This is a genomic window from Actinoallomurus sp. NPDC050550 (assembly GCF_040655075.1).
Classification (GTDB): Bacteria; Actinomycetota; Actinomycetes; order Streptosporangiales; family Streptosporangiaceae; genus Actinoallomurus.
Map to the genome: position 1 here is coordinate 1 of NZ_JBFAJC010000072.1, position 50,681 is coordinate 50,681.

At 72.1% G+C, this 50,681-nt stretch carries 34 protein-coding genes, 1 tRNA gene and 4 pseudogenes; 24 read left to right on the top strand and 15 right to left on the bottom strand.

The window, feature by feature from the left end:
- Both AB0I04_RS49030 and AB0I04_RS49035 read left to right on the top strand, forming a co-directional pair.
- Positions 1–102: acyl-CoA dehydrogenase family protein (locus AB0I04_RS49030; RefSeq protein WP_360893231.1), on the top strand; the 102-nt coding region annotated here is incomplete at its 5' end.
- Positions 103–428: 326 nt separating this feature from the next.
- Positions 429–1,667 (top strand): MFS transporter, encoded by a 1,239-nt coding sequence (locus AB0I04_RS49035; protein ID WP_360901680.1) that lies wholly within the window; start codon positions 429–431, stop codon positions 1,665–1,667.
- Between the two features lie 60 nt (positions 1,668–1,727).
- On the opposite strand, the gene AB0I04_RS49040 is transcribed toward AB0I04_RS49035, so the two are convergent.
- Positions 1,728–2,483 (bottom strand): glucose 1-dehydrogenase, encoded by a 756-nt coding sequence (locus AB0I04_RS49040; protein ID WP_360901682.1) that lies wholly within the window; start codon positions 2,481–2,483, stop codon positions 1,728–1,730.
- Between the two features lie 96 nt (positions 2,484–2,579).
- Entirely contained in the window at positions 2,580–3,620 is a 1,041-nt protein-coding gene (locus tag AB0I04_RS49045) for an NAD(P)-dependent alcohol dehydrogenase (RefSeq protein ID WP_360901684.1), read from the bottom strand.
- A 185-nt stretch (positions 3,621–3,805) separates the two neighbouring features.
- Between AB0I04_RS49045 and AB0I04_RS49050 the strand changes: the two genes are divergently transcribed.
- The 17 genes from AB0I04_RS49050 (at position 3,806) to AB0I04_RS49130 (ending at position 19,281) form a co-directional block, all read left to right on the top strand.
- Positions 3,806–4,951 (top strand): acyl-CoA dehydrogenase family protein, encoded by a 1,146-nt coding sequence (locus tag AB0I04_RS49050; protein ID WP_360901686.1) that lies wholly within the window; start codon positions 3,806–3,808, stop codon positions 4,949–4,951.
- Positions 4,952–5,170: 219 nt separating this feature from the next.
- Complete coding sequence (locus AB0I04_RS49055) at positions 5,171–5,959, top strand: enoyl-CoA hydratase/isomerase family protein (protein ID WP_360901689.1); 789 nt, start codon at positions 5,171–5,173, stop codon at positions 5,957–5,959.
- A 5-nt stretch (positions 5,960–5,964) separates the two neighbouring features.
- A complete protein-coding gene (locus AB0I04_RS49060; protein ID WP_360901692.1) occupies positions 5,965–6,345 on the top strand; it encodes an OB-fold domain-containing protein in 381 nt (126 codons plus the stop codon).
- A complete protein-coding gene (locus AB0I04_RS49065) occupies positions 6,342–7,487 on the top strand; it encodes a thiolase family protein (protein WP_360901695.1) in 1,146 nt (381 codons plus the stop codon). Before AB0I04_RS49060 ends, AB0I04_RS49065 begins: the two co-directional genes overlap by 4 nt.
- An 18-nt stretch (positions 7,488–7,505) precedes the next feature.
- The gene (locus AB0I04_RS49070; RefSeq protein WP_360901698.1) at positions 7,506–8,708 is read left to right on the top strand and encodes an acyl-CoA dehydrogenase family protein; all 1,203 of its coding nucleotides are present in this window, start codon (positions 7,506–7,508) and stop codon (positions 8,706–8,708) included.
- Complete coding sequence (locus AB0I04_RS49075; RefSeq protein ID WP_360901701.1) at positions 8,705–9,679, top strand: phosphotransferase family protein; 975 nt, start codon at positions 8,705–8,707, stop codon at positions 9,677–9,679. Before AB0I04_RS49070 ends, AB0I04_RS49075 begins: the two co-directional genes overlap by 4 nt.
- Positions 9,680–9,745: 66 nt before the next feature.
- Positions 9,746–10,972, top strand: a complete 1,227-nt coding sequence (locus AB0I04_RS49080) for an acyl-CoA dehydrogenase family protein (protein ID WP_360901704.1) — start codon at positions 9,746–9,748, stop codon at positions 10,970–10,972.
- Entirely contained in the window at positions 10,969–11,745 is a 777-nt protein-coding gene (locus AB0I04_RS49085) for an SDR family oxidoreductase (RefSeq protein WP_360901707.1), read from the top strand. Before AB0I04_RS49080 ends, AB0I04_RS49085 begins: the two co-directional genes overlap by 4 nt.
- Positions 11,742–12,515 (top strand): SDR family oxidoreductase, encoded by a 774-nt coding sequence (locus AB0I04_RS49090; protein ID WP_360901710.1) that lies wholly within the window; start codon positions 11,742–11,744, stop codon positions 12,513–12,515. The genes AB0I04_RS49085 and AB0I04_RS49090 overlap by 4 nt, the downstream gene beginning before the upstream one ends.
- On the top strand, positions 12,500–13,306 hold the full coding sequence (locus AB0I04_RS49095; protein ID WP_360901713.1) for an enoyl-CoA hydratase-related protein: 807 nt from the start codon (positions 12,500–12,502) through the stop codon (positions 13,304–13,306). Before AB0I04_RS49090 ends, AB0I04_RS49095 begins: the two co-directional genes overlap by 16 nt.
- A gap of 24 nt (positions 13,307–13,330) precedes the next feature.
- Positions 13,331–14,479 carry an acetyl-CoA C-acetyltransferase gene (locus AB0I04_RS49100; protein ID WP_360901716.1) on the top strand — a complete coding sequence of 383 codons (1,149 nt, stop codon included), beginning with the start codon at positions 13,331–13,333 and terminating at the stop codon, positions 14,477–14,479.
- A 79-nt stretch (positions 14,480–14,558) separates the two neighbouring features.
- Positions 14,559–15,185 carry a TetR/AcrR family transcriptional regulator gene (locus AB0I04_RS49105; protein ID WP_360901719.1) on the top strand — a complete coding sequence of 209 codons (627 nt, stop codon included), beginning with the start codon at positions 14,559–14,561 and terminating at the stop codon, positions 15,183–15,185.
- 305 nt (positions 15,186–15,490) lie between these two features.
- Complete coding sequence (locus tag AB0I04_RS49110; RefSeq protein WP_360901722.1) at positions 15,491–15,901, top strand: nuclear transport factor 2 family protein; 411 nt, start codon at positions 15,491–15,493, stop codon at positions 15,899–15,901.
- Positions 15,898–16,275, top strand: a complete 378-nt coding sequence (locus AB0I04_RS49115) for a hypothetical protein (protein ID WP_360901725.1) — start codon at positions 15,898–15,900, stop codon at positions 16,273–16,275. Before AB0I04_RS49110 ends, AB0I04_RS49115 begins: the two co-directional genes overlap by 4 nt.
- Before the next feature lie 18 nt (positions 16,276–16,293).
- The gene (locus AB0I04_RS49120) at positions 16,294–16,614 is read left to right on the top strand and encodes an EthD domain-containing protein (RefSeq protein ID WP_360901728.1); all 321 of its coding nucleotides are present in this window, start codon (positions 16,294–16,296) and stop codon (positions 16,612–16,614) included.
- Between the two features lie 54 nt (positions 16,615–16,668).
- The gene (locus AB0I04_RS49125; RefSeq protein ID WP_360901731.1) at positions 16,669–18,165 is read left to right on the top strand and encodes a class I adenylate-forming enzyme family protein; all 1,497 of its coding nucleotides are present in this window, start codon (positions 16,669–16,671) and stop codon (positions 18,163–18,165) included.
- Between the two features lie 75 nt (positions 18,166–18,240).
- Positions 18,241–19,281 (top strand): MBL fold metallo-hydrolase, encoded by a 1,041-nt coding sequence (locus AB0I04_RS49130; RefSeq protein WP_360901734.1) that lies wholly within the window; start codon positions 18,241–18,243, stop codon positions 19,279–19,281.
- Between the two features lie 38 nt (positions 19,282–19,319).
- Here AB0I04_RS49130 and AB0I04_RS49135 read toward each other — a convergent pair whose 3' ends face one another.
- From AB0I04_RS49135 to AB0I04_RS49175, 9 genes and pseudogenes are all read right to left on the bottom strand, one after another.
- Entirely contained in the window at positions 19,320–20,108 is a 789-nt protein-coding gene (locus AB0I04_RS49135; RefSeq protein ID WP_360901737.1) for an SDR family NAD(P)-dependent oxidoreductase, read from the bottom strand.
- A complete protein-coding gene (locus AB0I04_RS49140) occupies positions 20,105–21,139 on the bottom strand; it encodes a phosphotransferase family protein (RefSeq protein ID WP_360901740.1) in 1,035 nt (344 codons plus the stop codon). The genes AB0I04_RS49135 and AB0I04_RS49140 overlap by 4 nt, the downstream gene beginning before the upstream one ends.
- Positions 21,136–22,338, bottom strand: coding sequence for an acyl-CoA dehydrogenase family protein (locus AB0I04_RS49145; protein ID WP_360901743.1), 1,203 nt, complete (start codon positions 22,336–22,338; stop codon positions 21,136–21,138). Before AB0I04_RS49145 ends, AB0I04_RS49140 begins: the two co-directional genes overlap by 4 nt.
- 124 nt (positions 22,339–22,462) lie before the next feature.
- A pseudogene (locus AB0I04_RS49150) lies at positions 22,463–22,891 on the bottom strand (tannase/feruloyl esterase family alpha/beta hydrolase); the annotation flags it as partial.
- Positions 22,892–22,942: 51 nt separating this feature from the next.
- A complete protein-coding gene (locus AB0I04_RS49155; RefSeq protein ID WP_360901773.1) occupies positions 22,943–23,128 on the bottom strand; it encodes a hypothetical protein in 186 nt (61 codons plus the stop codon).
- 124 nt (positions 23,129–23,252) lie between these two features.
- A pseudogene (locus tag AB0I04_RS49160) lies at positions 23,253–23,633 on the bottom strand (tannase/feruloyl esterase family alpha/beta hydrolase); the annotation flags it as partial.
- Complete coding sequence (locus tag AB0I04_RS49165; protein ID WP_360901746.1) at positions 23,630–23,968, bottom strand: hypothetical protein; 339 nt, start codon at positions 23,966–23,968, stop codon at positions 23,630–23,632. The pseudogene AB0I04_RS49160 and the gene AB0I04_RS49165, both read right to left, overlap by 4 nt.
- Complete coding sequence (locus AB0I04_RS49170; protein ID WP_360901749.1) at positions 23,965–24,840, bottom strand: acyclic terpene utilization AtuA family protein; 876 nt, start codon at positions 24,838–24,840, stop codon at positions 23,965–23,967. Before AB0I04_RS49170 ends, AB0I04_RS49165 begins: the two co-directional genes overlap by 4 nt.
- 50 nt (positions 24,841–24,890) lie before the next feature.
- Entirely contained in the window at positions 24,891–26,234 is a 1,344-nt protein-coding gene (locus AB0I04_RS49175) for an MFS transporter (RefSeq protein WP_360901752.1), read from the bottom strand.
- 104 nt (positions 26,235–26,338) lie between these two features.
- Between AB0I04_RS49175 and AB0I04_RS49180 the strand changes: the two are divergent.
- Positions 26,339–26,683: pseudogene (locus tag AB0I04_RS49180) on the top strand (LysR substrate-binding domain-containing protein); the annotation flags it as partial.
- An 89-nt stretch (positions 26,684–26,772) separates the two neighbouring features.
- Here AB0I04_RS49180 and AB0I04_RS49185 read toward each other — a convergent pair.
- From AB0I04_RS49185 to AB0I04_RS49200, 4 genes are all read right to left on the bottom strand, one after another.
- The gene (locus tag AB0I04_RS49185; protein WP_360901755.1) at positions 26,773–28,194 is read right to left on the bottom strand and encodes a carboxyl transferase domain-containing protein; all 1,422 of its coding nucleotides are present in this window, start codon (positions 28,192–28,194) and stop codon (positions 26,773–26,775) included.
- 341 nt (positions 28,195–28,535) lie between these two features.
- Positions 28,536–29,309 (bottom strand): AfsR/SARP family transcriptional regulator, encoded by a 774-nt coding sequence (locus AB0I04_RS49190; RefSeq protein ID WP_360901758.1) that lies wholly within the window; start codon positions 29,307–29,309, stop codon positions 28,536–28,538.
- 208 nt (positions 29,310–29,517) lie between these two features.
- Positions 29,518–29,594, bottom strand: a tRNA-Leu gene (locus AB0I04_RS49195).
- Between the two features lie 75 nt (positions 29,595–29,669).
- Positions 29,670–29,882 (bottom strand): DUF5988 family protein, encoded by a 213-nt coding sequence (locus tag AB0I04_RS49200; protein WP_360901761.1) that lies wholly within the window; start codon positions 29,880–29,882, stop codon positions 29,670–29,672.
- A gap of 393 nt (positions 29,883–30,275) precedes the next feature.
- Here AB0I04_RS49200 and AB0I04_RS49205 point away from each other — a divergent pair, with 393 nt between their 5' ends.
- From AB0I04_RS49205 to AB0I04_RS49220, 4 genes and pseudogenes are all read left to right on the top strand, one after another.
- Positions 30,276–37,664, top strand: coding sequence for a beta-ketoacyl synthase N-terminal-like domain-containing protein (locus AB0I04_RS49205; RefSeq protein WP_360901764.1), 7,389 nt, complete (start codon positions 30,276–30,278; stop codon positions 37,662–37,664).
- Between the two features lie 40 nt (positions 37,665–37,704).
- Positions 37,705–38,495: pseudogene (locus tag AB0I04_RS49210) on the top strand (beta-ketoacyl synthase N-terminal-like domain-containing protein); the annotation flags it as partial.
- A gap of 78 nt (positions 38,496–38,573) precedes the next feature.
- Positions 38,574–44,312 carry a type I polyketide synthase gene (locus AB0I04_RS49215; protein WP_360901770.1) on the top strand — a complete coding sequence of 1,913 codons (5,739 nt, stop codon included), beginning with the start codon at positions 38,574–38,576 and terminating at the stop codon, positions 44,310–44,312.
- 42 nt (positions 44,313–44,354) lie between these two features.
- Positions 44,355–50,681, top strand: a 6,327-nt coding sequence (locus AB0I04_RS49220; protein WP_360901767.1) for a type I polyketide synthase, incomplete at its 3' end; no start/stop codon positions are given.

A 50,681-nucleotide genomic window follows, 5' to 3' on the forward strand; every position in this document is an offset into this window, starting at 1 on the left:
TACCCGGTCGAGCGCATGATGCGCGACGCCAAGATCACCCAGATCTACGAGGGCACCAACCAGATCCAGCGCGTCGTCATGGCCCGCCAACTCCTGAAGTAACCGTCGGCGCGAGCATTCGCTCGCCGAGGGACGGCAATACGGGAGCAGCCCCGGGGCGCATTCGGCCGCCCCGGGGCCATGTCGCGTTGGAGAGGCGGTCATTCAGCGCTCGCCCCTAAATGAAGTTGATTCGGTTATGGCTACCTCGCAAGCTCGCGCTCCAACCTCGGCTGATTAGAGGCTAGCTGGATTGAGTTCAGTTCTATACGCTCTCCTTCACGTCGGCAGGTAGGAGACCACGCCGAAGGAAGGAGAGTCGGATCATGAGTGCCACTCAGAGTTCGGCCGTCCCAGGGCCCGGGCCAACGCTCCACGATCCGCGTTCAGTGCGTCGCGCGATTCTCGCCGGAAGCATCGGCACCCTGATCGAGTACTACGACTTCAGCGTCTACGGCTACCTCGCCGTGGCGATCGCTCCGCAGTTCTTCCCGAGCAGCGATCCGACCGCCTCGACGCTCGCGGCGCTCGCCGTGTTCGCGACCGGACTCCTGGTGCGGCCGATCGGCGGCGTCTTCTTCGGCCGGCTCGGCGACCGGTGGGGCCGCCGGAAAGCGCTGGTCGCCTCGGTGCTGGCCATGGGGATCGCCAGCAGCATCACCGGGCTGTTGCCGACCTATCACCAGATCGGCGTGACGGCGGCCGTGCTGCTCTTCCTCATCCGGATGGTGCAGGGGATCTCCTCCGGCGGCGAATCCGTCGGCGCGTACACCTACGTCTACGAGTCGGCGCCGCCCCGGCGCCGTGCGTTCCTCGGCGCGTTCACGCCCATCGGGTCCAATCTCGGCTTCATGTTCGCTGCCGCCACGGCCGGGCTGATCTCCACACTCACCACCAAGTCCCAGATGGCCGACTGGGGCTGGCGGCTGCCCTTCCTGATGGCCGTGCCGCTCACCCTGATCTGTCTGTGGGCCAGGCTGCGGATCGACGACACCCCCGAGTTCGCGGAGGCCGCCCGGTACGACGACATCCCCACGGCCCCGATCCGCGAGGCGCTGTCCACCCATCGCAAGGCGCTCCTGCAGTCCATGTGCCTGGCCATGGCCCAGGGCGGGGCCGTCTTCCTCGGACTGACGTACATCGGCATCCACCTGACCGCCGATCTGAAGTACGACCCGACCCAGGTGTTCTGGCTGAGCGCGGGTGTCGTGCTCGTCACCGTGCTGCTCATGGTGCCGGTGGGCCGGCTCACCGCCCGGTTCGGCTGCCGGCGCGTCCTGCTGGTCGGGTTGCTCGGCTTCCTGGTGACCGCCTATCCGGCGATGGCGCTGATGGGACGGCACAGCTTCGCCCTGGCCGCCGCGGCGTATCTGCTGTTCATGCTGAGCAGCGCGATCGTCCAGGTCCCGGCGGCCAGTCTGTGGCCGCGCCTGTTCGAGCGCCGGGTCCGGTACACCGGCATGGCGATCGGATACAACGTTGGCACCGTCCTCGCGGGCGGAACGGCCCCCTACATCGCGACCTACCTGGTCCACCGGACCGGGAACCCGATCTCTCCGGCGTTCTTCGTCATGCTGGTATGCGCGATCGGTATCGCCGCCCTCATGACCGTCCGCGAAGACGTGTAGATCCGCCCGCGACCCGATGACCGCCGCCCCACCGGGGATCGGCGGTCATCGACGTTCCGGTCAGAGGTCGTGTGGCGAAGGACGGGCGTGGCCGCCGATACCGATGGTCTGGCCGCCGTCGATGAGGAACTCGCCGCCCGTGGTGTAGGAGGCATCGTCACTGGCGAGGAAGAGCACCATGCGGGTGACCTCCTCGGGCTCACCGATCCGCGGTATCGGCTGACGCGCGAACAGCTCGGGCGAGGCGCTGTCGCCCATCGGAGTCCGGATCACGCCCGGGTGCACGGAGTTGACGCGCACCCCGGTGCCCGCCATGTCCAGCGCCGCGGCCTTGGTCATGCCCCGCACGCCCCACTTGCTCGCCACATAGCCGACGCCGCCGGCGAACCCCGTGAGACCGGCCGCCGAGGAGATGTTGACGACGGAACCGCGGCCGCGGGCGCGCATGCCGGGGAGGACGGTGTGCATCCCGATGAAGGCGCCCACCAGGTTGACCTCGATCATCTGGCGGAAGTACGCGGGCGACAGTGCCTCCACACCGCCGAAATGGACGATCCCGGCGTTGTTCACCAGGACGTCCACGGCGCCGAAGGCCTCCTCCGTCTTGCGGACCACGGACGACCACGACTGCTCGTCCGTGACGTCGAGGTGGTGGTACCGGGCGGCGGGGAGTTCCTCGGCCAGTGCCTCTCCCTCGTCGTCCAGCAGATCGCAGATGACGACCCGAGCGCCCTCCGCGGCCAACGCGCGCGCATGTGACGCGCCCATGCCGCGGGCCCCACCGGTGACGATGGCGATTCGTCCGTCGAAGCGCATCCCGAGAATCCCTCCAGTATGCGGTGATCAAGGCACCGAGCCGTGCCGGGCGGTGGCGAACGTGCGAACGACGGGACGCTCGCCCGCGCGGGCGGATCAGTCGGGGACGAGCACGACCCGGCCCCGTACCCGGCCCTCGCGGAGCCGGTGCAGTGCCTCCGGCGCGGCGGACAGCGGGAGCCGCTCCGTCTCGACCCGGATCGCGCCCGAGCGTGCGAGCGCGACGACCTCGGCGAGTTCGGGGAGGGTTCCCCAGTACGGCAGCGAGAGCCTGAAACCCGGCGGAAGCAGACCCGGCTTCCGGACGGTCAGGTGCCCTCCGCCGCTGCCGACGACAGCGAGTTCGCCCCCGGCGCGCAGCAGGCCGACCGAAAGCTCCATCGATTCGGGGCCGCCGACGAAGTCGAGCACGGCGTCCACGCCTGAACCGCCGCTCTCCGCCCGCAGCACGCGAGCGGTGTCCGCTCGCAACAGCGTGACGAAGTGCGCGCCGGAGTGATGCGCGAGGGCCAGGGCCTCCTCGCGGACGTCGACCGCCAGGATGCGGCTGGGAGTGATCGCGCCGAGGAGTTGCACCGCCAGATGGCCGAGGCCGCCGACGCCGATGACGAGAACGGTGGTGCCCTCCCCGAGCACGTGCCGCAGGCCGGCCACGGCGTGGTAGGAGGTCAGTGCCGCGTCGGACAGCGGCGCGGCCTGCTCGGCCGGCAGGTCGCCGATCGGCACCAGGTGGCGGGCGGACGGCACCAGCACATGGCCGGCCATTCCGCCGTCGCGGCCCAAGCCGAGCCCGTGCCAGGAGAGGGCGTCGCGGCGGTCGCAGTAGTTGTCCCGGCCGGCCGCGCACCGATCACAGCCGCCGCAGCCCCACGGGCCGCACAGCACGACGCGTTCACCGATCGCCACCCCGGCGGCGTCGGGTCCGAGCGATGCCACCCGTCCGGCGACCTCATGGCCGAGGGTGAACGGCGGCCGATAGGGGAGGGCACCCGCGGGCGCCTCGAGGACGTGCAGGTCGGAGCGGCAGAGCCCGGCGGCCTCCACCCGGACCAGCACCTCGGCGCCGTGGGGCACGGGCCGCTCGACCTCGGTCAGCGTCGGAGGCTCTCCCCAGGCCGTCAGCCGCAGCGCTCTCATCGTCACCCACCCCAAGTTCCGCCGACCCCGTGGCGGCCACGATAACAGAGGTGAAATCGATTCAGGAGCCGGAGTCCGATGCCAACGTGCGGCGTCTGCACCTGTTGTTCGGCTGGCATCGTCTGCCTAGAGTTGTGAATCGAGTTCAGTTCTCTTTCTTCGTATCTCGCCCGAGGGAGACCCTCATGAACCATCGCCACCCTGGGATCGATCCCCAGTTGCTGTCCGAGACCGACGAACAGCGGCAGTTGCGCGCCATCCTGCGGGGCTTCTACGCCGCGACGAGCGGGCCCGAGGACGTCCACAAGCATCTGGCCACTCCGCGTGGTCACGACGAGGCGCTCTGGACCCGGCTCGCCGGCGAGATCGGGGTACACGGGCTCGCGATTCCGGAGGAGTACGGCGGGGCCGGGTTCGGCTTCGCCGAACTGGCGGTGGCCCTGGAGGAGTCCGGGCGTGCGCTCTACTGCGCGCCGTTGCTGCCCACGGTGGTCCTCGCCGCCCATGCCCTCCTGTACAGCGACGACCGGGACGCGTGCGAGCGCTACCTGCCGCGGATCGCAGACGGAACGCTCACCGCGACCGTGGCCGGGTTCGACGCCGACGCGCCCGTCGTCGAGGCCGAGCGGGACGGCTCGGGCTGGAGACTGCGCGGCCGGGCGGACTTCGTGCTCGACGGGGCCGGCGCGGATCTGATCCTGGTGCGGTCCCGGACGCCGGACGGCTCCCGGATCTTCGCCTGCGAGCCGGCCTCCGGCACCTGCCGGCGAACTCCGCGCCGTGTCCTGGACGAGACGCGCCGCCAGGCGCTGGTCGAGTTCCGGGGAGCCCCGGCCACCGCCGTCGGCGGGGAGAGTGACGCCGAGGAGACGGCCACGGTGACCCTCGACGTCGGACGGGCCGCGCTGGCGGCCGAGCAGGTCGGCGGGAGCGGGCACGCGCTGGACGCCACGGTCGCGTTCGTCGGCCAGCGGAACCAGTTCGGGCGTCCGATCGGTTCCTTTCAGGCGATCAAGCATCGGATGGCCGATTGGCTCGTGGCGATGGAGGCGGCGCGTTCGGCGTCCGGGTATGCGACCGCCTGCGTGGCCGCCGCGTCGCCGCAGCTCCCGGTGGCCGCGAGCGCCGCCGCCGCGGTCTGCTCCGAGACCTTCCGCCTGGCGACGGCCGAGTACGTCCAACTCCACGGCGGCATCGGCTTCACCTGGGAGCATCCGGCGCATCTGTACGTGCGCCGGGCGCGCAGCGACGAAGTGCTGTTCGGCACGGCGGATCAGAACCGTACGCGCCTCGCCGAACTGGTCGGCCTCGCCCCGCAGCCGGCCGTGTGAGAGAAGGGGGGCGTCCACGGAAGGCTGAGGATCTGGTGAATCAACTTCGATTTAATGCCAGAGAAGGCCTCCCACGTGGCCGGGACCGGTCGCCTGTCGTGACGATGAATCCACGCCAGCGAGGGCGATCCATCGATCGAAGCCAGGGCTTGACAGGCCGTCGGTCGATGGCCAAACTCGTAGTGAATTCAGTTCAAATTGGACTCGGAGGTCGGGGTCATGGCAGTTGAAGACGAGATCCAGTTCGAGCGCGACGGCCATGTCGCGCGTGTCTGGCTCAACCGCCCGTGGAAGAAGAATTGCGTCACCGTTCCGATCCTGGACCGGCTCGACGAGATCATCACGGAGGTCGACGAGGACCCCGAACTGCGCGTCCTGGTCGTCCGCGGCCGAGGCGGCACCTTCTGCTCGGGCTTCGACCTCGACAGCCTGAAGGAGGACTACGTCGGCAGGTCGAACGCCATCGACGTCGCCGTGAAGTCGGCCAAGGTGTGCGACCGCCTCTACTCGATGAAGACCCCGTCGGTCGCGGTCCTGGAGGGTCACGTCACCGCCGGCGGCTTCGAGATCATGATCTCCTGCGACTTCGCCATCGCGGCGGACGACGCCCAGATCGGCGACTTCCACATCCGGCGCGCGCTGTTCGGCGGAGCGGGCCCGATCTACCGGGTACCGCGCATGATCGGTATCCGGAAGACCAAGGAGCTGATGCTCACCGGCAAGCTCCTCTCCGGCGTCGAGGCCGCTGAGTTCGGGCTGATCAACAAGTCCGTCCCGGGCGAGGAACTCGACGAGGCGGTCCAGGACTTCATCGGCGACCTCATCGACAAGAGCCCCTTCACCATGTGGCTCACCAAGATGACGATCGACCGGAGCCTGGACGCCGACACCCAGTCGCTGATGGTGATGGAGCACCTCGCCGTGGGCGTGGCGCTCAACTCCGAGGACGCCAACGAAGGCGTCTCGGCCTTCCTGGAGAAGCGCGAGCCGAAGTGGACGGGGCGCTGACCGGAATGCCGACGGTTCCGCGGAGCCCGGCCGCCGGGCTCCACGGCTCGCGCTGCTCCGGCTGCTCGGTGACGGCCTACCCCGCGGACGGCACCTGCCCGCGCTGCGGCGGGCCGGCCGAGCCGGCGGCCCTGAGCGGTGAGGGCAGGCTCTGGACCTGGACGGTGCAGCGGTACGCCCCGAAGTCCCCGCCCTACCGGGTCCCGCCGAGCGGCTTCGAGCCGTTCGCGATCGGCTATGTCGAGATGGAGGAGGGCGTCCGGGTGGCGGCCGTACTGGAGATCCACGATCTGGACGACATCCGGATCGGCATGCCTCTCACGGTGACCGCCGGCGACGGCGTCCCGCGGGCGCGGCCCGCGCCCTCCGGTGAGGAGCGGGCATGAGCGGCGACGTCGTGATCTGCGGTGCCGGGCGCACTCCCTTCGGCCGGATGGAGGCGAGCGGCCGGCAGCTGGCCGTCGGGGCGGTGAACGCCGCACTGACCGATGCGGGGATCCCCTGGTCGCGGGTCCGGGCCGCGTTCGGCGGCAGCGACAGCGCCGGGCTCGCCGACACACTGGTGGCCCAGCTCGGCATGACCGGGCTGGCGTTCGTCAACGTCAAGAACGGCTGCGCCACCGGCGGCAGCGCGCTGGTCTCGGCGGTGAACGCGATCCGCTCGGGCATGGCGGACGTCGTCCTCGCCGTCGGCTTCGACAAGCACCCGCGCGGCGCCTTCGACCCACGGCCCGAGGATTGGGGGCTGGGGGAGGAGTACGGTGGCGACGGCCTGATGGTGACCACCCAGTTCTTCGGAATGAAGATCCGTCGCTACATGCACGACCACGGGATCACCCCGCGGACCCTCGCGCTGGTCGCCGAGAAGGCGTACCGAAACGGCGCGCTGACTCCTGAGGCGTGGCGCCGGAAGCCGATGTCGGCCGCGGAGATCCTCGACTCGGGGATGGTCAACGACCCACTGACCCGCTACATGTTCTGCTCCCCTGGAGCCGGGGCGGCCGCGCTCGTGCTGTGCTCGCCCGAGGTGGCCCGTACTCTGAACGGCCCCCCGGTCACCCTGCGCTCGGCCGTCATACGGACGCGGCGCTTCGGCTCGTTCGAGGTGTTCAGCCCGTGGCTCCCCGTCGGCGAGCCGACCAGCGTCAGCCGTGACGCCTCGGCCGCCGCGTTCGAGCAGGCGGGGATCGGCCCCGGCGACATCGACGTCCGTCAGCTCCAGGACACCGAGAGCGGAGCCGAGGTCATGCACATGGCCGAGTGCGGTTTCTGTGAGGACGGCGAGCAGGAGCGGCTGATCGCCGCCGGCGCCACGGAGATCGGCGGCGCGCTGCCGGTCAACACCGACGGCGGCTGCATCGCCAACGGCGAACCCATCGGCGCCTCGGGGCTGCGTCAGGTCTATGAGGTCGTCCAGCAGCTGCGCGGACGGGCCGGTGAACGCCAGGTCCCCGGCGAGCCCAGGGTCGGTTTCACGCACGTGTACGGCGCTCCGGGCGTCAGCGCGTGCACGGTGCTGTCCCGCTGAACGGAGGTGGAGGAAGCGATGAGCGACGTTCCGGGACCGGAGGAGTTCCGCGCGCAGGCCCGGCAGTGGCTCGCCACCGTGGCCGGTCCACGTGCCGCCGAGGGGGAGTGGGGCAGCGGATCCGATTCGGTCGCCGTGTTCGAGAACTGGACCGAGGCGGAGGAACACGAGCACACCGCCCGCGTCCAGGAATGGGAGCGTACCCGCTATGACCACGGGTGGGGAGCGCTGAACTGGCCGGCGAACCACGGGGGGCGCGGCCTGCCCGCGTACTACCACCAGCTGTACCGCGCGGAGGAGGCCGCGTTCGACGTTCCGCACCGCACCGAGATCTTCCCGGTGACGCAGCAGCTCGTCGCCCCGGCGATCGGAATCTGGGGCACCGACGAGCAGAAGGAGCGCTGGCTGCGGCCCATGCTCCGCACCGACGAACTGGCCTGCCAGCTGTTCTCCGAGACGGAGGCCGGCTCCGACCTCGCCGCCGTGCGTACCCGGGCGGTGCGCGAGGGCGACGACTGGATTCTGCACGGCCACAAGGTCTGGACCTCTGGGGCGCAGGTGGCGACCTGGGGCGTCGCGGTGTGCCGCACCGATCCGGAGGCGCGCAAGCACGCCGGCATCACCGTGTTCCTGGTGCGCATGGACGCGCCGGGCGTGACGGTGCGGCCCATCCGGCAGATGACCGGCGGCACCAGCTTCAACGAGGTGTACCTCGACGGTGTGGTGGTGCCCGACACCGACCGGCTCGGACCGGTCGGCGAAGGCTGGCGGGTCACCCTCAGCATCCTGGCGGCGGAACGGCTCGACTCCGGAGGACTCGGCCTGGACAACGCCGACCGGGCGCTGGAACTGGCCCGGCACCTGCCCCGCCCCCTCACCGGCGGTGAGCTGCAGCGGGCGGCCGACCTGCACATCCGCACGCTCGTCCAGCGGCTGATCGGCCTGCGGGTGACTGCCGCCCTCGTCGCCGGGCGCGAGCCCGGCGCGGAGGCGTCCGTCGGCAAGCTCTACGCCACCGAGACCATGCGGCGGACGAGTGACCTGGTGTCGGAGCTGCTGGGGCCGAGCCTGGTGGCCGACACGGAGGAGTGGGGCACCTACGCGTGGACGGAGCACCTGCTCGGCGCGCCCGGCTACAGCATCGCGGGCGGCACCGACGAGATCCAGCGCAACATCCTCGCCGAGCGGGTGCTGGGCCTGCCGAAGGACCCGGCCCGATGAGCACGCTCACCGGAACGGCCGAACTGACCGTACGGGTCCGGGACCGTCTCGCCCGTCGGCATCCCGGCGCGCCGGTCGGTGCGTTGCGAGCCCTGCCGGGCGGCCACTCAGGGCTGACCTACTCGGTCGATATCGGAGACGCCAGGTACGTCGTCAAGGCGGTCCCTCCCGGACAGCGGCCGATCGGCCGCAACGACGTGCTGCGCCAGGCCCGGGTGCTCGGCGCGCTCGCCGGGTCCGCGGTACCGGTGCCGGGCGTCATGGCCGTGGACGCGACGCAGCCCGCGTGGTTCGCCATGGAGTTCGTCACCGGCGAGGCCGTCGAGCCCGTACTCGACCGCCCCGAGGTGCCCACCGCGACGGCCCGCGCCCGGATGCTGGACATCGCCTCCGTGCTACGACGGCTGCACGACACCGATGTCCGCACGCCCGGCCTCGACCCGCCCGAACCGTTCGACGCCGCGGGTGAGCTGGAGCGATGGAGCCGGACCATGCACGCCGTACCGGCGGACCTGCGTCCCGGCGCGGAGGAGTTGCTGACGCGCCTGGCCGACGAGGTCCCCGATGACGTCGCGGCGGTGCTCCTGCACGGTGACTTCCGGCTCGGCAACGTGCTGTGCGTCGCGGATCGCGCCGCGGCCGTCATCGACTGGGAGATCTGGAGCGTCGGTGACCCGCGCATCGACCTCGGCTGGTTCCTGCTCTTCACCGACCACCGGAACTTCCCCGGCGTCGGGCGGGCCGTGCCAGGCCTGCCCACGGAGGCGGAGCTGCTGGACGCGTACCTCGGCGGCCGGCCCGCGCCGCCCGCCCTGGACTGGTTCCGGGCGCTGGGTCGCATGAAGATGGCCGCGATCATGGGTCACAACCTGCGCCGGCACCGCGAAGGTAAGCATCACGACCCGGATCAGGAGCGGCTGCCGCCTACCATCGCCGCGATGATCCGCACGGCGCGCGACATCCTCGGCTGATCCCGCCCGACGACATGAGCCAGGGCGCCCCGTACGTCTCGCGGGCGCCGGTGAACAGGAGCAATTGTGGACTTCGGATTCTCGCCACGGGCGCGCGAACTGCAGGAACGCATGCGGTCGTTCACGGAGCAGCACGTCCTTCCCGCGGAGGCCGTCTATGACCGGCAGCTGGCCGAGGCGGACGACCCGCACGCGCTGCCGCCGGTGATGATCGAGCTGAAGGAGAAAGCGCGGGCCAAGGGCCTGTGGAACCTCTTCATGACGCACGGCGCCTGGGGGGCGGGCCTGACCAACCTGGAGTACGCGCCGCTCGCCGAGCTGGCGGGCCGCTCCATCATCGGCCCGGAGGTGTTCAACTGCTCGGCCCCCGACACCGGCAACATGGAGCTGCTCGCCCTGTACGGCACCCGGGAGCAGCGGGACCGCTGGCTGCGGCCCCTGCTGAGCGCCGAGATCCGCTCCTGCTTCGCGATGACCGAGCCGGAGGTCGCCAGCTCGGACGCCCGTAACATCCGCACGCGCATCACCCGCGACGGCGACACGTACGTCGTCAACGGTCGCAAGTGGTACACCTCCGGCATCCTCGACCCCGACTGCAAGCTGATCATCGTGATGGGCAAAACCGACCCGGACGCGCCCACGTACCGGCAGCAGAGCATGCTGCTCGTCCCCCGGGACACGCCGGGCGTCACCGTCGTGCGCGACCTGCCGATGTTCGGCTACACCGACCGGCTCGGCCACGGCGAGGTGCTCTTCGAGGACGTCCGCGTGCCGGTGGCGAACATCCTCGGCGGAGAAGGCGAGGGGTTCGCGATCGCGCAGGGGCGGCTCGGCCCCGGGCGTATGCACTACGCGATGCGCGCCGTGGGCTTCGCCGAACGGGCCCTGCAGCTGATGTGCGAGCGGGTCACCGAACGCGTCGCCTTCGGCGGGCCGCTCGCCGACCAGGGCGTGGTACGAGAGTGGATCGCCCGGAGCCGCATCGAGATCGAGCAGCTGCGCCTTCTCGTGCTCAAGTCGGCCTGGCTGATGGACACCGTCGGCAACGCCGCCGCCCGCATGGAGGTCGCCGCGATCAAGGTGGCGGCGCTGGACGTTGCCCACCGGGTGGTCGACCGCGCGGTGCAGGCGCACGGCGCGGCCGGCGTCAGCGACGACACGGTGCTCGCCCGCCTGTTCTCCATCACGCGGGCGCTGCGCATCGCCGACGGGCCGGATGAGGTTCATCTGCGGACCGTGGCACGCCAGGAACTGGCCAAGTACCGGAACGACGACAAGGCGGGAACAACGTGAGCACGAACGTTCTGGAGGGCAGGGTCGCCGTCATCACCGGCGGATCGCGCGGCATCGGCCTCGGCATCGCCACCGCCTACCGCGAGGCCGGAGCGCACGTGGTGATCGCCGCCCGCAAGGCGGCGGGTCTCGCCACGGCACGGGAGGAACTGCTGGGCGTCAAGGGCGACGGCGACATCCTCACGGTCGTGGCCAACGCGGGCGAACCCGACCAGGCCGAGGCGTGCGTCGACCAGACCATGGAGCGATTCGGCCGGATCGACGTCCTCGTCAACAACGCCGCCACCAACCCCTACCACGGCGACCTGCTCGGCCTGGACCTGCCGCGCGCGGAGAAGACCGTCCGCGTCAACCAGTACGGCATGATCGCCTGGACACGCTTCGCCTGGCAGGCCTGGATGGGCGCGCACAGGGGAGCCGTGGTCAACATCGCGTCGGTCGGAGGGCTCATCGTCGATCCGCACATCGGCTACTACAACGCCACCAAGGCCGCGATGCTGCACATGACCCGGCAACTCGCCTACGAGCTCGGGCCCGCGGCGCGGGTCAACGCCATCGCCCCCGGGCTGATCAAGACGGAGCTGGCGCGTGCGGTGTGGGAGGCCCGCGAGTCCATCCTGACCGCCAGGCTGCCCCTGCGGCGCCTCGGCACGGTGGAGGATGTGGCGAACGCGGCGCTGTTCCTGGCGAGCGACGCCTCCTCCTGGATGACCGGCCAGACCCTCGTGCTCGACGGCGGCGCGACCGCGCTGCCGATCGGAGTGGAGGAGTGAGCGCGCCCCGATCCGCCTCCGAGCTGTTCTCGCTGGAGGGCCGGACGGCGATCGTCACCGGGGCTTCGGCCGGGCTCGGCGCGCGCTTCGCCGCTGTCCTCGCCCACGCCGGCGCCACCGTCTTCGCCGCGGCCCGCCGCACCGATCGGCTCAAGGCGCTCGCCGACTCCGACGCGCGCATCCACCCCGTCACCTGCGACGTCTCTTCAGCGGCGGACCGCGTACGGCTGGTCGAGACGGCGGTGACGGCCACCGGCCGCATCGACGTCCTGGTCAACAACGCCGCCGTGCCCGGCGAGACGCGCGCGGAGGCCGAATCCCCCGACGCCTTCGCCGACGTCCTCGCCGTGAACCTCACCGCCCCGTACCATCTGGCCCGCCTCACCGCCGAGGCCGCCGCGCCGGCCCAGAGCAGGAGCATCGTCAACGTCGCCTCCATCCTCGGCCTGGTCACGACCGCCCCCCTGGGCGGGGCCGGCTATTCGGCGTCCAAGGCGGGGCTGATCGGCCTGACCCGCGAGCTGGCCGGCCAGTGGAGCGGCGGCGGAACACGCGTCAACGCGCTCGCGCCAGGCTGGTTCCGCACCGAGATGACCACCGACCTGTTCGGCGACGAACGCTCCGGCCGATGGGTCGAGCGCAACACGCTGCTGCGCCGCGGCGGCCACGAGCACGAACTCGACGGCGCCCTCCTGTTCCTCGCCTCGGACGCCTCCTCCTACTGCACCGGGCAGGTCCTGACCGTCGACGGCGGATGGACCGCGCGTTGACGGTCGGCTTCGAGATCGACGAGGGCGGCCTCGCCCGCGTCACCCTCCGCAGGCCCGAGGCGGGCAACGCGATCGATCTGGAGACGGCGCGCGGGCTGCGGGAGGCGGCGCGCGCCTGCGCCCGCGAGCACGTGCGGGCCGTGCTGCTCACCGGTGAGGGGCGGTCGTTCTGCGTCGGCGGGGACCTGCGGGAGTTCGCCACGCTCACGGGTGAGGCGTTGGAGAAGCACCTGATCGCGGTGACCGACGCGTTGCACGACGCCCTACGCGCGTTCGCCGCCATGGACGCGCCCCTGGTGACGGCCGTGCAGGGCGCGGCGGCCGGTGCCGGCATCGGCCTGGCCGTGGCGGCCGACGTGACGTTGGCGGCCGAGGACACGTCGTTCACCGCGGCGTACACCGGAATCGGCTATTCGCCGGACGCAGGGACGAGCTGGTTCCTGCCCCGGCTCGTGGGTCCTAAGCGGGCCCTGGACCTGCTGCTGACCAACCGCCGGGTGGCGGCGACGGAGGCGGCGGAGATCGGGCTGGTCAGCCGGGTCGTCGCAGCGGATGCGCTGGCCGCCGAGGCCGAGCGTACGGCCGAGGCGCTGCGCCGGGGGCCCACGGCCGCCTTCGGTGCCACCCGCCGGCTCGTCGCCGCCGGGCTGACCGCGGAGCTGGGTCGGCACCTGGACGCCGAGGCCTGTTCCATCGCCACCCTGGCCGCCTCCGACACGGGCCGCGAGGGCGTCGCGGCCTTCCTCGGCAAGCGGACGCCGGACTTCACGCGCGTCCCACCCCGCCCCTGACCGCCGACCCCCTTGGAGATCACCGTGTCGGAAGCATTCATCGTCGGCGCCGTCCGCACCCCCGTCGGCCGCCGGCGGGGCGCGCTCAGCGGCGCGCACCCTGCGGACCTCGGCGCCCATGTGCTGTGTGCGCTGCTGGAACGCACCGGTGTCGACCCCGGAGCCGTCGACGACGTCTACTTCGGCTGCGTGAGCCAGATCGGTGCGCAGACCGGGAACATCGCCCGCACCTCGTGGCTGTCGGCGGGGCTGCCGCAGCACGTTCCGGGAACCACGATCGACCGCCAGTGCGGATCCTCCCAGCAGGCCGTGCACTTCGCCGCCCAGGCCGTCGGATCGGGTACCGCCGACCTGGTGATCGCCGGTGGCGTGGAGGTCATGAGCCTGGTCCCCATCGGCGCTCCGATGGTCGTCGGCGAACAGGCCGGCATGGGCACGCCGTACGCGGGTGACGGCTGGCGTGAGAACTTCGGCGACCAGGAGGTCTCCCAGTTCCGGGGGGCGGAGCTGATCGCCGAGAAGTGGGACGTCTCCCGCGCGGACATGGAGCGGTTCGCGCTCACCAGCCACCGGCGGGCCCTGGCCGCCCAGGCCGACGGGGCCTTCGACGCCGAGATCGCCCCGGCCTTCGAGCTGGCCGCCGACGAAGGTCCCCGTGCCGACACCACCCTCGAGAAGATGGCGGGCCTGAAGACCCTCACCGAGGGCGGCCGGCTGACCGCCGCCGTCTCGAGCCAGATCTCCGACGGCGCCGCCGCCCTGCTGGTCGCCTCCGAGGAGGCGGTGCGCCGTCACGGCCTGGCCCCGCTGGCCCGCGTGCACGCCATGGCCGTGGTCGGCTCCGATCCGATCCTCATGCTGACCGGTCCCATCCCCGCCACGGAGAAGGTTCTGAAGACCGCGGGCATATCGATCGGCGACATCGATCTGATCGAGATCAATGAGGCCTTCGCGTCGGTCGTCCTCGCCTGGCAGAAGGAGATCGGCGCCGACGAGGAGCGGGTCAACGCCTTCGGCGGCGCGATCGCGCTCGGACATCCGCTCGGGGCGACGGGCGCCCGTCTGATGACCACGCTCGTCCACCAGCTGCACAGAACCGGGGGACGCTACGGCCTGCAGACCATGTGCGAGGGCGGCGGCATGGCGAACGCCACCGTGCTCGAGCGCCTGTGATCCAGCCGATTCGCAACCGAGTTCAGCTTGGGTCTACGCTCGGTTGCGGACGGGGTGATCCACGGTCAGGAGGCAGGTCATGGCAGCGAGCTTCGTCGAAGAACCGGAGGCGGGGCCGAGGTCCAAGCGCGCCGCCATCCTCACGGCGGCGGTCGACTGCTTCGGTGAGACGGGCTTCGAGGCCACCAAGTGGTCCACCGTGGCGGAGAGGGTCGGCATCGGGCAGACCGCGCTCTACCACTACTTCGAGTCCAAGACCCACTGCCTCCTCACCATCATGCGCCTGGAGCTGCAGCGGTCTCACGACAAGTTCACGGAGGCGACCGCGGGCGTCGACGACCCGGTCGACGCACTGCGGTCGGCGGTCGGCGCGGCGTACGACGTCTCCGACCAGGAGGTCCTGCAGATGCGCATCCTGCACAACCACATGGACCTGCTGTCCGGCACCCGCAAGTCCAAGCGCGAGGAGGCCGAGCGGGTGGCGGCCCGCCAGCTCGTCCAGGTGGTCGAGCGGGACTGGACGAACCTCCTCGTGCGCGGTATGTCCCAAGGGGCGTTCCCACTGCGTGACGCACAGCTGCTCGGCGCGAGCGTGCTCGGCCTCATCGTCAGCGTGTGGAGGTGGTACCGGCCGTCCGGCCCCACACCGCTGTCGGAGATCAGCGATCTGATCGAGGACGCCTGTGTGCGCGTCGTCGCCATGTGACGCCTGAGGCCCTGCCGTCACGAGGCCCTCCTGCGGACGTCCGTCCGCAGGAGGGCCTTTCGGCGTGGTCCTGCGGCTCGATCGCCAGCCGCCTCCGACCCCTTCCGTGGTGTTCCCCTGCCCGCGGCCACCGCGATCGGTCCGTCAACGGCTCTTGCCAGGTGTGTTTCCCTCTCGTTACGATCTAATTGAACTGAACTTGGCTCAAGTTGCGTTCGGCCGCGGTTGGCGGCGTCTGCGTCGGTCGGCAGACGGCCGACCTCTCAAGGCCGTCGAACGGCCGCCGGTTGAAAGGGCGCACACTCATGGCGTTGCGTGCATATCTGGCGAGTATGGACAGCCAGCATCCGGAGCAGACACTGGAGCTGCTCGAACCCGACTTCCGGTTCCTCATCGCCCTGCCGGGCAGGGAGGTCACCGGAACGTCCCGGGACGACTTCGCGGCCTACATCGCCGGGCGCAATCCGGTCGACCGGGCACACGAGGTCCTGCGCTACAGCAGGGACGGTGACACCGAGATCGTCTACGGAGTGGTGACGGAGCGCGGGCGCTACACCGGCTCGTTCCTGTCGGCCGCGGTGGTCTCGCCCGGCGGGCTCCTGGCGCGCTACCAGGCGTTCTTCAGCACCTCGTTCCAACTGGTCGACTGGACCGAGCAGGGCGGCCGGCCCGAATCCGCCGCCTCGAATACCCCGACCGACGGGAGCCGGCCATGACCGAGTCCTCCACCGCGGCGCCGTTCCTCACCGAGTGGTTCAAGATCCTTGACGGTGACGAGCCCTCCAGGATCCTCGACTTGATCAGCGAGGACTTCTCGCTGTCCATTCTGTTCTCCACCGGAGACGGAGACGCCACCGATTTCGCCGGCGGCCGTGCGGCCCTCGTCGGCTATCTCGAGCAGCGGGAGAGGGGAACCCGGACCCACCACCGGCTGTCGGCGACCACCATCGGCCGGGATGAACTGTTCCTGGGCGAAGTGCGGCGCGAGGGCGTCCCCGAGGCCAGCTTCGTCGCCGCCGGGCGGGTGAACGGCGAAGGACGGCTGAAGCGCCTGCTGATCGGCCGGTCGTCAGAGATCCGCTTCGACTGACCAGACAGGGAGACGGACGTGTACAACCTCATTCTGCTCGCATCCCGGCCTCCGGACTGGACCCACCAGCAGTTCATCGACTGGTGGCGGGGCGACCACGCGGAACTGACCTATCGCCTGCCCGGACTGCGGGCCTGGCGGCACACCGAGATCGACGACGCGCTGGAGAAGCGATCCGAGGGCTGGGACGGGATCTCCGTGCTCGGTTTCGACTCCCCGGAGGACCTGAAGAAGGCCCTCGCCAGCCCTGAGTGGGCGGAAGCGGTCGCACAGGTCGGGGACATGAGGGGCCGCCGTATCGCCGTCATGGGACACGAGGCGGAGATGTTCACCGCCTGAGGCCGTCGGGCCGTCCGGCCGCCGGGCCGGGACACAGCGCAGCGAGGAAGCAGGATGCGACAGGTATCGCGGGTGTTCCAGCAGAGGGCCGAAGAGGCCGATTTCGTCGCCGTCATCGACGACACGGGCCCCCACACGGCCCGGGAACTGCTCGAGGAGGCGGACCGGCTGGCCGGAGCGCTGTCCGCCGCCGCGGGCGGCACCGTCATGCTCCAGGCCGACAACTCCTGGCGCACCGTCGCCGCCACCCTCGCCGTCGGCCTGCGGGGCGGAACGCTGGCGGTGGTCAACCGGCACACCACACCTCAGGAGTTCGCCGTGGCCTGGGAGGACATCCGCCCCGACGCCGTCGTCGCCGAGCCCTCGGCGGTGGAGGAATGGGCGGTGCGCGATCTGCTGCCCGCCTCGGCGGGTACGGCGCTCGGCGGCTGGCAGCCGCGGTGCGTGTCGCGCCCGAGCGACGTCTCGCGCTGGTGGGGCGGTGTCCTGATCGGCCTCACCTCCGGATCCACCGGGCGGCCGAAGGGCGTCGTCCAGTCCGAGGAGGCCCTGCGCTATGCCACGGCCAGCACCATCGCCATCAACGGCCTGTCCCGCGGTGACGCCGTCGCCGCGATCGTACCGCTGTCGTCGACGGCGGCGTACTGCTTCGGCGTCTACCTCGCTCTGCTGCTGGGCGGCCCGCTCGTCCTGATGGGCAAGTGGAACCGCGCCGTCGCGCTGGAGCGGATGGCCGGCGCCGACGTCCGCTGGACCATGTGCGTCCCGACCATGGCGTTGCAGATGGGCGCCGAGGCCGCCGGCTCCGGTGCCCTCCGCTGCGTCCGGTCGATCACCGTCGGCGGCGGGCCCATGGACCGCGGAGCCCTCGCACGTGCCGAACGGTCCCTGGGCACGAAGATCCTGCGCGTCTTCGGCATGTCCGAGTGCCTCGGACACACGTCCCCCGGTCCCGGCGACCCCGAGGAGCTCCGGCTCGGCAGGGACGGACGGCCGTTCCCGGGGACGGACGTTCGCGCGATCACCCTCGACGGGAGGGTGGCCGGCCCCGGCGTGACCGGCCGGGCGCAGGTGCGCGGCCCCTCCCTCTTCCTCGGCTACGCCCGCGAGGGGCGCGTCCGTCCGCCCGAGCTGACGGCGGACGGCTACTTTCCCACCGGCGACCTGCTGATGACCCATGAGGACGGCACCATCAGCATCATGGGCCGGGAGAAGGACGTCATCATCCGCGGCGGCCGCAACATCGACATCACCGAGATCGAGCGCGCCATCGCCGGCCATCCGCGGGTCGCGTCGGTGTGCGTCGCGGCGGTCTCCGACGAGGTGCTCGGCGAGCGCGTCGCGCTGCTGGTCGTCACCGAGGACGGCCGTGACATCGAGCTGGCCGAGGTGGCGGGATACCTGGAGAGCGTCGGCCTGTCCAAGGGCAAATGGCCCGAGTACGTCTACAGCGTCGCCGAGCTGCCCCAGACCAAGGTCGGCAAGATCGACCGGGCCGGGGCCCGGGACCTGGCCGCACGGCTGCGCGACCGTGCGGACGATCCGGCCTGAGGCGGCGCGACGTCCGCGAGCGGGGCGACGTCCCGTCGGCGGATCACAGCGATATCTCGGGGGAGAGGAAGGGTGATGACGGCGCGTTTCGACCACGGGGCATGGGCCGCTCAGGGAGTCCAGACGGTACGGCCCGGAGTCCACCGCATTCCGCTCCCCCTGCCCGACGACGGCCTCCGCGCCGTCAACGTCTATGTTCTGGAGAACCCGGCCGACGACGGCGGCATCGTCATGATCGACGGCGGATGGGCGATCCCCGAGGCGCGCAAGGCGCTCGAGCAGGGTCTGGCCGCCATCGGCCGGGACGTCGGCGACATCGGCCACATCCTGGTCACGCACATCCACCGCGACCACTACACGCACGCCGTGGAACTGCGCCGGCTGCTGGGCTCGCGGGTCTACCTGGGCATGGGGGAACGCCCGGGCCTGGAGATGCTCCACCGGCTGTGCAGTGACGTACCGGCGAGCTCCCTGGAGACGCTGCGCCGGGCAGGGGCCGGGGAACTGGCCGACCGGATCGGCGCGATGGATCACGGCGGCTACGATCCCGCCGTCTGGCAGGCCCCCGATCGCTGGCTCGGCGCGGAGGCCGTCCGCTTCGGCGACATCGGGCTCCAGGTCGTGCCGACGCCCGGACATACCCGAGGACACGTCGTCTACCTGGACGAAACGCGGGGGCTGCTGTTCTCCGGGGACCACGTCCTGCCGCACATCACCCCGTCCATCGGCTTCGAACTCGCCGGGTCCGGCGGCCGGCCGCTCGCCGACTACCTCGACTCGCTACGGCTCATGACCCGGTACGCCGACGCCCGCCTGCTGCCCGCGCACGGGCCGGTCGCCGACAGCGCCCACACGCGGGTCGCCGAACTACTCGCCCACCACGACGACCGGCTGGACAGGAGCCTGTCGGCCCTGGGGGAGGAGACGCTCGACGCCCACGCGGTGGCGCGCAGGCTGGGCTGGACGCGTCGGCAGGTGCCATTCGGTGAGCTCAGCGCCTTCAACCAGATGCTCGCGATCAACGAGACGGCGGCGCACCTGGACGTCCTCGTCCTGCAGAGCCGGGCCGGCGTCGCGTCCGTGGCCGGCGTGAACCGGTACACCCGCATCCGGTGAGCCGCGTGGCGGCGGAGAGAGCGCTCCCCGCCGGCGAATCAGCGGGCCGTCCAGCCTCCGTCCACGTACAGTTCGGAGCCGGTGACGAAGCTCGCGTCCTGGGAGGCCAGGAACGCCACCGCCCCGGCGACCTCTTCGGGCCGGCCGAGCCGCCGCATGGGGGTGCCTTCGACCATCGCCGTGTGGCGGGGTGTGCCGCGCCACAGGTTCCGCGAACGCGGAGTCTCGATGAAGCCGGGGTGGATGGAGTTGACGCGCACGCCGCGCTCCGCCCAGTGCAGGGCGGCGTTCTTGGTCATCAGGCGGACCGCGCCCTTCGCGGCGTGGTAGGAGAACTGGCTGCCGAACCCGCCGACCGTGCCGAAGATCGACGCGATGTTGACGATGGAGCCGCCGCCGGCGCGTTCGATCGCGGGCCCTCCGTGCTTCATGCCGAGCCAGACGCCGGTCTGGGTGACGGCGATGACCTTGTCCCAGGTCTCCTGGGTCTCGGTCTCGACGGTTCGCATCTCGGCGATGCCCGCGTTGTTGACGAGCACGGACAGGCCGCCGAACTCGGCGACGACGCGCTCGACCGCGGCGCACCACCGCTGTTCGTCGGTGACGTCCAGCGTGAGAGCGAGTGCCCTCCCTCCGCCGGCCGTCAGTTCCTTCGCCAGCGCTTCGCAGGGACCGGCGTCCACGTCGGTCACCGCAACGGCGGCGCCTTCGGCGGCTAGGCGGCGTACGACCGCCTCCCCGATGCCACCGGTCGCACCGGTGACCAGTGCGATCTGTCCGGACAGTCGGCCGTGCACGGGCCCTCCCTCGCTCGGTGTGTCGGTCACGGCAGGAGCTCCAATCCCGAGCGCAGCAGCGCGGGCACCGCCGACCCGACCCGTTCGAATCCGGTGCCGACGGTCCGGCCCGCGAGGTGGCGGGCGTGAATGCCCTCGGCGATGACGGCCAGCTTGAAGTACGCCAGCGCCCGGTAGAAGTGCAGGTCCCCGACGTCGCGGCCGGACCGCTCGGCATACCGCTCGGCCAGTTCCCGGCCCGACGGGAAGCCGGGGTTGGCGGTCGGGACGTGGCGTACCCCCAGCACCGGCTCGCAGGTCGGCTCCCAGTACATGAGCAGCATCCCGAGGTCGGCGAGGGGATCACCGAGCGTCGCCATCTCCCAGTCCAGGATCGCTGCGATCCGTCCGGGGTCGCCGGGCGCCAGGATGACGTTGTCCAGGCGGTAGTCGCCGTGCACGATCGCCGAGGCGCCGCTCACGGGCAGGGCCCGGGCCAGGCGGCCGTGGAGTTCGCCGATGTCGGGCAGCGGGCGGGTGGCGACCTTGTCCCACTGCCCGCGCCACCGTCGCACCTGACGCTCCAGGTATCCCTCGGGACGGCCGAAGCCGTCCAGCCCGGCGTCGGCGGCGTCGACCGAGTGGAGGTCCACCAGAGCGTCGACGAGCGCCTCGGCGCTGCGCCGCGCGTCGGCGGGATCCAGCGTGGCCGCCTCGGCGCCGTCGCGCAGCACCGTCCCCGCGACGAAGTCGACGACGCAGAACGGCGCCCCGATCACCGTGGGGTCGGAGCACGACAGCACGGCGCGCGCGACCGGCACCTCGGTGCGGCCGAGCGCGGCGACGACGCGGTACTCGCGGTCCATATCGTGCGCGGTGGGGGTGAGCACTCCCAGCGGCGGCCGGCGCAGGACCCAGCGGTGCGTCCCGTCGGTCACCTCATAGGTGAGGTTGGAGCGGCCGCCGTGCAACGGCGTGACCCGGAGTGGACCCGCACACTGGGGGATGTGGCGGTCGAAGTAGCGCTGCAGCGCGGGTCCGTCGACGCCGATGACGGCCGTGTCGCTCCCGGGCCCGGTCACCGTACGGCCCTCCGTTCCCGCGCCGCGCGCACCGCGCGTTTGGCGATCGCCCAGCGATGGGTCTCGGAGGGGCCGTCGTAGATGCGGAACGGGCGTACCTCCCGGTACAGCCGCGAGAGCGGGACATCACCCGAGATGCCGAGCGCTCCGCACACCTGCACGGCCCGGTCGACCACCCGGTTCACCGCCTCGGAGACGTACGTTTTGGCGATCGAGGTGTGCTGGGCGGCCGTGCGCCCCTGGTCCAGCTCCCAGCAGGCCCGCCACAGCACCGCGCGGCCGGTCTCGATATCGATCTCGTTGTCGGCGAGCAACTGTTGCACCATGCCGAGTTCGGCCAGCGGCCGGCCGAACGCCGAGCGGTCGGCCGCGCGGTCCAAGGCGATGTCCTGGGCACGGCGCGCCACCCCGAGCCAGCGCATGCAGTGGGTCATCCGGGCGGGGCCGAGGCGTACCTGCGCGTACGGGAAGCCCTGCTCCACCTCGCCCAGCACCGCGTCGTCGCCGACCTCGCAACCGTCGAAAACGATCTCGCTGTGCCCGCCGAACAGGCCCTGGTCCAGGGTGTCGATGTTCCGGACGATCTTCATTCCCGGGTTGCCGGCGTCGACGAGGAACATCGTCGCGCCGCCGCGGTCTCCGGGGACCCCGCTGGTACGGGCCATGCAGACGATGAACGCGGCGCCGTCCGCGCCGCTGATGAACCACTTGCGGCCGTCGATCCGCCAGCCGCCCGTGGTCCTCGTCGCGGTCGTGGCCAGCGCGCGGGGGTCGGATCCGGCGCCGGGTGCGGGTTCGGTCATCGCGAAGCACGAGCGCACCTCGCCGGCCGCCAGCGGGCGCAAGTACCGTTCCTTCTGCTTCTCGGTCGCCACGATCTCGAGCAGGTGCATGTTGCCCTCGTCGGGCGCCGCGCAGTTGAGCGCGAGCGGGCCCAGGAGCGAGTACCCCGCCGCCTCGAACACCACGGCCTGGCCGCGCAGATCCAGCCCGAGCCCGCCCCACTCCGCACCGACGTGGGGAGCGAACACGCCCGCCGTCCGGGCCGCCTCCTGCAGCCGACGCCGAAGCGGCTCCGGCCCGGCGTGGACGTTTCCATCGGACGCCTGTTCCTCGGGTAGCACGACATCCCGGACGAAAGCGGTGGTGCGCCGCGCGATGCCGTCGGTCCGCTCGTCGATCTCGAAATCGATGGACACCCTCACCCCTGGCCTGGCCATGCGGCATCCGCCGTACGACGACGTCTGGACCGCCACGAAAACACACTCATATCCTCTTGAATTGAATTCAAGTTGGCAAGGGTGGATCCAGTGGAAGTTCCGGTCATGACGTGGACCTGCCATCGGGCGAGCAGTGGAAGCTCGATGCCACGCGGGTGTCACCGTCGCCGTTGTAGGCGGCCGCCTGCGGATACGGGCACAACGGCCGGGTCTGCCCGGAAGACGCCTTGGAAGCGGTGATGCTGTCGGGTGCGGTCCCTCGCTCGACCCACGCACGGACGGTCCCGATGGCGTCGAAACCGTCAAGCCCGGGGCCGTCGGCGACGTGCCCGACGCCGGGTTGCATGAACAGCCGGAAGAAGGAACGGGCGCGCGCCGGGCCGCCCAGCTGCCGCACGACCTTGTCGTAGTACTCGATCGGGAGTGTCTGGGCGTTGTAGGCGTCGGACCAGCCCTGCGTCATGATCAGCTTTCCGCCGCGAGCCGCGAACGCCCGCAGGTCCGGGCTGGTCGCGTCGATGACGGGACTGAGCCTGGCCTCGACCGCGTCGGCGTCGTGGCCGAAATCGAAGCCGGTCCAGTCTCAGTTCGGGTCGCCGAACACGGCGCGGCCGAACAGCGGCTGCGCGTACTGCCGGGCCAGGCTGTGGCCGCCGGAGCTCTGGACGCTGTACCAGCCCGCGCTGGACGCGGAACCGTTCTCCGGGTCGGCCTCGCTGCCGCGGACGAACCCCGGATACAGCTCCCGGCTGGTGCGTGGGTCGCGCACGGGCGCGTAGATGACCTTCGCGGCGGCGACCTGCGGTGCGGTGAGGCAGGACGAGGTGCCGCCGTCTTCGGGGCACAGCAGCGTCGCGGGGTCGAAGTGGCAGTCCGGCGGCCGCGCACGCCGACAGCACCGCGCGGTTCAGCAGCGCCAACCTGTCCGGCGGAAGGTAGGCGCCGGGGTCGCGTTCAGACGGCAGGGCGGTGTGGATGAAGCTCATCATGAGGTGGCTATAGGCCATTCGAGGCGCCATCGCGACGATGCCGTCATAGTCGCGCGGAAAATATTCGGCCTCTTCCATCGCCTGATCGCCGCCGGTCGAGCCACCGACGAAGTAGGAGTGGTACGGCCGGTGACCGCGGTACGCGGCGATCGCCGCCTTGGCGGCTTCCGTCATCAGACGGATCGAACGATGTCCCCAGTCGGCGAGCAGGACGGGATCACTGATCCAGGTGCCGGCGGTGTCGGAGGCGGAGTGGCCGGCACGGCGAATGCCTCGTCGTGTCATGCGGGGCGTCCTTCCGGTGTGTCGGGCAGGTCGACGATGAGCTCGAGCAGGGCGCTGCTGAGGCTCTTGGCGTGGGTGTCGAGGTAGAGCGACGCGGTGACCGTGTCGTCCGGGTCGCGCCGGCAGACGAAGAGCAGCGCGGGCAGGTTGGGCATCTCGTGCCGGAGGACGTGCCCATGGACCCGCCCGGCCAGGTGGTCCCGGACGACATCCGCGGTCACCAGGCGACACAGGTCCGGGTGGTGACGCGGGTCGTACGGGATCAGCGACAGGGCGACCAGCGTCCCCTTGTCCCCGGCGCGCGAATGGGCGACCTCGGCGAGCCTGACCTTCATCGATCGGCCACCGGGTGATGCACGCAGGGTTCCACGAGCGACCGTTCGATCGAGGTGGACACGATGCCGATGACCTCCTCCGTGGTGACGCGGACGCCACCGCCGCCCGCGGGCCCGGTGGTGTAGAGGGCGGTGACCTCGTGGCCGATGGCCTCGGCGGCCTCCCGGGTGGGTGCGATGGCGATCGGATAACCGAGGTTCGCCAGGTCGGGCACGGTCTTGTACGGCGGATCGGCGAAGTAGCCCCCGGTGACCTGGCCCCCGCACTCCAGCAGGTGGCCGATCGCCGTCGCTCCCGCGATCCGGTCCACGTCGTCGAGGGACCAGCCGAACTCGTGCGCCAGCGGTGCCACGAACAGCGAAGGGTCGGCGATCCGGCCGCCGATGACGACCTGCGCGCCGCTCCGCAGGGCCGGCAGCAGCGCGTCCGCGCCGAGGTAGGCGCTGGCCGAGACGAGTTCGCCGTGCTCGATGAGCGGCCGGCCGTCCTCCCACGCGGGTGCGGTGACGTCGATCCGGTCGAGTATGTCGTCGCCGGTGACCGCGGCGACGCTCACCGGCACCGCCAGTTCCGCGGCGATCCGCAGCACCCGGCGCGCGGCGGCGAGCGGGTCGGCCGATCCGATGTTGGTGACCAGCCGGGTCCCGGTCCGCGCCAGCGGCTTCAGCAGCAGCCGCATCCGCCGCTCGACCGAGGGACCGTATCCGGCGGTCGGATCGGCCAGCCGGCGCAGCTGCCCGAGTGCCGTGGTGCGCTCGGCCAGGCACTCCAGCACCAGGTAGTCCAGCTCGCCGCGGTCGACCAGGTCGACCGCGGGCTGGACGCGGTCGCCGGCGAACCCCGCGCCGCAGCCGACGCGGACCGTTCGCACCTGCCGTCGGGACGTGGAAGGGCGCGGCCGGGGCGCCGTACGGGTCGCGGTCACAGTTCGACCGGTCCCAGCGCGGCGCCGGTGGTGATCGTGCCGTGGGTGCCGCCGCCCGTACGGTGGCGCTGCACGATGGTCACCGCGGCCAGCGACACGACTCCGGCGGCGGCGAACACCAGGTAGGCGAGCTTGAGCGGGACCTCGTGGTCCAGCAGCGCGCCGCCGAGGTACGGCCCGGCGATCGCGCCGATTCGGCCGATGCCCAGGCACCAGCCGGTGCCGGTCCCGCGTAGCTCGTCGGGGTAGACGAGGGTGGAGTAGGCGTTCTCGGCGACCGACGAGCCGTACGCGAACATCCCGGCCAGGAACGCCAGCATCCCGATCGTGAGGTCGGAGTGCGCGAATCCAAGGACGATCAGGGACACCGCGACGCAGGCGTACGAGCCGAGCACGATGCGGGAGACCGCGACGCGTCCGGCCAGTGCGCCGTTGATGACGATGCCGACCACGCCGCCGCCGTTGAGCAGGATGAGCATCGTGAGGCCTCCGGCCACCGACAGGCCCGATTTCGCGACCAGCGTCGGCAACCAGGTCAAGATGGCGTACAGCATCAGCAGGCACCCGGAGAAGGCGAACGCCAGCAGCACCGTGCGCAGCACGTAGCGGCGCTCGAACAGCCTGGCCATCGGCACCCGGTCGGCCGACGGCGCGGCGTAGAGCTCCGTGTCGGCGGCCACCCTCTCGGGACCGGCCACCGCGGCCATGATCCGGCGGGCCTGGTCCGTACGGCCGCCGCGCACCAGCCACTCCGGCAGGAACAGGGCCAGGACGGGCACGAGGAGGAGCGGGAACGCGCCGGTGAGGATCACGCCGCGCCAGCCCCACGAGCCGATGGCGGCACGGCTGACGGCCGCCGCGAGCAGCGCGCCCGTCGCGTACCCGATGGAGGTCCACATGACGAATGAGGACCGCCAGCGGCGCGGCGCGTACTCCGCGGACAGGGTGGCGGTGAGGGGCAGCGCGCCGCCGAGACCCAGCCCGGCGCAGAACCGCAGGACGCCGAAGACGACCGGACCGGAGGCCGCCGCGCTGAGCCCGGCACAGACGCCGAAGACGGCCAACGAGACGATCAGGCTGGGCTTGCGGCCGATGCGGTCGGCCACGGTGCCGAGCCCGATGCCGCCGAACAGCATGCCGGCCAGCCCGGCCGACCCGAGCAGCCCGGCGGCGGTGTGGGAGATGTGCCAGGACTTGGTCAGCGCCGGTATCACGGCGCCCAGGATGCCGACGTCGTAGCCGTCGGCCAGGAGAGTGATCCCGCAGAGCAGGGCGACCGAAATGTGCACCCGGCCCAGCCTGCTGTCCTTCATGAATTCGGTGACGTCCGTACGCGGCATGGGCCACTCCCGGGCAGGAGACACGGTGGGGGTCGCGGCGCTGTTGCTGCCGTGTTGCGGATTGTTCACCTCGGAACGAAGATGTCGGCGCCGACTCCAGCGTCAGGATGTTCACCGACGCGGCGTTCGCGACCGCCGGAGTCAGCGCCGTCCAGGTCGTCGAGGCGGCCAACGTCGCCACGGTGGGCGGACTGGTGGCCGCCGGACTCGGCCTATCCGCGCTGCCGGCCCTCGTGCAGGCCCTGATGAGCTTCGCCGGGCTGGTGCACCGGCCGCTCACCGGACCTGTCGTCGAACGACGACTCGACGTCATCCTGCCCGACCGCGGTGCACCCGCCCCGGCCGCCCGCCACTTCCTCGACCTCCTGGCGACGCTGCACGCCGACGCGTATCCGCTACCCGCCGGCGTCCGCTGGGCCTCGGCGAGTGTGCCGCCGAACAGGGAATGACCGCGTGCTACGACACCACCACGACCGCCCACCGCACCACCCGAGGACCGGCACCGCCGACCGTTGCGTTCTCATGGTCGCCTCGCCTCTCATAGCGGGATGTTGCCGTGTCGTCCGCGCGTCGGCGCCATGCCGGCGAGGACGGCCGCGATCTTGTGCCGGGTCTCCGCAGGCCGGATGACCTCGTCGATCACGCCGATTCCGAGGCCGCGCTCCACACCTCCGGCCGTACGGCGGTGCTCGTCGAGGAGCCTGAGCCGGAGTTCCGCACGCTCCTCTGGGCCCGCGGCTGCGAGTTGCCGGCGGTGCAGGATCTCGACGGCCGACTCGGCGCCCATCACCGCCACCTCGGCGTCCGGCCAGGCGAAGACCTTCGTCGCTCCCAGAGAGCGGGAGTTCATCGCGATGTACGCGCCGCCGAACGACTTCCTGGTGATCAGGGTGATGCGGGGGACGACCGCCTCGGCGAACGCGTACAGCAGCTTGGCCCCGCGCCGTACGACACCGTCCCACTCCTGCCGGACGCCGGGAAGATAGCCGGGTACGTCGACGATGACGAGGAGGGGAATCCCGAGCGAATCGCACATGCGGACGAACCGCGCGGATTTCTCCGCGCTGAGGGAGTCGAGGCAGCCGCCCTTGCGGAGCGGGTTGTTGGCGACCACGCCGACCGTGCCGCCGGCGAGCCGGCCGAGACCGATCACGACGTTGGGGGCCCACTTCGGTTGCAGTTCGACGAAGTCGCGGTCGTCGAGCAGCGCGTGCACCAGGCCGCGGACGTCGTAGGCCCGGCGCGGCGACTCGGGCAGTAGTGAGTGCAGATCGGTCTGGTCATCCAGGAGCTCGGGGGTGAATGCGCCCGGCTGCGCCATCAGCTCGACCAGCTTCCGAGCTTGACCCATCGCCTCGGCCTCCGAGCCGGACACCAGGTGGACCACGCCGGAGCGGCGTCCATGTGCTTCGGCGCCGCCCAGGCCCTCCATGTCGATTTCCTCGCCGGTGACGCTGCGGACGACGCTGGGCCCGGTGACGAAGACCCGCCCGGCCGGGGCCATGACCACCAGGTCGGTGAGTGCGGGCCCGTACGCCGCGCCGCCGGCTGCGGGGCCGAGCACCACCGAGATCTGCGGGATACGGCCGGACGCCCGGACGGTGGCCGCGAAGATACGGCCCACCCCGTCCATGGCCTCGACGCCGTCGGCGAGCTTGGCGCCGCCGGAATGCCAGAGGCCGATCACCGGAATCCCCTCGGTCGCGGCCAGGTCCGTCGCGTTCGCGATGCGCAGGCACTCGCCCATGCCGACGGCGCCGCCCATCCGGGTCGCATCGGTGCAGAAGGCGATGACCTCGGCGCCGGCGACGCGACCGCGGACGGCGAGCACCGCGATGTCGTCATCGGAGTGGAGCCGCCGGAGCGAGCCGGTGTCGACCAGCTGTGACAACCGCCAGTACGCATCGCGTGTGTCGCCTGGGGGGTCCCCGACGAACGGGGCCGTGGAGAGTCTTGTCATGCGCCGAGTCTGGTCTCGACCGCTAAGAGCGGCCTAACCCCGAGAACCTGAACCATGCGTTCGCCGGGCGGTCGAGGAACTTCCGCGGACATTCACCGCCTTGTCGCAACGGAAGTTCCGGCATCGAGCCCCTATCCGGCCCTTACTGACCCCTGAACGTGGATCTCGAACGGGTCGGGCGATGCCACATCAGGCCATGGCGGGCGGTCGGCGGAGACTCCTCGCAGGATGCCGGGCCGGACGGGTCGGATGGACGGAACCGTGCCGCCGGGCCTGAGGTCCGGCGGCACGGTCGGGGACGTGATCCTACGAGGCCTTGTTCCAGAGGCCGGAGCCATCCGTCACACAGTGGCCTCGTGTTCAAGCGCATAGTCGGCGACAAGGATGGCCCGGTGCAACTCCTGGAGCGCACGACAGGGTTCCAAGCCGAGCTCGTCGTTGAGGGTCCGTCGCACCGACCGGTAGACCTCCAGAGCGTCGGCCTGCCGGTCGGACCGATACAGCGCCAGCATGAGCTGGCGGTAGAACGCCTCGCGGAGAGGATGCTCGGCGACGAGAGAGTAGAGCCGTCCGACGACCTCGCGGTGCTGGCCGAGCTCCAACTGTGCGTCGATGAGCATCTCGGTGCACTCGAGGTGCATCTCGGCGAGCCAGGTCATGAAACCTTCGAGGATCGGCCCGGTGGACAGGTCGCAGGGAATCGGGCCGCGCCAGAGGGCCAATGCCTCCTCGAAGAAACGGCTCGCCTGGTCGTGGCGCTGCTCCCGGGAGTGCTCCCGTCCCCAGTCGACGAGTCGGACGAACTCCCGGTAGTCAAGCTCATCGTCTCCCGCCCGCAGCAGATACCCGGGTGGCCGGGTGACGACGGGGCTGGTCGGCCGGCCACAGCGGTTGAGGAACTTGCGGAGCTGGGAGACGTAAACGTGAAGACCCGCCGTGGCGCGTCGTGGCACCCGCTCGGACCAGATCTCTCCCATCAGCTGCTCGGTCCCGACGACCTGATCGGCGCGGATGAGGAGCACTTCCAGCAGCGTTTCTATTTTCTGCGCGCCGATGGACGCGACATCACCCTCATCAGTGACGACGCGAAGCGGACCCAATAGCTCATATCTCACCGAGTGGCCCCCTCCGCGAAACGGTCACCCTCGTGTGGGGCTTGATTCATCGGTTCCCCTTCGGTCACAGTCGGATGTTGCCGTGGCGGACGCCTTTGCCGGCACCGCCGGCAAAGCCCAGTCGGGCCTCCAGAGAGCGGGCCGTCGCCGGTCCACGTCCACGTCCGCTGCCGGGCCCGCGGTCGCGCCGTGGTTCCTTGAAAAGGAGTACCCCGGGTGGGACTCGAACCCACACCTAACGGATTTTAAGTCCGTTGCCTGTCTGCCGAATTGGGCTACCGGGGCAAGGGTTGAACGATGGTCGGATTGAGGCGCCTGGCCGGCCGCGCCTGACCAACTGTCAAACGTTGAGAGTCATGGTCACTCGGCGATTTTCGTCCGTTGCGTCCATCGATAGATCTCTAGAATGTCGTCGCCGTCTTCGTGCAGCCCGCCGGTGCGTTCGAAGTGTTCGTATCCGCCCAGGCGTTCAATTTTGAGTTTCCCGTCCAGGAGCTGCGACTTCTCGATGCGAACCCTGCTCGGTATGGACGGCGGTCCACCTTGTAAAGAGACGCTGATGACCTCTTCCACGCCGGACACTCCTCCCTGTCGCCGATCCGAGAAAAATGATCAGCGGATCGCTCGTTCGAAGTCGTACGCCGAAATCTATGCATGGCGTCCCGGGGCGTCAGCCCCTAAGGAACTCGGTCTCACCGATTAGGGGTCCCTCGCCGCGCCGTCGTTCCGTCACCACGCCTGCGGCCTGGCGCACACCGGTGCCCCCGCTTGCTCGTGGCAGGGCTCCGGCGGCACCGCCGTCGGCTGTGCGCGGTACCGAGCGATCGGTGCCGGCGGTTTTCAGGCCGACTTTAGGGCCGTTGCCGAGACTGGGCCCGGCGCTTGAGAACAAGCACCGTCCGTGAAACGGGAGTGCTCCGATGGCGAACCAGGCCCAGACGTACCGCCCTCACCGCGCGTGGTGCGATGGCTAGGACATCTTTCACCGACTCGGCCGTTACGAATTCCGCTCGGCCGGACATTCCCATCGCCGTCATCGGACTGGCCTGCCGACTGCCGCACGCGCCCGATCCGACGGCATTCTGGCGGCTGCTGTGCCGCGGCGAGAGCGCCATCACCGCGATGCCCGCCGACCGGCGGCGACACGGCCTTTCGGCGGACGGAGCGGACCAGTCCGTGCCGGAGCCGGACTACTTCGGCGGTTTCCTCGACGAGGTCGACTCCTTCGACGCGGGTTTCTTCGGTATCTCACCGCGCGAGGCGGTGACGACAGACCCTCAGCAACGCCTGGTCCTCGAACTCAGCTGGGAGGCGATGGAGGACGCCGGCGTCCGCCCGCAGAGCCTGGCGGGCAGCCGTACGGGCGTCTTCGTGGGCGCCATCTGGGACGATTACGCGGATCTTCTCCGTCGGCACGGCGGATGGAAGAACGACCGGTACGCCATGACCGGGTCACACCGCAGCATCATCGCCAACCGGGTCTCCTACAGCCACGGCCTGTCCGGCCCGAGCGTGACCATCGACACCGCGCAATCCTCCTCGTTGGTCGCCGTGCACCTGGCATGCGAGAGCCTGCGGCAGGGGGAGTGTGCCCTGGCACTGGCCGGCGGGGTCAACCTGATCCTCTCCGAGGACGGCATGGAGGTCGCGGCCGCACGGTTCGGCGGGCTCTCTCCGACCGGCCGGTGCCACACCTTCGACGCCCGCGCGGACGGCTTCGTCCGGGCGGAAGGCGGTGGGCTCGTTCTCCTCAAACCGCTCGACGCCGCACTGAACGACGGGGATCGCGTGTACTGCGTGATCCGAGGCAGCGCCGTGAACAACGACGGCGCCACGACCGGGTTGACGGCGCCCAGCCGGGCGGCGCAGGAGGACGTGCTGCGACAGGCGTACGCCCGGGCCGGCGTGTCACCCGCCGATGTGCAGTACGTCGAACTGCACGGCACCGGGACACCGGTGGGCGATCCCATCGAGGCGGCGGCCCTCGGCGCCGCGCTCGGCACCGACCGCCCCTCCGAGGCGCCCCTGCTGGTCGGCTCCGCAAAGACGAACGTCGGCCATTTGGAAGGCGCGGCCGGGATCGTGGGTCTGCTCAAGACGGCCCTCAGCATCACTCACGGGCGGATTCCGGCGAGCCTCAACTTCGCAACACCGAATCCCCGGATTCCGCTGCGGGAGCTGGGCCTGCGCGTCCAGGACCGGCTGACCGACTGGCCACACCCGGACCGGCCCCTGATCGCTGGAGTCAGCTCGTGGGGCATGGGCGGGACCAACTGCCACGTGGTTCTCGACCAGGCTCCCCGGCCGGAGCACGACGGCAGCACCGCCGCGGCGACGACGCCGCCGGGCGCGTCCGAAGACCCGTCGCCCGGCCCTCCGCCGGTCTCCTTGTGGCCGCTCTCCGCGAAGAGCCCCATGGCCTTGCGCGGCCAGGCCGGGAGGCTGCGCGAACACCTGACGGCCGACCCCGCCGTCGACCCGGCGGATGTCGGGTACGCCCTGGCCACCACGCGATCCGCCTTCGCCCATCGCGCGGTCGTCCTCGCCGAGGACATCGAGGGCGGAGCCGTCCGGCTGGACGCGCTGCATCGCGGAACCGACACGGCTGATGTGATCCAGGGCGGTGTGGCCGACGGCGGCATCGCGTTCCTGTTCAGTGGCCAGGGTAGCCAGCGCATCGGCATGGGCCGGGAGCTCTATGCGGCCCATCCCGTGTTCGCCGAGGCTCTGGACGACGCCTGCGCCTGCCTCGACGAGCACCTCGAGATGCCGCTGCGCGAAGTGATGTTCGCCTCGGACGCCACGGTTCCGGACCCGATGTTGGACCAGACCGTCTACACCCAGCCCGCGTTGCTCGCCATCGAGGTCGCGCTCTACCGGCTGGTCGAGTCCTGGGGTCTCAAGGCCGACTACCTGATGGGCCACTCGGTCGGGGAGTTGGCCGCGGCACACGTGGCCGGAGTGCTGTCGCTACCGGACGCATGCGCCCTGGTGGCGGCCCGCGCCCGGCTCATGCAGGCGGTGACGAGGCCGGGTGGAATGGCCGCCTGGCAGGCCACGCCCGAAGAGGCGGGCGAGCTGCTCGCCGGGCGGGAAGATCGGATCGGTATCGCGGCGGTCAACGGCCCCGCGTCGCTGGTCGTCTCCGGCGATCGGGACACCGTGCGCGAGGCGACGGCCGAGTGGAAGGCACGCGGACGCAAGGCACGTCCGCTGCGGGTCAGCCATGCCTTCCATTCACCGCACATGGAGGTCGTGAGCGGGGAACTGCGGGCAGTCGCGGCCGGCCTGTCCTTCTCCTCGCCGGACATCCCCATCGTGTCCAATGTCACCGGTCGCCTCGCCTCCGAGGCGCGGCTCTGCTCACCCGGCCACTGGGCCGAGCACGTACGCGAGCCGGTGCTCTTCATGGCGGGTGTGGATTCCCTTTGCGACCTTGGGGTCACGACGTTCATCGAGCTCGGCCCCGACGCGTCGCTGGCCGTCATGACACGCGAATGCCTCGTGGGACGGGCGGCCGCCGGCACGACGCGCCCTGTCGCCGTCGCGACGCTGCGCCGTGGGCGGTCGGAGGTGAGCACCTTCGCCTCGGCCATGGCCCAGGCGTTCGTGCGCGGCGCCGACCTCCGCTGGGATCGCGTCTTCGGCGGGCGGCGTACCCGGGTGAGTCTGCCGACGTACGCATTCCAGCGCGAGCGCTACTGGATCGACACGCCGCCGGAACGCGCGCCCGTCACCGAGCCGGCGTCTCTCCCTGCGCCGCAGACGGGCCGGGCGGCGGACGCGTCGTCGGAGTGGCTGACGGCCGACCTCACCGACGCCGAACAGCACCGCGTCATCGTGGAGCTCGTGCGCAGGAACGCCGCCGTGGTCCTGGGGCACGCGACGCCCGCGGCGATCGACCCGGAACGGACCTTCAAGGATCTGGGTTTCGACTCGATGGCGGCGGCGGAGCTGAGCGAGCGGCTCGGCGCGGAGACGGGGCTGTCCCTGACGGCGACCCTCACCTTCGATCACCCCACACCGGCGGCCGTCGCGGAGCACCTGCGCGCGCAGGCCGTCGATGCCCCCGACGCGCCGGACAGCCCTTCTGGAACGTCCGGGCACGTGAGCGGTGAACCGATCGCGGTGGTGGCCATGAGCTGCCGGTATCCCGGCGGGGCTTCCTCGCCGGAGGACCTATGGCGGCTCGTGGCCGACGGCGTCGACACGGTCGGGGAGTTTCCCACCGATCGCGGCTGGGATTTCGGGCGACTGTTCGGCCCGGATCCCACCCGGCCGGGGACGAGCCACACGCGCAAGGGCGGCTTCGTGTACGACGCGGCGGAGTTCGACGCGGGGTTCTTCGGAATCAGCCCGCGAGAGGCCATCGCCATCGACCCCCAGCAGCGGCTGCTGCTGGAGATCGCCTGGGAGGCGTTCGAACGGGCGGGCATCACCTCGGCGGCGCTCAAGGGCAGCCCCACCGGTGTGTTCGTCGGCATGACCCCCCAGGACTACGGGCCACGGTTGCACGAAGCGACCCAGAGGCTCGACGGGTACCTGCTCACGGGGGGCACGCCGAGTGTCGCCTCCGGGCGGGTGGCCTACACGTTCGGCCTGGAGGGCCCGGCGGTCACGGTCGATACAGCGTGTTCGTCGTCGCTGGTGGCGATGCATCTGGCCGGTCAGGCCCTGCGTCAGGGCGAGTGCACACTCGCCCTCGCGGGCGGCGTGACCGTGCTGGCCACGCCGGGCATGTTCACCGAGTTCTCCCGGCAGGGGGGCCTTGCCCCCGACGGGCGATGCAAGGCGTTCGCGGCCGCCGCCGACGGCACGGGCTGGAGCGAGGGAGCCGGTCTCGTGCTGCTGGAACGCCTCTCGGACGCGCGGCGCAACGGCCATCCCGTCCTGGCGGTGATCCGCGGTTCGGCGATCAACCAGGACGGTGCCAGCAACGGGCTGTCCGCGCCGAGCGGCCCCGCACAACGACGGGTGATCGCGCAGGCCCTCGCCAACGCCCGTCTCTCCCCGGCCGACATCGACGCGGTCGAGGCGCACGGTACCGGTACCAGGCTCGGCGACCCCATCGAGGCGCAGGCCCTGTCGTGGGCGTACGGCCGGGACCGGCCCGAAGACCGGCCGTTGTGGCTCGGCTCGGTGAAGTCGAACCTCGGGCATACCCAGGCGGCCGCCGGCGTCGCCGGTGTCATCAAGATGGTGATGGCGCTGCGCGAGGGGCAGCTACCCGCCTCCTTGTTCATCGACGCGCCCACACCGCACGTCGACTGGACGTCCGGCGCGGTGCGCCTGCTGACCGAGCGGATCGATTGGCCACGACGCGGCGGGCTTCGCCGGGCTGCCGTCTCGTCCTTTGGGATCAGCGGTACCAACGCGCACATCATCCTCGAGCAGGACACGGACACCGTGCGGAAGCCGCCGCGTACGCATGTCGGCGCGGCAGAACCCCCGGAACGGCCGCTGGTGCCGTGGGCGGTGTCGGCCCGGAACGACGCCGCGTTGCGCGGACAGGCGGCGGCGCTGGCCGCATGGGTCGACTCCGATCCGGAACTGACGCCCGCCGACGTGGGCTGGTCCTTGCTGACGACGCGGTCGCTGTTCGAGCACAGGGCCGTGGTGATCGGGCGGCACCGGGACGAACTGCTCGCCGGGTTGCGCGCGATCGCCGACGGCGAGGTGTCGTCGGCGCCGCCGGTGTCCGGTGCCGCGGGACCGGTGCTGGTGTTCCCCGGACAGGGATCGCAGTGGGCCGGAATGGGCGCCGGCCTCCTCGCCTCTTCACCGGTCTTCGCCGCGCGGATCGCCGAGTGCGAGCGTGCCCTCGCGTCGTACGTGGACTGGTCGCTCACCGGTGTGCTCCGAGGCGCCGAGAACGCCCCGGGCCTTGACCGGGTCGACGTGGTCCAGCCCGTGCTGTGGGCGATGATGGTCTCGCTGGCGGCGGTCTGGGCCGAACAGGGCGTGGTCCCGTCGGCGGTGGTCGGCCATAGCCAAGGGGAGATCGCCGCCGCCTGCGTGGCAGGTGCCCTGACGCTCGAGGACGCCGCGCGCGTGGTGGCCCTCAGAAGCCTGGCGTTGCGGCGGCTGGCCGGACGCGGTGCGATGGCCGGTCTCCGGATCGGCGCCGAGCAGGCCGAGGACCTGCTGGCCGAGCACGGCCCGGCCGCGGTCGTGGCCGCCGCGAACGGACCCGCCTCCACGGTGATCTCCGGTCCGCCCGACCAGGTGGCCGCGGTCGTGGCGGCCTGCGAGCGGGCGGGACACCAGGCCCGGACCATCGATGTCGACTACGCCTCGCACAGCCCCCAGATGGAGGAGATCCGTGATGAGGTGGCCGACGTCCTGACGGGAATCCGGCCCGTATCGGCCGAGGCGGCGTTCTACTCCACGGTGACCGGCGGCCGGATCGACGTCGCTGACCTCGACACGGACTACTGGGTGACGAACATGCGGGAGCCCGTACGGTTCGCCGACGCGGTCCAAGCGTCGCTGGCCGACGGGTACCGGGTGTTCATCGAGGCCAGCCCCCATCCCGTGCTCACCATGGGCATGGAGGAGATCTTCGAACGGTCCGGGATCGACGCCGTCACGGTGCCCACGCTGCGCCGCGACGACGGCGGCCTGGAGCGGATCGCCCGTGCGGCCGCGCAGGCGTTCGAGGCCGGGATCGACGTCGACTGGACCGGCCGGTTCCGTGTCGAACCGGCCCCCCGGGTGGTACCCCTGCCGACGTACGCGTTCCAGCGTCGCCGCTACTGGATCGACGGCCACGACGGAGGAGGCGACGACCCGGCAGGCCTCGGCCTGACGCCGGCCGAGCACCCGCTGCTCGGCGCGGCCGTGGAGCTGGCGGGCGGAGGCGGCGACGTGTTCACCGGCCGGCTGTCGCCCGCCGCCCGGCCCTGGCTGTCCGATCACCGGGTCCTGGACCGGATCCTCCTCCCGGGCACCGCCTTCGCCGAACTGGCCGCGCATGCGGGCGCTCGCACCGGCTGCGACGACGTCACGGAGCTGACCGTGCACACCCCACTGGTCATTCCCGACGACGACGCCGTCGACCTGCAGATCACCGTCGCAGCCCCTGACGAGAAGGGGCGGCGCTCCTTCACCGTCCACTCCCGCCTCGCGGGCGACGCCGGAGCCGCCTCCTGGACCCCGCATGCCGACGGCGTCCTCGCCGCGGAACCACGGCCCCAGCCGGCCCCGGCGGCCGGTGGCTGGCCGCCGCCCGGCGCGGTCCCCATCGACGTCGACGACCTGCACCGAGATCTCGCGGACCACGGTTACGCGTACGGGGCGGCGTTCGACGGTCTGCGCGCGGCCTGGCGACACGGACCGGACCTCTTGGTCGAGGCGGAACTCCCCGAGGCGGCCGGAGGCCACGACGGATTCGGGATCCACCCCGCCCTCCTCGACGCCGCGCTACGGCCCGCGCTACGGCCAGCGCTCCTGGGGACCCGGCCGGCCGATGCCGGCGACTCCCGGCCGGCCGAGGGCACGATCTGGCTGCCGTTCGTCTGGAACGACGTCTCCCTGTGGGCGATGGAGGCCACGGTCGTACGGGCCCGGCTGGCCCCCCGTGAGCCGGGTGCGCCGGGCGAGCGGGAACTCCGGGTGCTGATCACGGACGCGGCCGGCGCGCCGGTGCTGAGCGCCGACTCGGTGGTGCTGCGCTCCGCCACGGCTGAGCGCCTGGTGGCCGCCGCGGGCAAGCGCGGCGAGGAGTCACGTGCCGTCCCCGATCCGGCACGTGGTGACCCCGCCCACGTGCGCACGGCCGCGTCGCGGCGGGCCGCCGTCGGCGGCCCGCCCGCCGACTGGGCCGCACGGCTGGTGGAACTGCCGGCCGGTGAGCGGACTCGCGTCCTGCTCGACCTGGTCCGTGACCACGCCGCCACGGTACTCGGACACACCGACCCGACCGCGGTGCCCGCCGAGGCCGGGTTCAAGGACCTCGGGTTCGAGTCTCTGACCGCCGTTGAACTGCGCGATCGGCTCGCCGCCGCCACCGGTCTGCGGCTGCCCACCGCGCTTGTCTTCCGGCACCCCACACCCATGGGCGTCGCCGCGCATCTGCTGCAGCGGCTGGTGCCGGATGCCGCCGGTCCCGGTTCCGCCGGGGCCGAGCCCACCGATTCGGTTCTCGACGAACTGACGAGATTGGAGAGCACCTTGGCCGGCGCCGTCGTGGCGGACGCCGTCATCGGCACGGTGACGGCCCGGCTGGAGAGCCTGCTGGCCACCTGGAAGGCGAAGCGGGCACCGGAGTCGAGCACCAGCGCCGCGGAACGGCTGGAGTCGGCGTCCGCCGATCAGGTTCTCGACTTCATTCAGAACGAACTCGGTGTGTCCTGAATGCGCCCGGCGATCTCCCCTGAAGGCCTGGTGAGCTGAGATGGCGACGGAAGAGCAACTGGTGGAGTACCTCAAACGCGTCTCCGCCGACCTGCACGACACGCGTCGGCGATTGCGCGAGATGGAGGAACGCTCCCACGAACCGATCGCCGTGGTCGGCATGGCCTGCCGCTTCCCGGGCGGCGTCGATTCACCCGAGGCGTACTGGGACCTGATCGCGTCGGGCGTCGACGCGATCGGGGAGTTCCCCGCCGACCGCGGCTGGGACCTGGCGAATCTCTACCATCCGGACCCGGGGCATCACGGCACCAGCTATGTCCGTCAGGGCGGGTTCATCCACGATGCCGACCGGTTCGACGCGGCGTTCTTCGGGATCAATCCCCGCGAGGCCCTGGCGATGGATCCGCAGCAGCGCCTGACGCTGGAGATCGCCTGGGAGGCACTGGAACGGGCCGGCATCGATCCCGTCTCCTTGAAGGGCAGGGGACCGGCATGTACGCCGGCGTGTCCAGCCGCGACTATCTGACCCAGAGCCCCCAGATCCCCGAAGGGCTCGAGGGCTACGCCACGACCGGGGGTCTCACCAGCGTGATCTCCGGTCGGGTCGCCTACACCTTCGGTCTCGAGGGTCCGGCCGTGACGGTGGACACCGCGTGCTCGGCGTCGCTCGTCGCGATGCATCTGGCCTGCCAGGCACTGCGGCAGGACGACTGCGCGCTCGCCCTCGCCGGCGGCGTCACCGCCCTGGCCACCCCACTGATGTTCACCGAGTTCTCCCGGCAGCGCGCGCTCGCTCCCGACGGCCGGTGCAAGTCCTTCGACGCTGCCGCGGACGGCACCGGCTTCTCCGAGGGCGTGGGCCTGGTCGTGCTGGAGCGGCTGTCGGACGCTCAGCGGAACGGGCATCGCGTGCTGGCGGTCATCCGGGGCTCGGCGATCAATCAGGACGGCGCCAGCAACGGGTTGACCGCCCCCAGCGACGTCGCGCAGGAGCGGGTGATCGCTCAGACGCTGACCGCCGCCCGCCTTTCGCCGGCCGACGTCGATGTGGTGGAGGCGCACGGCACCGGGACCGCGCTCGGCGACCCCATCGAGGCCGAGGCGCTCATCGCAGCGTACGGGCGGAACCGGCCGGGGGACCGGCCGCTGTGGCTCGGCTCGGTCAAGACGAATATCGGGCACACGCACGCCGCCGCGGGTGTCGCGGGGGTGATCAAAATGGTGATGGCCCTGCGGCACGAGACGCTGCCGCCCCTGCTGCATCTCAAGACGCCGACCCCCCATGTCGATTGGGAATCCAGCGGGGTGCGACTGCTCGACCGGCCGGTCGCCTGGCCTCGAGGAGAACGCGTGCGCCGCGCGGGCGTGTCTGCGTTCGGGATCTCCGGCACGAACGCCCACCTGATCCTGGAGCAGGCGCCCGACTTCGACCCGGGCCAGGGCGCCGACTCGTCGCCGGGTGCCATGCCCCGGTCCACCGCTGACGGTGAGCCGTCACCGGCAGGGATCGGCCCGAGGCCGGACGCGGTAATTCCATGGGTGCTGTCGGCCCGCAGCCCGAAGGCGTTGCGCCACCAGGCAGCGGCCCTGGCCGCGCGGGTGGCCGCCGATCCGGAGGTGTCGCCCGCCGGCGTCGGATGGTCGCTGGCCTCGACGCGGTCGGTGTTCGAGCATCGCGCGGTGGTGCTCGGGCAGGACCGTGACGGGCTGCTCGCGGGGCTGCACGCACTTGCCGCCGGGCAGGCGCACCCGGATGTGATCTCTCCGGGGACCACTGCGACCAACGGCACCGGGCCCGTTCTCGTGTTCCCCGGGCAGGGCTCCCAGTGGGCGGGAATGGGCGCGGACCTCCTGACGTCGTCCCCGGTCTTCGCCGAGCGACTGGCGCGGTGCGAGCGTGCGCTGACACCGCATGTGGACTGGTCGGTGACCGACGTGCTGCGCGGGGACGGCGCGGAACTGAGCCGGGTCGACGTCGTCCAGCCGGCGTTGTGGGCGGTGATGGTCTCGCTCGCCGCTGTGTGGGCGGAGCACGGCATCGCGCCGGCCGCCGTGGTGGGACATTCCCAGGGGGAGATCGCGGCGGCCTGTGTGGCGGGCGCGCTCTCGCTGGAGGACGGCGCGCGCATCGTCGCGCTGCGCAGCCGGGCCCTGCGGAAGCTCGCCGGGCGCGGCGCCATGGCCGCTCTAAGCGTCCCCCACGAGCACGCTGCGCGGCTGCTCGGCGACCGTCCTGGAACGGTGGTGGCCGCGGTGAACGGTCCGGCGTCCACGGTGGTGTCCGGGCCGCCGGAGGCCGTCGCCGATGTCGTGGCCGCCTTCCGGGCGGAGGGCGCGCGGGCGCGGATCATCGAGGTCGGCTACGCGTCGCACGGTCCGCAGGTGGAGGAGATCCGCGACGAGCTCGTCGACGTGCTGGCGGGGATCCGTCCCTCCGCCGCCGACGTCGCGTACTACTCCGCCGTGACCGGCGGCCGGGTGGACCCCCGCACGCTGGACGGCGACTACTGGGTGACCAACCTGCGGCAGCCGGTGCGCTTCGCCGATGCCATCGAGGCGCTGCTGGCGGCCGGCCACCGGGTGTTCATCGAGGCCAGCAGTCATCCCGTGCTGACCGTGGGGATGCAGGAGACCTTCGACGCGGCCGGCGCGGACGCGGTCGCGATCCCCACGCTGCGCCGGGACCACGGCGACCTGGCCGAGCTGGGCCGGTCGCTCGCGCAGGCGTTCTGCGCCGGCGCGGCCCCGGACTGGGCCACGCTGTTCACGGCCGATCCCGCTCCCCGGATCGTGGACCTGCCGACGTACGCCTTCCAGCGGGAACGCTACTGGCTGACCCCGGACGCGGGAGCCGGTGACGTGCGCACCGCCGGCCTGCAGCCGGTCGAGCACGGGGTCCTCCCGGCCGCCGTGCACCTCCCGGACGGCGGCCTGCTCCTCACCGGCCGGCTGTCGTCCGCGGGCGGAGGCTGGCCGGCCCAGCACGTCGTCGCCGGAACCGTCCTGCTCCCGGGTACGGCTCTGGTGGAGTGGGCGCTGCGGGCGGCGGACGAGGCGGACTGCGGCGGCCTGGAGGAGATGGTCCTGCAGGTCCCGCTCGTCCTGCCCGAGTCGGGCGGTCTCCTCGTCCAGGTCGTCGTCGGCCCAGAGGGCGCCGACGGGCGCCGGGAGATGCGCGTGCACTCGCGGCCGGATGCCGGCGTCCCCCCTGGCCGGGAGGCCGGTTGGGTGTGTCACGCGACCGGCACGCTCGGTCCCGCCGCACCGCGGATGGACGCGGCGACGGACCTCGGCGGCCCGTGGCCCCCGGAGGGCGCGAAGCCGGTCGAGGTCGAGGACTTCTACGGCCGGGCCGCGGCGGCGGGCTATGACTACGGTCCCGCCTTCCAGGGGCTGCGCGCGGCGTGGCGGCATGGAACGGACCTGCTGGCCGAGGTGGTGCTGCCGGAGGCGGCCGGCCAGGACCGGTTCGGCGTCCACCCGGCGCTGCTGGACGCCGCGCTGCACCCGGTGTTCCTGCTGGACGGGTTCGGCGACGGTGGCCGGGTGTGGCTGCCCTTCACGTGGAGCGGCGTGTCCCTGTGGGCGACCGGCGCGACCCGGGTCCGGGTCCGCCTGTCGTTCCAGGACGAGGGGAGCGGGGGACGCGCGCTGAGCGTCACCGTCGCCGACGGGATGGGCGCGCCGGTGCTGACCGTCGGCTCCCTCGGGATGCGCCTGGCCGGAACCGACCGGCTCCGCGAGGCGGGGGCCCGCCACGTCGACGGGCTCTATGTCCTGGACTGGTCCCCGCCGCCCGTACCGGAGACGCCGCCGCCCGCGGACGATGAAGGGTGGGCGGTGCTCGGCCCGCGGTCGCCGGGCCTTGACGGCCTGCCGCACCACCCGGACCTGCCCGGCCTCATCGCGGCGCTGGAGGGCGATGACGGTCCCGTGCCCTCGACGGTCCTGGCGGTGGCACCGCTCGCCGGGGACGCCCTCGAAGCGACCGAACGGGTGCTGGCGCTGCTGCAGGGATGGCTGGAGGAGCCGCGGCTCACCGACTCTCGGCTGGTGGTCGTGACGCGTGGCGCTGTCTCGGCCGACGGCGACGCGGTCGACCTCGCCGGTGCCGCGGTCTGGGGGCTGGTGCGCAGCGCGCAGTCGGAGAACCCCGGCCGGTTCATGCTGTTCGACGCGGGCCCGGAACCCACCGGCGTCCTCGCGGCGGTCGCCCTGGCCGTGCGATCGGACGAGCCGCAGGCGGCCTTCCGCGACGGCCGCCTGCTGGTGCCACGGCTCGTACGGGCGGGCGACGGCGGCGACCTGGTCCCACCGCCTGGCGAACCGGCGTGGCGCCTGGGCCTGCGCGACACCGGAACGGTCGACGGGGTGACCCCGATGCCTTGCCCCGAGGCACTGGAGCCGCCGGCGGAGGGCCAGGTACGGATCGCCGTGCACGCCGCGGGGGTCAACTTCCGCGACGTCCTCATCGTCCTCGGCATGTACCCCGGAGACGCCCGGTTCGGCGGTAGTGAGGGCGCCGGGGTGGTCGTCGACGTCGGGCCCGGAGTGACGGGCCTGTCGGTCGGCGACCGGGTCATGGGGCTGTTCGAGGGGGCCTTCGGGACGTACGCGGTGGCGGACGCGCGGATGCTCGCCCCGGTCCCGGCCGGATGGGACCTGCACGAGGCCGCGGCCGTGCCGGTGGCCTTCCTGACCGCCTGGTACGGCCTGGTCGAGTTGGGCGGCCTGCGCCGAGGCCAGTCGGTGCTCATCCACACCGCGACCGGCGGGGTCGGGACCGCGGCCGTGCGGATCGCGCGCCACCTCGGCGCGGAGGTGTACGCCACGGCCGGGCCGGACAAGCAGGCGGTGCTGGAGGAGATGGGAGTCGACGCGACGCACCGCGGATCCTCCCGGGACCTGGGCTTCGCTGACGTGGTCCGCCGGACGACCGGCGGGCGCGGCGTGGACGTGGTCCTCAACAGCCTGACGGGACCGTTCGTCGACGCGTCGCTGGAGCTGCTGAGCGACGGCGGCCGGTTCGTCGAGATGGGCAAGACCGACCTCCGCGATCCCGCCGCGGTCGCCGGCGACCGGCCGGACGTGCGGTATCAGGCGTTCGATCTGCTGGCCGACGCCGGGCCCGAACGCATCGCCCGAATGTTCGCGACGCTGAACGAGCTGTTCACGGCGGACGCCTTACGGCCGCCGCCGGTGCGGCGATGGCCGCTCGGCCGGGCGCGCGAGGCGCTCCGCCACATGAGCCAGGCCCGCCACACCGGCAAGCTCGTCTTGGACGTCCCCGCGCCGGTGGACCCGGACGGCACCGTGCTGATCACCGGGGGGACCGGCACGATCGGCGGCTTCGTGGCCGAGCACCTGGTGCGCGCCTGGAGTGTCGGGCACCTGCTCCTCGTCAGCCGGCACGGCCCGGACGCGCCCGGCGCGCACGACCTGGTGGAGCGGTTGACAGAGGCGGGTGCGCGGGTGCGCGTCGTCGCCGCCGACGTCGCGGACGCCGGCACCGTCGACGACCTGATCGCCGGGATCGACCCGGCCCATCCGCTGACCGGTGTCGTCCACGCCGCCGGGGTCCTGGACAACGCGCTGGTCGGGGCGCAGAACACCGAGCGGCTGGCGCGGGTCTGGCGGGCGAAGGCCACCGCGGCGCTCAACCTGCACAATGCCACCGCGGGGCATCGGCTGGGCACGTTCGTGCTGTTCTCCAGCTTTGCCGCCGCCCTCGGTACCGCGGCGCAGGCCAACTACGCTGCGGCGAACGCCTTCTGCGACGCGCTGGCCGCACACCGACAGGCGCTCGGCCTGCCGGGGGTGTCCGTGGCCTGGGGGTTGTGGGAGGAGGCCAGCGGCCTGACGGGCGGGCTCAGCGAAGCCGACCGGGCGCGGATCCACCGCCTCGGCATCACGGCGACCACCACGGACACGGGGCTCGCGCTGTTCGATGCCGCCCAGCGGCACGGCCGTCCTCAACTCCTCGCGCTGCACCTCGACACCGACGCGCTCGCGGGCCAGCCCGTCCACCTGCTGCCCGCCCCGCTGCGGACCCTGGCCACGACCAGGAGCGTAAGCGGCCGGCCGGTCGCGGCGGCCGGCGCCGAGCCGGCCGGTGACTGGTCGGGGCGGCTGGGCGTCCTTCCCGAGCCGGAACAGCAGCGGATCCTGCTCACCCTGGTCCGTACGCACGCCGCCACCGTGCTCGGACACGCCGACGCCGGCGTCGTACGTGCCGACGCGTCGTTCAAGGAACTCGGGTTCGACTCACTGACCGCCGTGGAACTGCGCAACCGGCTCGTCGCGGCCACCGGGCTCCGGCTGCCTCCCTCCGTCGTCTTCGACTACCCGGAGGCCGCGGTGCTCGCCGGCCACCTCCGCAGCCTGCTCGTCACCGCCGGACAGACGGGCGGGCACGCCCGCCGCGGCGACCCGATCCTCGACGGACTGGATCGGCTGGAGAGCGCCCTTGCCACCGTCGCGCCCGACGACCTGGACACCGACGCGGTCACGGCCCGGCTGGAGACGGTCCTGACGCGGTGGCGGGCCCTGTGCGCGTCGGCCGACGACGGCGACGCCGTGGAGCGGCTACAGGTGGCGGATGCCGAGCAGGTGCTGGACTTCATCGACAAGGAGCTCGGCCTGTCATGACCTGTCCCGACCGTCACCGCGCAGAGGGCTGGGGGATCCCCCGTGACGAATGAAGAGAAGCTGGTCGACTACCTACGGCGCGTCGCCGGTGACCTGCACACCACCCGCCGAAGGCTGCGGGAGGTCGAGGAACGCGCCCAGGAACCGGTCGCCGTCGTCGGGATGGCCTGCCGGTATCCGGGCGGTGCCGGATCGCCCGAGGAGCTGTGGGAACTCGTCGCCTCCGGCGGTGACGCGATGGGGGAGTTCCCCGCCGGACGCGGCTGGGACCTGGCCGGGTTGTTCCACCCCGACCCCGACCACCCCGGCACCACCTACGCCGGCGCGGGCGGGTTCCTCTACGACGCCGACGGGTTCGACGCGGACTTCTTCGGCATCAGCCGGCGAGAGGCACCGGCCATCGACCCGCAGCAGCGACTGCTCCTGGAGGTCTGCTGGGAACTGCTCGAACGCGCCGGCATCGACCCCACCTCGCTGAAGGGAAGCCTGACCGGGATCTACGCGGGGACGGCCCTGCCCGGGTTCGGCACCCCGCACATCGACCGCGCCGCCGAGGGCTACCTCGTCACCGGTAACGCGCCGAGCGTGCTGTCCGGCCGGGTGGCGTACACACTGGGGCTCGAAGGCCCGGCGGTGACCGTGGACACCGCGTGCTCCTCGTCGCTGGTCGCCATGCACCTGGCCGTCCAGGCGCTGCGCGGTGACGAGTGCACGCTCGCGCTGGCGGGCGGCGTGACGGTGATGTCCATCCCGAACGTCTTCACCGAGTTCTCCCGGCAGCGCGGCCTGGCACCGGACGGGCGCTGCAAGCCCTTCGCCGCGGCGGCCGACGGCACGGCCTTCTCCGAAGGCGTCGGGATGGTGCTGCTGGAGCGCCTGTCCGACGCACGCCGCAACGGTCACGAGGTCCTCGCACTGATCCGTGGGTCGGCCATCAACCAGGACGGTGCCAGCAACGGCCTGACCGCGCCGAACGGTCCTTCCCAGCAGCGCGTCATCCGGCAGGCCCTGGCCGGTGCGCGGCTGTCCCCCGCCGACGTGGACGTCGTCGAGGCGCACGGCACCGGGACCCGCCTCGGCGACCCGATCGAGGCACAGGCGCTGTTGGCGACCTACGGAGTCGGCCGCGAGCCAGAGCGGCCGCTGTGGCTGGGATCGGTCAAGTCGAACATCGGCCACACGCAGGGCGCCGCCGGCGCCGCCGGTGTGATCAAGATGATCATGGCGATGCACCGGGAGACGCTTCCGGTGACGCTGCACGTGGACGAGCCGACGCCGAACGTCGACTGGAGTCTCGGCCCGGTCCGCCTGCTCACCGAGCCGGTCGGGTGGCCCTGCGGCGAGCGCCCGCGCGTCGCCGCGGTCTCCTCGTTCGGCATCTCCGGGACCAACGCCCACCTGATCCTCGAGGAGGCCCCTCGTACGCTGGTGGGGGAGCCGGCGGACGGTACGGCAGGGGACACGGACCGCGACCGGACGGCGGTGGCCACGGACCGCGACCGTACAACAGGGGACGCCGACGGCGGCCGTACGGCGGAGGACGCCGAGCGCGGTCGTGCGATCGTGGGTGTCGCGGGCGGCACGACCGGAGAGCCGGTGGCCGCGGTCGTGCCGTGGGTGCTGTCGGCGCGGGGCGGGCAGGCGCTGTCCGCCCAGGCCGAGGCCCTGGCCGCCCACGTCACCGAGCATCCTGACCTGTCACCCGCCGACGTGGGCTGGTCGCTGGCCCGGACCCGGTCGGTGCTGCAGGACCGCGCGGTCGTCCTGGGCGCCGACCGCGATGAACTGTGCGCTGGGCTCTCCGCGGTCGCCGAGAACCGCCCGCACCCCGCCGTGATCCGCGCGGGACGGCCCGCCCGCGCCGGCGGCACCGCCTTCCTGTTCACCGGGCAGGGCAGCCAGCGGCCCGGCATGGGCGCCGAGCTCTACCGGACGTTCCCGGTGTTCGCGGGGTCCGTGGACGACACTTGCGCGCATCTCGACCCCCTGCTGGGCTGCTCGGTCCGCGACGCCCTCTTCGCGACCGGTGCGGCCGCCGCCGAGGCGCTGAACCGTACCGCGCTGACCCAGGCGGCGCTCTTCACGGTGGAGACCGCGCTCTACCGGCTCGTCGAGTCGTTCGGCCTCGTGCCCGACCACCTCACCGGCCACTCCGTCGGCGAACTGGTCGCCGCGCACGTCGCCGGGGTCCTGTCCCTGCCGGACGCCTGCGCCCTCGTCGCGGCACGCGGCCGGCTCATGCAGGCGCTGCCCGAGGGCGGCGCGATGGCCGCCGTCCAGGCCGCCGAGGACGAGGTCCTGCCGCTGCTATCCGGCCTGGAGGACCGTGCCGCACTGGCCGCCGTGAACGGCCCCGCCGCGGTGGTGATCTCCGGTGACGCCGACGTCGTCGACGAGATCGCGGGGGCGCTGAAGAGCCGTGGGCACAAGATCAAGCGGCTCCGGGTCAGCCACGCCTTCCACTCTCCGCGCCTGGAGCCCATGCTCGACGACTTCCGCCGGGTCGCCGGAACCCTCACGTTCGAGGCACCGCGGATCCCGGTGATCTCCAACCTCACGGGTGAGCTCGCCGACGCCGCACTGATCCGCGATCCGGAGTACTGGGTCCGGCACGTCCGCGAGCCGGTCCGGTTCCTCGACGGGATCCGCACCCTGCACGCCGAAGGCGTGACGCGGTACCTGGAGTTGGGACCGGACCCGGTGCTCACCACCATGGCCCAGGACTGTGTCCTCGCCGAGGGGACCGACCCCGATACCGCGCCGGCCGTCGCGGCGGTGATGCGACGGGACCGCGCGGAGGTCCGTACCCTCCTGACCGCCCTGGCCGAGGTGCACGTCGACGGCGGCACCGTCGACTTCTCCGCCGCGGTGCCGGGAGCGGGCCGGGTCCCGCTGCCCACCTACCGGTTCCAGCACCAGCGGTACTGGCGACCGGCCCCGGACGCGACCGCCGACGTGAGCGCCGCCGGACTCGGCCCGACCGGCCACCCCCTCGTCCAGGCCGTGGTCGAGCAACCGGACGGCGAGCTGCTGCTGACCGGGCGCCTGTCCCTCCGGACCCATGCCTGGCTGGCCGACCACGCCATCGCCGACAGCGTGCCGCTGCCGAGCACGGCGTTCCTCGAACTCGCCCTGGTCGCGGCCGAACACGCCGGCTGCGACACCGTCGAGGACCTGACCCTGGAGACCCCGCTGCTCCTCCTCCCGGCTCTCGCCGTGGACCTGCGGGTCGGCGTCGCCCGCACGGATGGGTCCGGGCGCCGCGCCATCACCATCCACTCGCGCTCGGTGGACGGCCCGGAGGCCGAGGGCGCCTGGCGACGGCACGCCGCCGGGACCCTGACCGAGACGGCCGCGCCGCCGCCGGATCCACGGATGGAGGCATGGCCGCCCGCCGACGCGGTCCCGCTCGACACCGAGGAGCTGTACGCGCGCCTGTCCGAGGAGGGGTACCGATACGGTCCCGCATTCCGCGGCGTCCACGCCGCATGGCGGTCGGGCGAGGACATCCTCGCGGAGGTACGACTCTCTCCGGAGCAGCGTGGCGAGGCCGCGAGGTACGCGATCCACCCCGCCCTCCTCGACGGCGCCCTGCATCCCGTTGACGAGCTGTACCAGGAGAAGACCGGTGACGAGGCGACCATCCGGCTGCCGTTCTCCTTCGGCGGAGTGCGCCGCTACGCCGGCGCGTCCGCCCGCCTGCGGGTCCGGCTCAGCCCCGCGGGTCCGGACACGGTGGGCCTGACGCTGCTCGACGAGCACGGCGGTCCGGTGGCCGACATCCGGTCGCTGGGACTTCGCACGATCCCCGCCGACCGCTGGCGCTCGACCCGAGCGGCCGCCGGCCACCCGCTGTACCGCCTGGACTGGCAGGACCTCGCGGATGGCGGGAAGGCGCCGGGCGGCGCATGGGCCCTCGTCGGTGCGGACCCCCTGGGCCTGACCGGCGGACCGGATCCGGTCGTGCCCGAGGACTCCGCCCACCCGGACCTGGCCGCCCTGCGCGCCGCGATCGACGCGGGCGGGCCGGTGCCGGACGTCGTCATCGCCGCCTGCCCCCACGGGTCCGGCGCGGACGACGTGCCCGCGGCGGTACGCGCCACCACCCACCGGATCCTGAGTCTGCTCCAGGGCTGGTTGCCGGACGAGCGGTTCGGGAGTGCTCGTCTGGTGATCGTGACGAACGGCGCGGTCACCGCCGATCCGGACGACGCATCGGCCGACCTCGTGACCGCTCCCGTCTGGGGCCTGGTCCGCGCCGCGCAGGCCGAGTACCCCGACCGGCTCGCACTCCTGGACGTCGACGATGACGTGGCGTCCCGCCGACTTCTCGCCGCGCTGCCGGCGGCTCTGGCCGACGGGGAGTCCCAGCTCGCGCTGCGGTCGGGGCGCCTCCGCGTCCCGCGCCTGGTCCGAGCCGACGCCGACCGGGACGCCGACGGCCCGGCGCTCGATCCCGACGGGACCGTCCTCATCACCGGCGGCACCGGAGCGCTCGGACGTCTGGTCGCCACGCACCTGGTCACCGCGCACGGCGCACGGCACCTCATCCTGGCCGGCCGACGCGGCCCCGCCGCGGACGGCGCCGCCGAGTTCGAGGCGGAGCTGACCCGGCTCGGAGCCACCGCACGCGTCGTCGCCTGCGACGTCGCCGATCCGGAGGCCCTGTCCGCCCTGCTCGCCGACACCCCCGAGGCGCACCCGCTGACGGCCGTCGTGCACGCCGCCGGCGTGGTCGACGACGGTGTGGTCACCGCCCTCACCCCTGAGCGGCTCGAGGCCGTGCTCGCCCCGAAGGCCGACGCGGCCTGGCACCTGCACCGGCTCACCCGGAAGACGGACCTGGCCGCCTTCGTGCTCTTCTCCTCGGCCGCCTCCATCCTCGGGAGCGGCGGCCAGGCGAACTACGCAGCGGCGAACGCGTTCCTGAACGCCCTGGCGGAGCACCGCCGGGCCGACGGCCGCACCGCGCACGCTCTGGCCTGGGGGCTGTGGGAGTCACCCGTCGGGATGACCGGGCACCTCGGCGACGCCGACCTGGCCCGGATGGGCCGGTCCGGCGTGGCCGCGATGCCGGCCGACCAGGCCCTCGCGCTGCTCGACGCGGCGCTGGCCGGCCGGTACCCGACAGTGGTCGCGGCGCGGTTCGACCGTGCGGCGGTGCAGGCGCAGGCCACCACGGGCTCGCTGCCGCCACCGCTGCGAAGCATGGTGCGCCTACCGCCGCCCCCGGCCGGGGCGGCACCGGCGGCGTCCTCATGGGCGGGGCGCCTGGCCGGAATGCCGGCCGCGGAGCAGGACGCCGCCCTCAAGGCCCTCGTACGCGACCAGGTGGCCACCGTGCTCGCCCACCCCGAGCCGGAGGGCATCGAGCTGGACCGGGCCTTCCAGGAGATCGGCTTCGACTCGCTCACCGCCCTGGAACTGCGGAACCGGCTCAACGCCGCGACCGGCGTCAACCTGCCGGCCACCGTCGTCTTCGACCATCCGACGCCCGGCACGCTCGTCCGGTTTCTGCGCACCCGGCTCGTCGGCGAACCGGTCCCGGCCGCCGGGTCTCCGGCGCCGGCGTCCCGCGCGACGGCCGGCGGCGACGATCCGATCGCCATCGTCGGGATGGCGTGCCGGTATCCGGGCGGTGTCACCTCCCCCACGGAGCTGTGGGATCTGGTGGCCGACGGCGTCGACGCCGTCGGGGAGTTCCCCTCCGGACGCGGCTGGGACCTCGCGGAACTGTACGACCCGGACCCGGACCGCGTGGGCCGGAGCTACGCCCGTGAGGGCGGCTTCCTCTACGACGCGGACCTCTTCGACGCGGCGTTCTTCGGGATCAGCCCCCGCGAAGCGGTGGCCATGGACCCGCAGCAGCGGCTGCTCCTGGAGACCGCCTGGCAGACCTTCGAAGACGCCGGCCTCGACCCGGTCGGTCTCCGGGGAAGCCGGACGGCCGTGTTCACCGGGGTCATGTACGACGACTACGGCGCACGGTTCCTGGGCCGGGTGCCGAGCGCCGTCGAGGGACGTCTCATGCCCGGAAGCACGCCGAGCGTCGCGTCCGGGCGCGTGTCGTACACGTTCGGTCTGGAGGGGCCGGCGGTGACGGTGGATACGGCGTGTTCGTCGTCGCTGGTGGCGATCCATCTGGCGGGTCAGGCGCTGCGGGCGGGGGAGTGCGACCTTGCGCTCGCCGGCGGCGTGACCGTGATGGCCACCCCCAACACGTTCGTGGAGTTCTCGCGGCAGCGGGGGCTGGCAGCCGATGGCCGGTGCAAGTCGTTCGCGGCGTCGGCGGACGGTACGGGGTGGGGTGAGGGTGCCGGTCTGGTGTTGTTGGAGCGGTTGTCGGATGCGCGGCGTAATGGTCGTCGG

Coding starts and splice junctions, on each gene's coding strand:
- AB0I04_RS49045 (WP_360901684.1), bottom strand. CDS start 3,620: ATGAGAGCGCTGCGGCTGACGGCCTGGGGAGAGCCTCCGACGCTGACC.
- AB0I04_RS49065 (WP_360901695.1), top strand. CDS start 6,342: ATGAGCGGCGACGTCGTGATCTGCGGTGCCGGGCGCACTCCCTTCGGC.
- AB0I04_RS49130 (WP_360901734.1), top strand. CDS start 18,241: ATGACGGCGCGTTTCGACCACGGGGCATGGGCCGCTCAGGGAGTCCAG.
- AB0I04_RS49105 (WP_360901719.1), top strand. CDS start 14,559: ATGGCAGCGAGCTTCGTCGAAGAACCGGAGGCGGGGCCGAGGTCCAAG.
- AB0I04_RS49165 (WP_360901746.1), bottom strand. CDS start 23,968: ATGAAGGTCAGGCTCGCCGAGGTCGCCCATTCGCGCGCCGGGGACAAG.
- AB0I04_RS49040 (WP_360901682.1), bottom strand. CDS start 2,483: ATGCGCTTCGACGGACGAATCGCCATCGTCACCGGTGGGGCCCGCGGC.
- AB0I04_RS49125 (WP_360901731.1), top strand. CDS start 16,669: ATGCGACAGGTATCGCGGGTGTTCCAGCAGAGGGCCGAAGAGGCCGAT.
- AB0I04_RS49060 (WP_360901692.1), top strand. CDS start 5,965: ATGCCGACGGTTCCGCGGAGCCCGGCCGCCGGGCTCCACGGCTCGCGC.
- AB0I04_RS49115 (WP_360901725.1), top strand. CDS start 15,898: ATGACCGAGTCCTCCACCGCGGCGCCGTTCCTCACCGAGTGGTTCAAG.
- AB0I04_RS49205 (WP_360901764.1), top strand. CDS start 30,276: ATGGCTAGGACATCTTTCACCGACTCGGCCGTTACGAATTCCGCTCGG.
- AB0I04_RS49075 (WP_360901701.1), top strand. CDS start 8,705: ATGAGCACGCTCACCGGAACGGCCGAACTGACCGTACGGGTCCGGGAC.
- AB0I04_RS49095 (WP_360901713.1), top strand. CDS start 12,500: ATGGACCGCGCGTTGACGGTCGGCTTCGAGATCGACGAGGGCGGCCTC.
- AB0I04_RS49055 (WP_360901689.1), top strand. CDS start 5,171: ATGGCAGTTGAAGACGAGATCCAGTTCGAGCGCGACGGCCATGTCGCG.
- AB0I04_RS49110 (WP_360901722.1), top strand. CDS start 15,491: ATGGCGTTGCGTGCATATCTGGCGAGTATGGACAGCCAGCATCCGGAG.
- AB0I04_RS49050 (WP_360901686.1), top strand. CDS start 3,806: ATGAACCATCGCCACCCTGGGATCGATCCCCAGTTGCTGTCCGAGACC.
- AB0I04_RS49185 (WP_360901755.1), bottom strand. CDS start 28,194: ATGACAAGACTCTCCACGGCCCCGTTCGTCGGGGACCCCCCAGGCGAC.
- AB0I04_RS49070 (WP_360901698.1), top strand. CDS start 7,506: ATGAGCGACGTTCCGGGACCGGAGGAGTTCCGCGCGCAGGCCCGGCAG.
- AB0I04_RS49175 (WP_360901752.1), bottom strand. CDS start 26,234: ATGCCGCGTACGGACGTCACCGAATTCATGAAGGACAGCAGGCTGGGC.